49 protein-coding genes, 1 tRNA gene and 2 pseudogenes (2 of these 52 only partly in view) are annotated in these 56,353 nt (G+C 71.5%); 20 read left to right on the top strand and 32 right to left on the bottom strand.

Going from position 1 to position 56,353, the window contains the following annotated elements; translation table 11 throughout:
- Positions 1 to 471: the final stretch of a glycoside hydrolase family 88 protein gene (locus ACWDGI_RS21295; RefSeq protein WP_450761183.1), read on the top strand. 756 nt of this gene lie to the left of the window's left edge; only the last 471 of its 1,227 coding nucleotides appear in the window; its start codon lies beyond the left edge, outside the window; it ends in the stop codon at positions 469 to 471.
- A gap of 251 nt (positions 472 to 722) precedes the next feature.
- Positions 723 to 1,154, top strand: coding sequence for a universal stress protein (locus ACWDGI_RS21300; RefSeq protein WP_450761384.1), 432 nt, complete (start codon positions 723 to 725; stop codon positions 1,152 to 1,154).
- A 95-nt stretch (positions 1,155 to 1,249) separates the two neighbouring features.
- Here the strand turns inward: ACWDGI_RS21300 and ACWDGI_RS21305 are convergent, their stop codons facing one another.
- Together ACWDGI_RS21305 and ACWDGI_RS21310 are read right to left on the bottom strand one after the other, a co-directional pair.
- The gene (locus ACWDGI_RS21305) at positions 1,250 to 1,756 is read right to left on the bottom strand and encodes a MarR family winged helix-turn-helix transcriptional regulator (protein ID WP_450761184.1); all 507 of its coding nucleotides are present in this window, start codon (positions 1,754 to 1,756) and stop codon (positions 1,250 to 1,252) included.
- A gap of 159 nt (positions 1,757 to 1,915) precedes the next feature.
- On the bottom strand, positions 1,916 to 4,300 hold the full coding sequence (locus tag ACWDGI_RS21310) for an ATP-binding cassette domain-containing protein (RefSeq protein WP_450761186.1): 2,385 nt from the start codon (positions 4,298 to 4,300) through the stop codon (positions 1,916 to 1,918).
- A 970-nt stretch (positions 4,301 to 5,270) separates the two neighbouring features.
- Between ACWDGI_RS21310 and ACWDGI_RS21315 the strand changes: the two genes are divergently transcribed.
- On the top strand, positions 5,271 to 6,263 hold the full coding sequence (locus ACWDGI_RS21315) for a phospholipase D-like domain-containing protein (RefSeq protein ID WP_450761188.1): 993 nt from the start codon (positions 5,271 to 5,273) through the stop codon (positions 6,261 to 6,263).
- Between the two features lie 95 nt (positions 6,264 to 6,358).
- Here ACWDGI_RS21315 and ACWDGI_RS21320 read toward each other — a convergent pair whose 3' ends face one another.
- Entirely contained in the window at positions 6,359 to 6,628 is a 270-nt protein-coding gene (locus ACWDGI_RS21320; RefSeq protein ID WP_450761190.1) for a hypothetical protein, read from the bottom strand.
- 423 nt (positions 6,629 to 7,051) lie between these two features.
- Here ACWDGI_RS21320 and ACWDGI_RS21325 point away from each other — a divergent pair, with 423 nt between their 5' ends.
- The 3 genes from ACWDGI_RS21325 (at position 7,052) to ACWDGI_RS21335 (ending at position 10,098) form a co-directional block, all read left to right on the top strand.
- Positions 7,052 to 9,085, top strand: a complete 2,034-nt coding sequence (locus ACWDGI_RS21325; protein WP_450761191.1) for an NAD(+) synthase — start codon at positions 7,052 to 7,054, stop codon at positions 9,083 to 9,085.
- Between the two features lie 87 nt (positions 9,086 to 9,172).
- Positions 9,173 to 9,242, top strand: a tRNA-Gly gene (locus ACWDGI_RS21330).
- A gap of 256 nt (positions 9,243 to 9,498) precedes the next feature.
- Positions 9,499 to 10,098 (top strand): hypothetical protein, encoded by a 600-nt coding sequence (locus tag ACWDGI_RS21335; protein WP_450761193.1) that lies wholly within the window; start codon positions 9,499 to 9,501, stop codon positions 10,096 to 10,098.
- A gap of 92 nt (positions 10,099 to 10,190) precedes the next feature.
- Here ACWDGI_RS21335 and ACWDGI_RS21340 read toward each other — a convergent pair whose 3' ends face one another.
- The gene (locus ACWDGI_RS21340; RefSeq protein WP_450761195.1) at positions 10,191 to 10,880 is read right to left on the bottom strand and encodes a DUF6215 domain-containing protein; all 690 of its coding nucleotides are present in this window, start codon (positions 10,878 to 10,880) and stop codon (positions 10,191 to 10,193) included.
- A 173-nt stretch (positions 10,881 to 11,053) separates the two neighbouring features.
- Here ACWDGI_RS21340 and ACWDGI_RS21345 point away from each other — a divergent pair, with 173 nt between their 5' ends.
- Positions 11,054 to 11,758 (top strand): alpha/beta fold hydrolase, encoded by a 705-nt coding sequence (locus ACWDGI_RS21345; RefSeq protein WP_450761197.1) that lies wholly within the window; start codon positions 11,054 to 11,056, stop codon positions 11,756 to 11,758.
- Positions 11,759 to 11,814: 56 nt separating this feature from the next.
- Complete coding sequence (locus tag ACWDGI_RS21350) at positions 11,815 to 13,755, top strand: cellulase family glycosylhydrolase (protein WP_450761199.1); 1,941 nt, start codon at positions 11,815 to 11,817, stop codon at positions 13,753 to 13,755.
- Positions 13,756 to 13,924: 169 nt separating this feature from the next.
- Here ACWDGI_RS21350 and ACWDGI_RS21355 read toward each other — a convergent pair whose 3' ends face one another.
- Both ACWDGI_RS21355 and ACWDGI_RS21360 read right to left on the bottom strand, forming a co-directional pair.
- Entirely contained in the window at positions 13,925 to 14,782 is an 858-nt protein-coding gene (locus tag ACWDGI_RS21355) for an AfsR/SARP family transcriptional regulator (protein WP_450761200.1), read from the bottom strand.
- A 283-nt stretch (positions 14,783 to 15,065) separates the two neighbouring features.
- On the bottom strand, positions 15,066 to 16,037 hold the full coding sequence (locus ACWDGI_RS21360) for a DMT family transporter (protein ID WP_450761202.1): 972 nt from the start codon (positions 16,035 to 16,037) through the stop codon (positions 15,066 to 15,068).
- A gap of 562 nt (positions 16,038 to 16,599) precedes the next feature.
- On the opposite strand from ACWDGI_RS21360, the gene ACWDGI_RS21365 reads away from it, so the two are divergent.
- Entirely contained in the window at positions 16,600 to 17,871 is a 1,272-nt protein-coding gene (locus ACWDGI_RS21365) for an FAD-dependent oxidoreductase (RefSeq protein ID WP_450761204.1), read from the top strand.
- Positions 17,872 to 18,026: 155 nt separating this feature from the next.
- The gene (locus tag ACWDGI_RS21370; RefSeq protein ID WP_450761386.1) at positions 18,027 to 19,157 is read left to right on the top strand and encodes an MFS transporter; all 1,131 of its coding nucleotides are present in this window, start codon (positions 18,027 to 18,029) and stop codon (positions 19,155 to 19,157) included.
- On the opposite strand, the gene ACWDGI_RS21375 is transcribed toward ACWDGI_RS21370, so the two are convergent.
- The 5 genes from ACWDGI_RS21375 to ACWDGI_RS21395 all read right to left on the bottom strand — a co-directional run bounded on the left by ACWDGI_RS21375 (position 19,141) and on the right by ACWDGI_RS21395 (position 23,227).
- Positions 19,141 to 19,962 carry an AfsR/SARP family transcriptional regulator gene (locus ACWDGI_RS21375; RefSeq protein WP_450761206.1) on the bottom strand — a complete coding sequence of 274 codons (822 nt, stop codon included), beginning with the start codon at positions 19,960 to 19,962 and terminating at the stop codon, positions 19,141 to 19,143. The two genes, ACWDGI_RS21370 and ACWDGI_RS21375, sit on opposite strands and share 17 nt — an antisense overlap.
- Before the next feature lie 123 nt (positions 19,963 to 20,085).
- The gene (locus ACWDGI_RS21380; protein WP_450761208.1) at positions 20,086 to 20,700 is read right to left on the bottom strand and encodes a ScbR family autoregulator-binding transcription factor; all 615 of its coding nucleotides are present in this window, start codon (positions 20,698 to 20,700) and stop codon (positions 20,086 to 20,088) included.
- Positions 20,701 to 20,917: 217 nt separating this feature from the next.
- Positions 20,918 to 21,583, bottom strand: coding sequence for a ScbR family autoregulator-binding transcription factor (locus tag ACWDGI_RS21385; RefSeq protein WP_360496077.1), 666 nt, complete (start codon positions 21,581 to 21,583; stop codon positions 20,918 to 20,920).
- Positions 21,584 to 21,725: 142 nt separating this feature from the next.
- On the bottom strand, positions 21,726 to 22,499 hold the full coding sequence (locus ACWDGI_RS21390) for an SDR family NAD(P)-dependent oxidoreductase (protein ID WP_450761211.1): 774 nt from the start codon (positions 22,497 to 22,499) through the stop codon (positions 21,726 to 21,728).
- Positions 22,496 to 23,227 carry an HAD family phosphatase gene (locus ACWDGI_RS21395; RefSeq protein WP_450761213.1) on the bottom strand — a complete coding sequence of 244 codons (732 nt, stop codon included), beginning with the start codon at positions 23,225 to 23,227 and terminating at the stop codon, positions 22,496 to 22,498. The genes ACWDGI_RS21390 and ACWDGI_RS21395 overlap by 4 nt, the downstream gene beginning before the upstream one ends.
- Positions 23,228 to 23,622: 395 nt before the next feature.
- Here ACWDGI_RS21395 and ACWDGI_RS21400 point away from each other — a divergent pair, with 395 nt between their 5' ends.
- Positions 23,623 to 24,576, top strand: coding sequence for a ScbA/BarX family gamma-butyrolactone biosynthesis protein (locus tag ACWDGI_RS21400; RefSeq protein WP_450761215.1), 954 nt, complete (start codon positions 23,623 to 23,625; stop codon positions 24,574 to 24,576).
- Between the two features lie 62 nt (positions 24,577 to 24,638).
- Here the strand turns inward: ACWDGI_RS21400 and ACWDGI_RS21405 are convergent, their stop codons facing one another.
- Positions 24,639 to 25,298 carry a lamin tail domain-containing protein gene (locus ACWDGI_RS21405; protein WP_450761217.1) on the bottom strand — a complete coding sequence of 220 codons (660 nt, stop codon included), beginning with the start codon at positions 25,296 to 25,298 and terminating at the stop codon, positions 24,639 to 24,641.
- Between the two features lie 499 nt (positions 25,299 to 25,797).
- On the opposite strand from ACWDGI_RS21405, the gene ACWDGI_RS21410 reads away from it, so the two are divergent.
- Together ACWDGI_RS21410 and ACWDGI_RS21415 are read left to right on the top strand one after the other, a co-directional pair.
- The gene (locus ACWDGI_RS21410) at positions 25,798 to 27,135 is read left to right on the top strand and encodes a jacalin-like lectin (RefSeq protein WP_450761219.1); all 1,338 of its coding nucleotides are present in this window, start codon (positions 25,798 to 25,800) and stop codon (positions 27,133 to 27,135) included.
- Between the two features lie 126 nt (positions 27,136 to 27,261).
- Positions 27,262 to 27,747: a DUF5990 family protein gene (locus ACWDGI_RS21415; RefSeq protein WP_450761221.1), complete on the top strand. Its 486-nt coding sequence runs from the start codon at positions 27,262 to 27,264 to the stop codon at positions 27,745 to 27,747.
- A 135-nt stretch (positions 27,748 to 27,882) separates the two neighbouring features.
- On the opposite strand, the pseudogene ACWDGI_RS21420 reads toward ACWDGI_RS21415, so the two are convergent.
- From ACWDGI_RS21420 to ACWDGI_RS21430, 3 genes and pseudogenes are all read right to left on the bottom strand, one after another.
- Positions 27,883 to 28,269, bottom strand: a pseudogene (locus tag ACWDGI_RS21420) (formyltransferase family protein); the annotation flags it as partial.
- A 47-nt stretch (positions 28,270 to 28,316) separates the two neighbouring features.
- Complete coding sequence (locus ACWDGI_RS21425; RefSeq protein ID WP_450761223.1) at positions 28,317 to 29,189, bottom strand: methylenetetrahydrofolate reductase; 873 nt, start codon at positions 29,187 to 29,189, stop codon at positions 28,317 to 28,319.
- Between the two features lie 55 nt (positions 29,190 to 29,244).
- A complete protein-coding gene (locus tag ACWDGI_RS21430; protein WP_450761225.1) occupies positions 29,245 to 29,553 on the bottom strand; it encodes a hypothetical protein in 309 nt (102 codons plus the stop codon).
- A 424-nt stretch (positions 29,554 to 29,977) separates the two neighbouring features.
- Between ACWDGI_RS21430 and ACWDGI_RS21435 the strand changes: the two genes are divergently transcribed.
- Positions 29,978 to 32,245, top strand: a complete 2,268-nt coding sequence (locus tag ACWDGI_RS21435) for a sensor histidine kinase (RefSeq protein ID WP_450761227.1) — start codon at positions 29,978 to 29,980, stop codon at positions 32,243 to 32,245.
- A gap of 15 nt (positions 32,246 to 32,260) precedes the next feature.
- Here the strand turns inward: ACWDGI_RS21435 and ACWDGI_RS21440 are convergent, their stop codons facing one another.
- Positions 32,261 to 33,352: an AI-2E family transporter gene (locus ACWDGI_RS21440; protein ID WP_450761388.1), complete on the bottom strand. Its 1,092-nt coding sequence runs from the start codon at positions 33,350 to 33,352 to the stop codon at positions 32,261 to 32,263.
- Between the two features lie 194 nt (positions 33,353 to 33,546).
- Entirely contained in the window at positions 33,547 to 34,353 is an 807-nt protein-coding gene (locus ACWDGI_RS21445; RefSeq protein WP_450761229.1) for a serine hydrolase, read from the bottom strand.
- Between the two features lie 247 nt (positions 34,354 to 34,600).
- Between ACWDGI_RS21445 and ACWDGI_RS21450 the strand changes: the two genes are divergently transcribed.
- A complete protein-coding gene (locus tag ACWDGI_RS21450) occupies positions 34,601 to 36,055 on the top strand; it encodes a purine-cytosine permease family protein (protein WP_450761231.1) in 1,455 nt (484 codons plus the stop codon).
- Here ACWDGI_RS21450 and ACWDGI_RS21455 read toward each other — a convergent pair.
- Entirely contained in the window at positions 36,052 to 36,234 is a 183-nt protein-coding gene (locus tag ACWDGI_RS21455) for a methyltransferase (RefSeq protein WP_450761233.1), read from the bottom strand. The two genes, ACWDGI_RS21450 and ACWDGI_RS21455, sit on opposite strands and share 4 nt — an antisense overlap.
- A 102-nt stretch (positions 36,235 to 36,336) precedes the next feature.
- Here ACWDGI_RS21455 and ACWDGI_RS21460 point away from each other — a divergent pair, with 102 nt between their 5' ends.
- On the top strand, positions 36,337 to 36,561 hold the full coding sequence (locus ACWDGI_RS21460) for a hypothetical protein (protein WP_450761235.1): 225 nt from the start codon (positions 36,337 to 36,339) through the stop codon (positions 36,559 to 36,561).
- On the opposite strand, the gene ACWDGI_RS21465 is transcribed toward ACWDGI_RS21460, so the two are convergent.
- Positions 36,545 to 37,054 (bottom strand): transglycosylase SLT domain-containing protein, encoded by a 510-nt coding sequence (locus tag ACWDGI_RS21465; protein ID WP_450761237.1) that lies wholly within the window; start codon positions 37,052 to 37,054, stop codon positions 36,545 to 36,547. The two genes, ACWDGI_RS21460 and ACWDGI_RS21465, sit on opposite strands and share 17 nt — an antisense overlap.
- Positions 37,055 to 38,079: 1,025 nt before the next feature.
- Between ACWDGI_RS21465 and ACWDGI_RS21470 the strand changes: the two genes are divergently transcribed.
- A complete protein-coding gene (locus ACWDGI_RS21470; protein ID WP_450761239.1) occupies positions 38,080 to 38,370 on the top strand; it encodes a DUF3500 domain-containing protein in 291 nt (96 codons plus the stop codon).
- Here the strand turns inward: ACWDGI_RS21470 and ACWDGI_RS21475 are convergent.
- The 4 genes from ACWDGI_RS21475 to ACWDGI_RS21490 are packed head-to-tail and all read right to left on the bottom strand — an operon-like array spanning position 38,353 to position 43,813.
- The gene (locus ACWDGI_RS21475) at positions 38,353 to 40,737 is read right to left on the bottom strand and encodes a bifunctional salicylyl-CoA 5-hydroxylase/oxidoreductase (RefSeq protein WP_450761241.1); all 2,385 of its coding nucleotides are present in this window, start codon (positions 40,735 to 40,737) and stop codon (positions 38,353 to 38,355) included. The two genes, ACWDGI_RS21470 and ACWDGI_RS21475, sit on opposite strands and share 18 nt — an antisense overlap.
- Before the next feature lie 11 nt (positions 40,738 to 40,748).
- Positions 40,749 to 42,389, bottom strand: coding sequence for an AMP-binding protein (locus ACWDGI_RS21480; RefSeq protein WP_450761243.1), 1,641 nt, complete (start codon positions 42,387 to 42,389; stop codon positions 40,749 to 40,751).
- Positions 42,390 to 42,434: 45 nt separating this feature from the next.
- A complete protein-coding gene (locus tag ACWDGI_RS21485) occupies positions 42,435 to 43,334 on the bottom strand; it encodes an acyl-CoA thioesterase (RefSeq protein ID WP_450761245.1) in 900 nt (299 codons plus the stop codon).
- A complete protein-coding gene (locus tag ACWDGI_RS21490; protein WP_450761247.1) occupies positions 43,331 to 43,813 on the bottom strand; it encodes a cupin domain-containing protein in 483 nt (160 codons plus the stop codon). The genes ACWDGI_RS21485 and ACWDGI_RS21490 overlap by 4 nt, the downstream gene beginning before the upstream one ends.
- 186 nt (positions 43,814 to 43,999) lie before the next feature.
- On the opposite strand from ACWDGI_RS21490, the gene ACWDGI_RS21495 reads away from it, so the two are divergent.
- Positions 44,000 to 44,413, top strand: coding sequence for a RidA family protein (locus tag ACWDGI_RS21495; protein WP_360496031.1), 414 nt, complete (start codon positions 44,000 to 44,002; stop codon positions 44,411 to 44,413).
- 2 nt (positions 44,414 to 44,415) lie between these two features.
- Here the strand turns inward: ACWDGI_RS21495 and ACWDGI_RS21500 are convergent, their stop codons facing one another.
- Entirely contained in the window at positions 44,416 to 45,270 is an 855-nt protein-coding gene (locus tag ACWDGI_RS21500) for a PaaX family transcriptional regulator (RefSeq protein ID WP_450761249.1), read from the bottom strand.
- 462 nt (positions 45,271 to 45,732) lie between these two features.
- On the opposite strand from ACWDGI_RS21500, the gene ACWDGI_RS21505 reads away from it, so the two are divergent.
- Entirely contained in the window at positions 45,733 to 46,338 is a 606-nt protein-coding gene (locus tag ACWDGI_RS21505; RefSeq protein WP_450761251.1) for a GOLPH3/VPS74 family protein, read from the top strand.
- A gap of 198 nt (positions 46,339 to 46,536) precedes the next feature.
- On the opposite strand, the gene ACWDGI_RS21510 is transcribed toward ACWDGI_RS21505, so the two are convergent.
- The gene (locus tag ACWDGI_RS21510) at positions 46,537 to 47,541 is read right to left on the bottom strand and encodes an RNA polymerase sigma factor (RefSeq protein ID WP_450761253.1); all 1,005 of its coding nucleotides are present in this window, start codon (positions 47,539 to 47,541) and stop codon (positions 46,537 to 46,539) included.
- Positions 47,542 to 47,831: 290 nt separating this feature from the next.
- Positions 47,832 to 48,092 (bottom strand): annotated as a pseudogene (locus tag ACWDGI_RS21515) (hypothetical protein); the annotation flags it as partial.
- Positions 48,093 to 48,319: 227 nt separating this feature from the next.
- Between ACWDGI_RS21515 and ACWDGI_RS21520 the strand changes: the two are divergent.
- The gene (locus tag ACWDGI_RS21520; protein WP_450761255.1) at positions 48,320 to 49,261 is read left to right on the top strand and encodes a D-2-hydroxyacid dehydrogenase family protein; all 942 of its coding nucleotides are present in this window, start codon (positions 48,320 to 48,322) and stop codon (positions 49,259 to 49,261) included.
- 75 nt (positions 49,262 to 49,336) lie between these two features.
- Here the strand turns inward: ACWDGI_RS21520 and ACWDGI_RS21525 are convergent, their stop codons facing one another.
- The 6 genes from ACWDGI_RS21525 to ACWDGI_RS21550 form a co-directional block, all read right to left on the bottom strand.
- Entirely contained in the window at positions 49,337 to 50,581 is a 1,245-nt protein-coding gene (locus ACWDGI_RS21525) for a ThuA domain-containing protein (protein ID WP_450761257.1), read from the bottom strand.
- Positions 50,582 to 50,736: 155 nt separating this feature from the next.
- A complete protein-coding gene (ccrA, locus tag ACWDGI_RS21530; protein WP_450761259.1) occupies positions 50,737 to 52,074 on the bottom strand; it encodes a crotonyl-CoA carboxylase/reductase in 1,338 nt (445 codons plus the stop codon).
- Between the two features lie 47 nt (positions 52,075 to 52,121).
- Positions 52,122 to 52,904: a thioesterase II family protein gene (locus tag ACWDGI_RS21535; protein WP_450761261.1), complete on the bottom strand. Its 783-nt coding sequence runs from the start codon at positions 52,902 to 52,904 to the stop codon at positions 52,122 to 52,124.
- 175 nt (positions 52,905 to 53,079) lie between these two features.
- A complete protein-coding gene (locus ACWDGI_RS21540; protein WP_450761263.1) occupies positions 53,080 to 54,312 on the bottom strand; it encodes a cytochrome P450 in 1,233 nt (410 codons plus the stop codon).
- 88 nt (positions 54,313 to 54,400) lie between these two features.
- The gene (locus tag ACWDGI_RS21545; protein ID WP_450761265.1) at positions 54,401 to 55,645 is read right to left on the bottom strand and encodes a cytochrome P450 family protein; all 1,245 of its coding nucleotides are present in this window, start codon (positions 55,643 to 55,645) and stop codon (positions 54,401 to 54,403) included.
- Between the two features lie 80 nt (positions 55,646 to 55,725).
- Positions 55,726 to 56,353, bottom strand: the 3' portion of a protein-coding gene (locus ACWDGI_RS21550; protein WP_450761267.1) for an FAD-dependent oxidoreductase. 869 nt of this gene lie beyond the right edge of the window; only the last 628 of its 1,497 coding nucleotides appear in the window; its start codon lies off the right edge, out of view; its stop codon occupies positions 55,726 to 55,728.

Below are 56,353 nucleotides of genomic sequence, written 5' to 3' on the forward strand. Positions count from 1 at the left end.
TGGTCCCGCGGACAGGCCTGGGGGATCTACGGATTCACCACCCTCTACCGCCGTACCGCCGACCGCCGGTTCCTCACCACGGCGACGCGCCTCGCCGACTACGCCATCGGCGTGCTCACCCCCGACCACGTGCCGGTCTGGGACTACCGGGCACCCCAGCACCCCCACGACATCAAGGACGCGTCCGCCGGAGCCATCATGGCCTGCGGGCTCCTCGACCTGGCCGCCGCGACCGGCCATCAGAAGTACCGCGGCGTCGCCCTGCGGCTGCTGACCGCGCTCGCACAGACCTGCCTGACCAAAGCCTCCACCCGGGCGGACGCCGTTGTCGCCCGCTGCACCCGCAACCGGCCCGCCGAGGACGGCATCGAGGTCTCCCTCCCCTACGCCGACTACTACCTCCTCGAAGGCATCCACCGGGTCCTCCACCGCGAGGCGCTGGACCGCGCCATCGACCTCACCATGCCCTGACCGCGACGGCGCGCGGGCGCGGCGACAGTGGGCGCCGCGTTCGCCCGCCGGGGCGGCACCGGCCGGCCTCCCGCAGTTCAGTGGCTGTTACATGGATCACTGTCCCTCGCGCCGACCGGTGGTGAGATGATCACACCATGGGGACGGAAGAACTCGTTCGGCGCCGGACGCGCCGAGCCGTCACGCCGGCAGCCGGCGTCCCAGACCACCGAGTGGACCTTCCGCGCCCCGAAAGGGGAAGTACCGTGTCCGTGTTCCAGCGCATCCTCGTCGCCGTCGATCCCAGCCCCGCCCGCCGCTCCGCCGTACGGCTGGCCGGCGAGCTGGCGCGGCTCGCGAACGCCGAGGTCCGCGTCGTACACGTCATCGCCTCCGCCGCCTCCGTCGCGGCGGTCGTCCCGCTGGAAGGCGACACCGAGGCCCAGGCCGTTCTCGACGAGGCGCTCGCCGCCCTCCGGGACCAGGGCGTCAAGGCCGAGGGAACCCTTCTGAGGGGGCTCACCACCCAGGTCGCCGCCGCCATCTCGGAGACCGCCGAGGAGTTCGGCGCCGATCTCATCGTGCTGAGCCCGCACCACCGCAGCGCCGCCCAGGCGCTGTTCGACCCGCGGGTCAGCGATGCCGTCGCGCACCACACCCACACCGCGATCCTGCTCGCCCCGGAGAGCCAGGACCAGGACTGACCTGATGCGAGCCCTGGGGTCGCCGCGGACCTTCCTGTCCGCGGCGGCCCCGGGGCTCCCGCATGCGGGCCCTCCGCGCGAGCCGACGCCGTCCCCTAGCGTCGACGCCAGGGCAGCGCCTCCCGTTCGCCACCGTCGGCGTCCATCCGCTGGAGCGCGGCGTTGATCGCCTCACCGACCGCGGCGAACTCAGCCACCTGCTCGGGGGTCAGGGCGTCGAAGACGGCCCGGCGGACAGCCTCCACGTGGCCGGGGGCCGCGCGCTCCAGGAGGCGCATGCCCTCCTCGGTGAGGACGGCGAACTGGTTGCGACGGTTGCCGGGGTCCTCACGGCGGTCGACGTAACCGGCCTCCTGAAGACGGGTCACGGCGTGGGTGAGCCGGCTCCGGGTGATCTTCAGGCGTTCGGCCAGCTCGGACATGGTCAGGCTGTGATCCGGGACCGAGGACAGGTGGGCGAGCAGGGTGTAGTCGGCGTGGGTCATGCCCGCGTCGCGCCGCAGCTGGCGATTGAGGTGGTCGGACAGGTGGGTGGAGAACTGGACGTAGGCGAGCCACGCCCGTCGTTCCTCGGGGTTCAGCCAGCGTGGCGTCGTGGTCATGCGCGCACTGTAACCAGTCACGTTTGAATGTTCATACTTCCGCGCCTCCGCCCGGACGCGTGTTTCCGGCGTCGTGGCCGGGCCCTCCCGGGTGTCCCGGAGCGGGGCGCGGGAACACGTCCGCGGACGTGTTCCCGCGCCTGGCGGCGGGCCGGGGTGTCAGGCGCCGACGTACTCCGCGAGGTGCTCGGCGGTGAGGGTCTTGCGGGTGGCCACGAGGTCGGCCGGGGTGCCCTCGAAGACGATCCGGCCGCCGTCATGGCCGGCGCCGGGGCCGAGGTCGATGATCCAGTCGGCGTGGGCCATGACCGCCTGGTGGTGCTCGACGACGATGACGGACTTACCGGCGTCGACCAGCCGGTCGAGCAGGCCGAGGAGTTGCTCGACGTCGGCGAGGTGCAGGCCCGCGGTCGGCTCGTCGAGGACGTAGACGCCACCCTTGTCGGCCATGTGCGTGGCCAGCTTGAGGCGCTGGCGCTCGCCGCCGGACAGGGTGGTGAGCGGCTGACCGATGGTGAGGTAGCCGAGGCCGACGTCCTGGAGGCGCTGGGCGATCCGCTGGGCGGCCGGGACGTTCGCCTCGTCCGCCGCGAAGAACACCACGGCCTCGTTCACCGAGAGGGCCAGCACCTCGCTGATGTCGCGGCCGTGGAGCGCGTAGTCGAGCACCGACCTCTCGAACCGCTTCCCCTCGCAGTCCTCGCAGGTGGTGGCCACGCCGGCCATCATCGCCAGGTCGGTGTAGATGACGCCGGCGCCGTTGCAGGTGGGGCAGGCGCCCTCGGAGTTGGGGCTGAACAGGGCCGGCTTGACGCCGTTCTCCTTGGCGAAGGCCTTGCGGATCGGTTCGAGGAGCCCGGTGTACGTCGCCGGGTTGCTGCGCCGGGAGCCGCGGATGGCGCCCTGGTCGACGGAGATCACCCCGGCGCCGGCCGGGATCGAGCCGTGCACCAGGGAGCTCTTGCCGGACCCGGCGACGCCGGTGACGACGGTCAGGACCCCGAGCGGGACGTCTACGTCGACGCCCTGCAGGTTGTGGGTGCTCGCGCCGCGGATCTCCAGCGCCCCGGTGGGCTTGCGGACGGTCTCCTTCAGGGTGGCCCGGTCGTCGATGTGCCGGCCGGTGATGGTGCCGGCCTTGCGGAGGCCCTCGACGGTGCCCTCGAAGCAGACGGTGCCGCCGCCTGCGCCGGCGCCGGGGCCGAGGTCGACGACGTGGTCGGCGATCGCGATGACCTCGGGCTTGTGCTCGACGACGAGGACGGTGTTGCCCTTGTCGCGCAGTTGCAGCAGCAGGCCGTTCATGCGCTGGATGTCGTGCGGGTGCAGGCCGGTGGTGGGCTCGTCGAAGACGTAGGTGGCGTCGGTGAGCGAGGAGCCGAGGTGGCGGATCATCTTGGTGCGCTGCGCCTCGCCACCGGACAGGGTGCCCGCCGGCCGGTCCAGCGAGAGATAGCCGAGGCCGATCTCCACGAACGACTCGAGGGTGTCGCGGAGCGTCGTGAGGAGCGGCGCCACCGACGGCTCGTCAAGGGTCTTGACCCATGCGGCCAGGTCGCTGATCTGCATCGCGCAGGCGTCGGCGATGCTGATCCCGGCGATCTTCGAGGAGCGGGCGCCCTCGCTCAGGCGGGTGCCGTCGCACTCGGGACAGGTGGCGAAGGTGACCGCCCGCTCCACGAACTCGCGGATGTGCGGCTGCATCGACTCCTTGTCCTTGGAGAGCATCGACTTCTGGATCCGCGGGATCAGACCTTCGTACGTCATGTTGATGCCCGCGATCTTCATCCGGGTCGGCTCGCGGTGCAGGAAGTCGTGGAGTTCCTTCTTGGTGAACTTCCTGATCGGCTTGTCCGGGTCGAAGAAGCCGGACTCGGTGTAGAGGCGGGAGTTCCAGCCGCCGCCCTTGTAGCCGGGGACGGTGATCGCGCCCTCGTTGAGGGACTTGGTGTCGTCGTAGAGCTGGCCGAGGTCGAGGTCGGTGACGGCGCCGCGGCCCTCGCAGCGCGGGCACATGCCGCCGGTGATGCTGAAGCTGCGGCGCTCCTTGACCTGCTGTCCGCCGCGTTCGACGGTGACGGCGCCGGCCCCGCTGATGGAGGCGATGTTGAAGGAGAACGCCTTGGGCGAGCCGATGTGCGGCTTGCCGAGCCGGCTGAAGAGGATCCGCAGCAGTGCGTTGGCGTCGGTGGCGGTGCCGACGGTGGAGCGGGGGTCGCCGCCCATCCGCTGCTGGTCCACGATGATCGCGGTGGTCAGGCCGTCGAGGACGTCGACCTCGGGGCGGGCCAGGTTGGGCATGAAGCCCTGGACGAAGGCGGGGTAGGTCTCGTTGATCAGCCGCTGTGACTCGGCGGCGATGGTGTCGAACACCAGCGAGCTCTTGCCCGAGCCGGAGACTCCGGTGAAGACCGTCAGCCGGCGCTTCGGGATCTCGATGCTGACGTCCTTGAGGTTGTTCTCTCGCGCGCCGTGCACACGGATCAGGTCGTGGCTGTCCGCCACGTGCGGCGTGGACGCCTGCGTCTCTGTCTTTCCGGCCATGCTCAAACCCGTCTCCATCCGCTGCGCGGGGCCTCCGTCGACGGCCGCCACGCTAGCCGGGGTGGAACACTAGCGCTTCTCCATTACTGACCGGTCCCACCGCCCGCCGACCGGTCCCACCACCCGCCGACCGGTCCCACCACCCGCCCACTGACCTGCCCGGCCGCCCGACCGCCCGCTGACCTGCCCGGCCGCCCGACCGCCCGCTGACCTGCCACGCCGCCCGGCCGGCCGCGGGCGGGCGGCGGGGCGGGCGGGCCGGGGCCGGCGGCCGGCGCGGGCGGACGGCCCGGGGCCGGCGGCCGGCGCGGGTCGAGTGCCGGCGCGGGCGGCCGGGCCAGGGCCGGCGGCCGGCGCAGGCGGGCCAGGGCCGGCGTCCGGCGCAGGCTGACCAGGGCCGGCGTCCGGCGCAGGCGGGCCAGGGCCGGGGGGCGGCGCGGGCAGGCGGCCAGCGCGGGCCCGGTGTCGGCGCGGGCGGCCGGGCCAGGGCCGGGGGCTGGCGTGGGCCGGGGGCCGGCACAGGCTGACCAGGACCCGGGGGGCGGCGCGGGCCGGGGGGGCGGCGCGGGCCCGGTGTCGGCGCGGGCGGCAAAGGGCCGGGGGTCGGCGGGGGCGGGCGGCAGCCGGGGGTCGGCGTGGGGCTCCACCGCCCAGGTCCCGCTGCCGGGTGGGCCCGGCGATCCCGCCGTACCGCACGGGCCCCTGCAAGGCCCTGCCGACCCGGGCCCTCGGCCACCGCTCACCCTGTCTCCGACGGACTGCCCGCCGGGCCCGGCTACGAAGATTTTGCGTTCTCGCGGGACGCCCATGAACCGACCCCGACCTGGGCGAAGTCCGCATTGTCCGCCCCCACGGCTCACAGATAACGGCGAGTTCACCGGGCTCCCCTTCCTCGGCGGTCTACGCGCGTGGTGTCATGCGCACGCTCACCCACCCCCCACGTGAGCGTCAACTCGACTAGGAGTCACGCATGCTGTCGAAGATTCTCGGTCGCGCGGGTGTCGCCCTGGCGGCCGGCGCGGCCGTGATCGCCGCCGCGGTCCCCGCGAACGCCGCGAGCTACACCGCGTTCGCCTTCTCGCTCAGCAGCAGCGAGCCCACGATCTACGACTTCATCAACTCGGCCACCAGCTCGCTCGACATGACGATGTACGAGCTGGAGGACACCACGGCCGTCAACGACCTCATAGCCCTGAAGAACAAGGGCGTCACCGTGCGGGTGGTCCTGGACCGGGCGCACCAGAGCGCCAACAGTTCCGCGTACAGCGCCCTGACCAAGGCGGGCGTGGGTGTGGTGTGGTCGCCGTCCGGTTTCGTCTACACGCACCAGAAGACCATCACGGTGGACGCCACCAAGTCGCTGGTCCTGACCGGCAACCTGACCTCGCAGTACTACTCGACCGGCCGGGACTACGGGGTGTTCACCGACGACACCCGCGATGTCGCCGCCATCGAGAAGGTGTTCGCCGCCGACTACGCCGGCACCTCGGTCACCCCCACCGACGGCGACCACCTGCTCTGGTCCCCCACCGACTCCCGGAGCCGGCTGCTGTCCGTGATCAACGCGGCCACCAAGACGCTCGACGTCGAGGAACTGGAGTTCAGCGACAGCACGGTGGTCAACGCGATCGTGGCCAGGGCCGAGGCGGGCGTGAAGGTGCGGATCGTTCTGGAGACCCCGGGCGACTACTCCAGCGAGGTCTCCGAGATCGAGAACGCCGGCGGCACGGTCGTCGGCTACTCCGACCCCGACGGCTTCTACGTCCACGCCAAGGCCATGGTCGCCGACTACGGCCTGTCCACCCAGGAGGTGGAGGCCGGCTCCATGAACATCAGCAGCAACTCCCTGTCCAGCAACCGGGAGCTGGGCATCATCCTGACCGGCACGGGGGTGGCCCAGTCGGTGGCCACGACCGTCGAGACCACGTTCAACAGCGACTACAAGGGCGGCACGGCCGCGTAGCGCAGTGGGCCTCCGGCCTCCCCACCCCGGCGACACCTGTGCACGGGCCGGGGTGGGGCTCGGCCACACGGGCGGGCCGCGGGGGCGTCCCGACGTCAGCGGGATTCGGCGATGGTCCCGCGAACGGCGAGGCGCGGGGTGAGGACGACCTCGTGCGGCTCGGTGCGGTCCTCGTCCAACCACTCGACGGCGGCGGCCGCCGCGTGTCGGGCCCGCTCCTCGACGGCGGCGGCCACCGCGCGCCGGGCCCGCTCCTCGACGGCCGCCGTCACCGCGCGCCGGGCCCGCTCCTCGACAGCCGCCCTCCGGCGGAAGGCGCGGGCCCGAGACAGGTCACCGTCCGGCGCGGTGGCAGGTCTCGGCATGCCGGACAGCCGGTGCCGCACCGTCCTGCCGTACCACCGCGGCCCGGTCCGCCCCACCCCGTGACCAGTACCGGAAACGAGATCACCGGGCCCGTCGTACGCCCGTCCGGCACCTGCCGCCCGACTGGCCGGCCCGCCGGGCGGAGACCGCGTTCCACCGGGTCGCCGCCGAGACCGAGGTCCCGGCCCGCCGGATGGCCGCCGGTCTTCGGGACACCATGCCCCTGTGACCGCTGTGACCCCTCCCATCCGGTCGACGGCCCCGCGGCTCGCCGGGAATCCCCTGGTCAGCACGGATCACCGCCGATCTATGCTTCTTGGAGCAGGAGGTTCGCCGGACCGCCGATGGAGAGGGTGCCCGGGTACGGCGACGCCGTCCGTCCGGCATCCGCACCGTGTCCGTCTCTCCCGAGGAAGCCCCCGTTGAACTTCTGGTCGATCTATGAGCACGGTTTCGCGCGGGTCGCCGCGTGCACCGGCCACACCGTCATCGCCGACCCCCTCGCCAACGCCGAGGCGGTCCTGCGCCAGGCCCGCCGCTGCGCCGAGGACGGCGTCGCCGTGGCCGTCTTCCCCGAGCTCGGCCTGACCGGTTACTCGATCGAGGACCTGCTCCTCCAGGACGTGGTGCTCGACCAGGTCGAGGAGGCCCTCGCGACGGTGGCGGCCGGTTCGGCCGGACTGCTGCCGGTCCTCGTCGTCGGCGCCCCGCTGCGCCACCGCAACCGGATCTACAACTGCGCGGTGTTCGTGCACCGCGGCCGGATCCTCGGTGTCGCACCGAAGTCGTACCCGCCGAACTACCGGGAGTTCTACGAGCGCCGGCAGATCGCCTCGGGCGACGACGAGCGGGGCGGCACCATCCGGATCGGCGGCGAGTCCGTGCCGTTCGGGGTGGACCTGCTGTTCGACGCGGAGGACGTCCCCGGCCTGGTGCTGCACGCCGAGATCTGCGAGGACATGTGGGTGCCGGTGCCGCCGAGCGCGGAGGCCGCGCTGGCCGGCGCGACCGTGCTGGTGAACCTCTCGGGCAGCCCGATCACGGTCGGCCGCGCGGAGGACCGCAAGCTGCTGTGCCGCTCGGCGTCGCAGCGCTGTCTGGCCGCGTACGTCTACGCGGCGGCCGGGCTGGGTGAGTCCTCGACGGACCTGTCCTGGGACGGCCAGACCATGATCTACGAGAACGGCGCCCTGCTCGCCGAGACGGACCGGTTCCCGCTGGACGACCAGTACGCGGTGGCCGACGTGGACCTGGACCTGCTGCGTCAGGAGCGGGCCCGGGTGGGCTCGTTCGACGACAACCGCCGTACGCACGCGGCACGCACCGGCAGCTTCCGTACCGTCCCCTTCCGGCTCGACCCGCCGACCGCCGACCTGGGCCTGCGCCGCCGGGTCGAACGCTTCCCCTTCGTCCCCGCGGACCTGGAACGGCTCGCCCTGGACTGCTACGAGGCGTACAACATCCAGGTCGCGGCGCTCCAGCAGCGGCTGGCGGCGATCGGCGGCCCGAAGGTGGTCATCGGGGTGTCCGGCGGCCTCGACTCCACCCACGCGCTGATCGTCGCCGCCCGGGCGATGGACCGCGCGGGCCGCCCGCGCAGCGACATCCTGGGCTTCACCCTGCCGGGCTTCGCCACCGGCGACCACACCAAGGGCAATGCCCACAAGCTGATGAACTCGCTCGGCGTGACCGCGGCCGAGCTGGACATCACGCCCACCGCGCGCCTCATGCTCAAGGAGATGGGCCACCCGTTCGCGGCCGACGAGCCGGTGTACGACATCACCTTCGAGAACGTCCAGGCCGGGTTGCGCACCGACTACCTCTTCCGGCTCGCCAACCAGCGCGGCGGCATCGTGCTGGGCACCGGTGACCTATCCGAGCTGGCGCTCGGCTGGTGCACCTACGGCGTCGGCGACCAGATGAGCCACTACAACGTCAACTCCGGTGTGCCGAAGACGCTGATCCAGCATCTGATCCGCTGGGTGATCAGCAGCGAGCAGTTCGACCCGCGCACCGGTGAGACCCTTGCCGCGATCCTCGACACGGAGATCAGTCCCGAACTGGTGCCGGGCGAGGAACTGCAGTCCACCGAGTCCAAGATCGGCCCGTACGCGCTGCACGACTTCACCCTGTACCAGGTGCTGCGGCACGGGTTCCGGCCGTCGAAGATCGCCTTCCTGGCCTGGCACGCCTGGCACGACCGGGAGGCGGGCGCCTGGCCGCCCGGCTTCCCCGAGTCCGACCGAAAGGCGTACGACCTGGCCGAGATCCGGCACTGGCTCGACTACTTCTGCCGGCGCTTCTTCGCCTTCGCCCAGTTCAAGCGCTCGGCCATGCCGAACGGCCCGAAGGTCTCGGCGGGCGGCTCCCTGTCTCCGCGTGGCGACTGGCGCGCCCCGTCGGACAGTTCGGCGAAGGCCTGGCTGCACGACCTGGCACGGGTCCCGGAGGCGTAGCCTTCCTGCCCGCGATTTGGTGTCCGCCCTGCGGCCACGCTAGGGTCGATCTCGCGCGCGGGACTCCAAATCCGGGTGACGCGCGATGCGTTGGTGGTCCAAGGAAAGACGCCCCACTTCCTGTGGGGAGATGCAGGTGCAAGGCCTGCCCGGCGCTCCGTCCGAAGAGCCCCGCCCCCGATCCGTCGGGGGCGGGGCTCTTCGCATGTACGGCTCTCGGCGGCGGCGCCGTACACACCCTGACGGAGGAACCTCCCGCCGACACCCGGAAGGAGCCTTGGAGCAGGGCAAAGCACCTGGTCAGAGAGGACTCGTCGGGAAGGCGGGCAGCTTGCGGGCCGGGGCACCGGTTGCGGCGCCCCGTGCGGCTTTCCAGGGTGGGCACAAGGACAGCAGTGTCGAAAGGAACCTCCATGCGCGCCCTAGCCTCCCGCGGCCTCCTCATCTCCCCGCTGGTCTGTGCCGCCCTGGTCTTCGGGCCGGCCGCCGCCACCGCTGCCGCCGCCGACGCCGGCCGTGAAGCATCGGGTTCCGGTGCCGCACACACGGTTCCATGGCCCGGTACCGATGTCGCCACGCTGCTGGACCGCATCGAAGCGATGGACACGACGCGGTACGACCGCGCCCTGACCCCGCTCCTGGACACGCTTCCGAACCTCGCCACGGCGGACGGCACCGGTGTCGACCCGGCCCGGGCCGCCGCCTACGCGAAGGAAGTACGGGAATGGAGCGCCGCTCTCCAGGAGCGGCTGCGGAAGCTGGACGCCGACGGCACGGACCGTGCGGCCCGGGCGGCCGACCCCGTCTCGGACCTGCTGAACGCCGTCCAGGCCGCCGTCAAGAGCCTGCTCGCCTCGCTGACCTCGCTCGACCTCGGCGGAGTGGTGAGCGCCGTCACCGGGCTGCTCGGACCCATCCTGGCCGCGGTCGCCGGGCTGCTCGGCGCCGTGCCCGCGCTGCCGTCGCTGCCCGCCACGGACGCCGCCGCGTCGACGACGACCGTCGCGCCGTGAGGGACTGAACCGGACCGACCGCGGTTCGCCGCCGCAGTGCCCGTGTTCCAGGGCGCCGCGGCGGCGAGCCCGTTCGGCCGCGGGACGGTCGGTCAGTTCCCGTTCCAGCCCGGGACGGTCTGCAACACCTGCTCCGCGACCCGTTCGAGAGCCGTGTCGTCGGGCAGCACGTCGTCCTGCCGCCAGATCGCGACCTCGAACGTGCCCTTGCCATCGTCCTTCGCGTGCTTCGAGACCAGGAGACAGCGCGCCGTGCCGCCGGGCCCCGTGGTCGCCTTCCCGCCGCCGAGGTTGAAGCCGATGGAGATGGTCGGGCTGGAATAGAGGACGGCCGGGTGCCCCGAAACGGTCGTCCTGCGTGCGCCGCCCATCAGGTCGCCGACCTCGGCGACGGACAGATCGTCGTAGGACGCCGACAGCTTCACGGAGTACGTCTTCAGGGTCACCGTGGCGTCGGGCGAGGGGATCTTCGTGCCCCCGGCAAGCGTGATCCAGTCACCGCTGCCGCCGGCGGTCTCGGCCTGTTCCTGCGGTGTTCCCAACAGGGCCGGAAGGTCCGGGCGGTTCAGCGCCTTGCACAGCCGTGCGCCCGAGACATAGCGGGCCGGCAGCCGGTCGGTCGACTTCGAGCAGGCCGCCGGTGCGCTGCTCGCGTCCTGCGGGTGGACGAACGCCTTCTGCGCCCACAGGACGCCCACCACGCCCAGGAACACGGCCACCGCCGCGATCGCCTGGACCGCCGGTCTGCCTTCCTTTTCGGGCTCGCTGAAACCTTCGGTCATGTCCCCCACCCCCACTGTGCGTCCCCTGTGCGCCCTGGAGCCTAACCGAGGTTCACGGTACTGATGTTCACGGGGATGGCACGGTCCGCTCAGCCCTTCTCGGTGGCTGTGGCTTCCCCCGGCGGTGTTTGATGGCGGCAGCACGCAGGGCCGGAGAAGCAGGGGTGGACGCGGTGACCGACGGACGGGTCGTCGAGGCGAGTGGGAGCGCACTGGTGGTGCGTCGCGCACCGCGGGACCGGACGCGCGCGGCGGTGCTCGTCCTGCACGGCGGCCAGGAGAGGGGGCTGCGGCCGGCGCGACCCTGGCAGCCGGCGGCCCTGCGCATGCGCCCCTTCCTGAGCGCCGCCGCGTCGGTCTCCTCGCCCCGCGACGTGCTGGTCGGCCAGGTGCGCTACCGGTACCGCGGCTGGAACGACGCCGCCGATCCGCTCCAGGACACCCTGCGCGCCCTCGACGAACTGCGGGGCCGGGCCGGGGACGTGTCCGTGGTGCTGGTCGGCCACTCGATGGGCGGCCGGGCCGCGCTGCGGGCGGCGGCCGACCCCGCGGTGCGCGGTGTGCTCGCGCTGGCGCCCTGGTGCCCGCCCGGCGACCCCGTGGACGACCTCGCCGGAACGCGGATCGTCGTCCTGCACGGCGACCGTGACCGGGTCACCGAGCCCGCCGAGTCGGCCGCGTATGTACGTCAGGCCCGCGAGGCGGGTGCGCAGGCCGGAATGGTGCTGCTCAGGGGCGGGGATCACGCGATGCTCCGCCGCAGCCACGACTGGCACCGGGCCTCGGCCGCCGCCGTCCGCCGGCTGCTGCGTCCCGAACGTGATCTGGAAGGCTGGACGGCCGAGGCCTGTGGGGCCGAGGAGCCGCTTCTCCGTTGACGCGCGCCCTGATAAATTGCGGCGCCCCCACGCGGCATCCACTCCGAGGACGGCTGATGTCGATCACGAAGTTCGTCAAGCTTGTCACGTACCTGACAGCAACGCTCATGGTTCTCGCCCTGTCCGGCACCACCCCGGCGACCGCCGCACCGCGGCCCGCCGCGGCCTCCTCCGCACCGCGGTCGGCCGCCACGGCACCGGTCGCATCCGCCGTCGGCACCTGGCAGCCACCCCTGTCCACCCGGGGCCGCTACATCGTCGACGCCGCCGGGAACCGCTTCCGCCTGAAGGCCGCCAACTGGGACGGCGCCCAGGGGTCCTGGACCGGAAGCGGAAACAGCTCCGACCCCGCCGCCCACCACGCCGGCCAGGACTCCTACGGCATCCCCCTGGGCCTGGACCGCGCCTCCCTCCCCCAGCTCCTGTCGGACTTCCAGGCGCTCGGCATCAACAGCATCCGGCTGCCGTTCTCGAACGAGATGATCCATACGACGACGCCGGTACCGGGCGCCGCGGTCACGGCGAATCCGCAGCTGCGCGGAGAGACCCCCCTGGAGGTCTACGACGCCGTGGTGGCCGCCCTGACCGGCGCGGGGTTCGCCGTCATCCTCAACAACCACACCAACACCTCCCGTTGGTGCTGCGGCATCGACGGCAACGAGCGGTGGAACAGCAGCCAGTCCACCCAGCAGTGGGCCGACGACTGGGTTTTCATGGCCCGGCGCTACGCGGCCAACCCCCGTGTCGTGGGCGCCGACCTCTACAACGAGGTGCGCCGTGACGTCCTCAACGACCCCAACTGGGGGCTGGGCGACGACCACGACTGGTACGCGGCCGCCCAGCTCGCCGCCGACCGCATCCTCACCGAGGCCGACCCGAACCTGCTCATCGTCATCGAGGGCATCAACTGGACCGGGCTGCCGGTGGACGGCTTCCCGCACGACCGCCCCACCCTCACCCCCGTCCGCACCCTCTCCCACACTCTGGTGGACGCCCACAAGCTGGTCTACTCCGCCCACTTCTACGGCTACACCGGCCCCCACCACAGCGGCGCCACCGGCATCGGCGAGACCAGCGATCCCCGCTACCAGGACCTGACCCGCGACGAGCTGTACCAGGTCCTCTCCGACCAGGCCTTCTTCGTCACCACCGAGGGCAAGCACTACACCGCGCCCGTGTGGATCAGCGAGTTCGGCATCGGCGCGGGCGAGACGGGTACGGCCGCCCGCACCTGGTTCGGCAACATCACCGACTACTTCGCCGACCACGACGCCGACTTCGCCTACTGGCCGCTGGTCGGCTGGGAGGGCCACGACGACTGGGCGCTGCTGCGCTACGACACCGCCGGGCACCGGTCCGGCATCCTCGACGGAGGCGACTGGCGGGCCACGGCCTGGAATCACCTCCTCAACTCCCCCGGCCGCACGGGATACATCGCGCCGGGTACCACCTGGCGGATGCTGGCCACGGACCACGGCGACGCGGTCCAGTCCCTGCGGACACGGGCGGCCGGCGACTGGGACTCGGGCGCCTACAAGGCGGCCTGCCCCGACGGGCTGCGGCTGGTCGGCCTCGCCCACTCCGGCGGACGCGGCCTGTGCACGGACGCGACGACCGGCGATCTGCGGGCCACGGGCAACGCCCAGACGGTCGTCACGGACGAGCGGTACGTCCCGGCGGGCGGCGACTGGGCCTCGGGATACACCAAACTCCAGTGCCCGGCGGGTCAGTTCGCGATCGGCTACAGCCGCCGCGGGGAGCGGGCGTCGGCGGTGCTGTGCGTGCCCGCGCGCGCCGCGCTGAGCGCGAGCGGCCGGACGGTGTGGTTCGACCGGTCCGACAACCGCCCCACCGATGCCGCGGGCGACGACTTCGCGTACGGCGCCTACAAGGGCCAGTGTGCCGCCGGCGAGTACATCGCGGGCGTCGCGTTCACCACCCGCATGGGCAGCACGCAGGGTCCCGCCGCCGTGCTGTGCGCGCCGCTGCCGTCCTGACCCCGCCCGTCACCGGCCCGCCGCTCCCGTCACCACCTTGGCCAGGTCCCGGACGCTCATGTCGGCGCAGGCGCTCCGCCGGCCGGCCGGGGCGCAGCCGTACTCGGTGGTGAGGGGCGCGGTGTCGCTAACGGGTTCGGGAGGCGGGGTCGGCGCGGCCGCGACCCGCTCAGGGCACGCGCGCCAGGCCGCCACCCGAAGCCGGCACGGCCAGGTCGTCGTGGTGCGCCGGGGAGCCGGGGCTCTCGGCGGTGGCCATGAGGATGGACTGCTGGAGGCGGCGCAGTCGCGCCGAGGGTTCCAGGCCGAGGTCTCTGACGAGGAGGGTGCGCAGTTGCTGGTAGACCTGGAGTGCCTCGCCGCGCCGGCCAGAGCGGTAGAGGGCGAGCATGAACTGGGCGTGCAGGTTCTCGTGGGTGCGGTAGCGGCTGGTCAGGACGGTGAGTTCGGCGAGCAGTTCGCGGTGCCGGCCGAGCCGCAGGTCGGCCTCGATCCGCTGGTCCAGGGCGCACAACCGGCTCTCCTCGAGCCGCCGCGCCTCCATGGCCAGGTGGGCTCCGGTGTGGACGTCCGCGAAGGGCGGGCCGGTCCACAGGTCCAGCGCCTGGCGCAGGGTGCGGGAGGCGCTCGCGAAGTTCTCGTCGTCCATGGCCCGGCAGCCCAGTTCGCGGAGCCGCTCGAACTCGTGGACGTCACTGCCGCCGCCCCCGGAGGCCAGCAGGTAACCGCCCGGCAGGGTGGTGAGGACGTCCTTCGCACACGGCGCGTCCGCGTCTTCGGGACCGGCGCCCTGACGCAGGGCGGTCGCGATGTGTTCCCTGAGCTGGAGCACATAGGTCTGCAGGGTGGTGCGGGCGCTGCGCGGCGGGGCACCCGCCCAGAGCTCCTCGACGAGAGTGGGGACGGGCACCACCTGGTCGGCTCGGAGCGCCAGCAGGGCCAGCACCTGGCGGGGCTTCGGCGCGGTCGGGGCGATGGAGACCCCGTTCTCCCGCACGTTCAGTGCACCCAGCAGCCCGATGTCCACACGCGTCTCCCTGATCCTCTCACCTGACACTCCGCCAGTAGAAAACAGCGCAAGCGGTCTGTCAACAAACCGTCCGCCGGCCCGCTTTCGGCGGACGGCCACAGGGGGCCGCACCGCCCCCGGGAAACACCGAAGTGGCTGCTCCGCGCCGCCTTTTCGACGACCCTCGGGGCGGAGCGACACCGACCGGACGGTTCGGACCGGGCTGCGAGCCGTAGCGGACAACGGCCCGGAGAACAGCGCGAACGGAGCCATCCGGTCGGTTACTTGACCATGGATCGGCTCAGCGTCCTCGGCCACGGGAGCCGGCGGGCAGGGTGAGGAAGACGATTCCCAGCGCCAGCACCGCCAGTCCGCACCAGGAGACGGCAGGCAGGCGCTCGCCCAGGACCGCGACTCCCAGGACGGCGGCCACCGCGGGCTCGACCAGGGTCAGGGTCGTCGCGATCTGGGCGGTGGTGTGCCGCAGGCCGTATCCGAAGAGCCGGTAGCAGAGGAAGGTGGTGACCGCGCCGAGGTACAGGACGACCAGCGTGCCGCGCGCCGTCAGCAGCCACGGCCCGGCGCTCCACAACAGCACGGGCAGCACGAACAGTGCCGCTCCCCCGAACATCACGCCCATCACCGGGCCGGAGGCGTGGCCGCGGGCGATGAGCCGTCCGCCGACGAGGGCGTAACCGGCGTACGACAGCCCGGCGAGCCCGGCCAGCAGAACGCCGAGGGTGTCCACGGGGGCGCCGTCACCGGCGAGCGCGGGCCCGAGGACGAGCACGGTGCAGCCGAGGACTGCCGCGCCGGTCGCCGACGCCCAGCGGACGGTGGGCCGGGACTGGCGCGTGAGCAGACCGAGGAGGCCCGCGAAGACGGGAGCGCCGCCGAGTGCGACCACGGTGGCCACGGCGACGCCGGTGCGGGCCACGGCGGGATAGAAGGTGAGCGGGTATCCGGCCACCGCGAGGGCGCCGAGGACCAGCAGCCGGCGTTCGCCGCCGGTGCAGGCCCGGGGCAGGGTGCGGGCGCCGGGTGCGGTCAGGAGCAGCAGGAGGCCGCCGAGGACCAGGCCGGCGGCGCCCACGGCGGCGGCCGGCGCTCCGGCCGGGGCGAGGGAACTCGCGGTCCCGGTGGTGCCCCACAGCACGGCGGCCGTGAGGATCGGGACCGGCCCGGCGAGCGCTCCGGCCCGACGGGGGCGCGGACGCGCGCGGGTGGAGCCGGTGCGGGGCCGGGAGAAGGGGGATGAGGTGTCGTTCGGCACAGTCGTGAACTTCCGTCGTCGAATACCGTCTGCGGACTGGTTTCGGAACGGGCGCACGACACAGGCCCCGGGCGGCCTCGAAGGCAGGGCCGGGAGCGTGGATTCAAGCCGTCGGCTGGTGCGCCCGTCAGGCGCGGAGCGGCGGCAGAACGACGTGCCAGTAGGTGTTCACACGGCGATGGTATCCGGGCGGTCCGGAAGCGGTCGGCCCGTCCGCACGTCGGGACGGCTGCCGCGCACGGAGCACGGCAGCGGTCCGGGGGCCGCTGCCGCGACCCTCGGCCGGCGGGCGGAGCCGGGCGGCCGCGGCCGCCGATCGAACCTGTCGGGTCCGTGATCGTCGGCAGCCCTCCTCCGCACGTCAATGACTTGACCGGGTGCGCTTGTCGTATGATTCGACCAAGTTTTGGCCAACGTGCGTAGATATCGTTTCCCGGGTCGGCCGCGTGGGACAGACTCACCCGCGGAGGGGGGACGAGCACGGCCGAGTCACGCCGGGCGTGCCATCCCGCAGTGTCGCGTCGCCCAGGGGAGGGCGGCGAACAGACCAGCGGAGGGATCCATGACGCAGTCGCTTCCGGGGCGGCACCCTGCCCAGGAGCAGGCGTTCGCCGGGCGCGGACGGCCACCGGTCGTCGTGATCGGGGCCGGGCCGTACGGACTGTCGGTGGCCGCCCACTTACGGGCGGCGGGAGCACCGGTCCGCGTCTTCGGCGATGTGATGGGCAGTTGGCGGCATGCCATGGCCACCGGCATGTTCCTGAAATCGACACCGGCCGCGACCGATCTGTCGGCGCCGGAGCCGGGCGGCCGGCTGGCGGACTTCCGGCGCGAGCACGGCGAGCCGGAACTGACCGAGCTGACCCCGATCCCGTGCGACGTGTTCGTACGGTACGGGCAGTGGTTCCAGAAGCGGTACGTCGGCGGGGTGGAGCCGGCCCGGGTGACCGCGGTCGAGCGGGCCGCGTCCGGAGCCGGCTTCGTCGTCCGCGCGGACGACGGGCAGGAGACGGCGGCGTCGGCCGTCGTGGTGGCGACCGGTCTGAACGGACTCGCCCATGTCCCGGACGAGTTGCGGCACCTGGCACCCGAGGGGCCCGGCCCCCGGGCGCCGGTGTCGCACACCAGCCACCACACCGACCTGTCCGCATACGCGGGCCGGCGGGTGGCGGTCGTCGGCGGTGGCCAGTCCGCGCTGGAGAGTGCCGCGCTGCTGCACGAGGCCGGCGCCGAGGCCCAGGTTCTGGTGCGTGAGCGGAAGGTGCTGTGGGGCATGCCCCCGGACCTGGCCCGGCCCTGGACGCAGCGGCTGGCCAAGCCGGCCTCCCCGCTGGGCACGGGCTGGATCCTGGCCGGGGTCTGCGCCGCACCGGGCGGTGTGCGGTGGTTCCCGGCGGCGGCCCGGCTGCTGCTGTTCCGGCGGGCGCTCGGCCCCTCGGGCGGCTGGTGGCTGCGGGAGCGGGTGGTGGGCGTCGTACCGGTGCACACCTCGCGCCGGGTCACCGGTGCGGCGCTCTCCGGGGCGGCGGTGCGCCTGGACGTCACCGGTCCCGGGGGCGAGCTCGAGTCCCTCACCGTCGACCATGTGCTGGCGGCCACCGGCTACCGGCTGGACCTGGACGCCCTGCCCTTCCTGTCCCCCACCGTGCGTCGCGCCGTGGCGTGCGTACCGGGTTCGAGGGCGCCCGCGCTGCGGGGGACGTTCGAGTCGTCGGTGCCGGGGCTGTACTTCACGGGCTCCCTCGCGGCGCCGATGTTCGGGCCGATGATGCGGTTCGTGGCAGGCACGGAGTTCGCGGCCGTACGGATCGCCCGGCACATCGGAACCTCCTGAGCAGCGGAATTCGGTTGCGCCGGGTCCGGCCGGCCCGGTGAGCTGGTTCCATGGACGGTGCCGTGGACCAGGTACGACGGGCGGGGGCGGCCGACGTCCGCGTGCGCGCACGGCGACCGGCCCGGTGGCACGGGCCGGCGCTGCTGGGCGCCCTGATGCTGGCCGCCTTCACCTTCAACACCGCCGAGAACCTGCCGATCGGCCTCCTGGAGGTGATCTCGGCGGGTCTTGGGGTGTCGCTGTCGGCGGCCGGTCTGCTGGTCACCGGTTACGGCCTGACGGTGGCCGTGGCGTCGCTGCCGCTCGCCCATGTCACGCGGGCCGTGCCCCGGCGTCACGCGCTCACCGGGCTGCTGGCCGCGCTCGTCGTGTCCAGCGCGGCGGCGGCACTGGCCACCGCGTACTGGCAACTCCTCGTGGCACGGCTGCTGACCGCGCTCGCCCAGGCGCTGTTCTGGGCGGTACTGGGTCCGGTCGCGGTGGGTCTGTTCGCGCCCCGGGTCCGGGGGCGGGTCGTCGGGGCACTGTCCGTCGCCGGTTCGCTCGCCCTCGTCCTCGGAGTGCCCGCCGGGACCTGGCTGGGCCGGCACGGCGACTGGCGGACGCCGGTGGCGGCGCTGACGGTGCCGGGGCTCGTCTCACTGGTGACGATCGCGGTACTGCTGCCGACGTCACGCCCGCAGGACGCGCCCGCGGCCTACGGCACCCGCCCCGACACCCGCCGGTTCGTGACGGTGCTGGCGGCCGGGACGCTGTCCGCCACCGGGGCGTTCGCGGGCTACACGTACATCGTGACGTTCCTGGGTGAGGTGAGCGGGTTCTCGCCGGGCTCGACCAGTTCCCTGCTGGTCGTCTTCGGATTGGCGTGTCTGGCCGGTGTGGCCGTGACCGGGGCGCTCCTCGACCGCTTCCCGCAGTCCGCGCTGACCGCCGCCGTGGCCGTCCAGGCGGTGGGCATGCTCGGCCTCTGCTCGGCGGGCGGCCGTCCGGTGGCGGCAGTGGTGTTCCTGGTCCTGACGGGCGGTGCGCTCGGGCCGGTGTTCATGGCCGCCCAGAACGCGATGCTGCACTGCGCCCCCGGCCGCACGGACATCGCCCTCGCGGCCAACTCCGGCCTCTACAACGCCGGTATCGCTGCGGGCGCCGCGCTCGGGGGCCTGCTCCTGCCACCGGCCGGGGTACGGTCCGTCTTCCTGGCAGGCGGGCTGCTGACCGCCGGCGCCTGCACCCTGCTGCTCGGCCGCCGGCCGCTTCGCGTCGGAGGGGGTGTCAGCCGACCTGGGTGAGCGGGCCCGTGGGGTCGGCGGCCTGCGTGTCGTCCTCGGTGGCCGCCAGGACGGACTGGCGTATCTTGCCCAGCACGGCCGAGGGTTCCAGGCCGAAGTCGTGTACGAGGGTGGTGCGCAGGCGCTGGTAGGCGGCGAGGGCCTCACCGCGGCGGCCCGAGCGGTGCAGGGCGAGCATGAGCTGACCGCACAGGCTCTCGTGGGTGGGGTGCCGGCTGACCAGCACGGTGAGTTCGGCGATCAGCTCGCGATGCCGGCCGAGCCGCAGATCGGCCTCGATACGCCGGTCCAGCGCGCACAGCCGGCTCTCCTCCAGCCCCCTGGTCTCGGCGCGCAGGCAGTCTCCGGCAGGGACGTCGGCCAGGGCCGGACCGGTCCACAGGTCGAGCGCGGCACGCAGCAGCCGGGCCGCCTCGCGATGGTCCCCCCCGTCCATCGCCCGGTACCCGGTCCGACTGAGCCGCTCGAACTCCCGGACGTCACTGGTGCCTTCACCGCTGTCGAGCAGGTAGCCCCCGGGTACGGTGCGCAACACCTGTTTCGGGGTGCGGCCGCCCGCGTCGACGCCCGTCGCCGACGCACCCGCGACGAGTTCACGCAGGTGCATGATGTACGTCTGCAGGGTGGGGCGTGCGCTGCGCGGTGGCCGTCGCCCCCAGAGTTCCTCGGTGAGCGTCGCGACGGTCACCGCCCGGTCGGCGTGCAGGGCGAGCAGGGCGAGCACCTGACGCGGCTTGGGCGCGGTCGGGGTGATGGAGACGCCCATCTCGCGCACGTCGAGCGTGCCGAGTATGCCGATGTCCACGCCGTCTCCCTGCCCGTCCGCCACTGGGGTGCTCCGAGGCGAGTCCCGGGCACCCGAGTCAAAAACGGCATGGGCGGTTTGTCAAACCGAACTCCCCCGCCTTTGTCGGCTCTTGACCCGCGGTCAGGAGTCGGCGAGCGCGGCGCCGACGAACTCACCGCTGCGTGCGGCGAGTTGGGGAAGCACCAGTGACCAGAACTGCTCGACGTGCTGGGGCGAGATCCGGTCGCGGTCGGCCGCGCCGAGCACCTCGAACCCGACCGTCGCGGCGACTATCACCGCGGCGACCCGGTCCGGCGACACCCCCTCGGCGAGCTCGCCCTGATGCTGGGCCCGCACCAGCTGTTCGCACACCCACGTGCGCCACCAGCACCCGAAACCCGGGCCGTTCTTGCGGGAGGGGTCGACGCTCAGCTTGAAGCCCGCGCGGACCACGACGTCGGTGGCGACCGCGACCAGCAGTTCCCGGGTCACCGTGATCAGCAGGTGCAGTGCGGAGGCGGCCGACGGACGCCGGTCCGCGACCATGTGCTCGATGGTTCGCCGGGCCGCGTCCTCCACCTCTACGGCGAGGGCGTCCTTGCTGGGAAAGTGGAAGTGCAGCGCCCCGGCGCTCACTCCGGCCCGCCGGCTGATCGCGGGCAGCGAGGACAGCGCGTAGCCGTCGTCCGCGAAGATCTCGGCCGCGGCGTGAACGAGGGCCTGGCGGGTTCGGGCCGCCCGGAGCTGCTTGACCATCGCGATCCCCCTGTTGATCCGGGCGAATCCGGAATTGGACGGTCCGATTCCCCCTGGGCCTGCAACATTCCGATTCGAGAACCCTAGCAAACAGCATGATCGGTAGGTTTGCCAGAGTTCGGAGTGCGGGCAGAGGACCCTGATGGCCCTCCCGCATCGTCGGGAGAGGGTGACCCCCCGGATAACGAACCAGGCAGGTGGTTTGACCGGAGGCGGGTCAGGCCTCGGTCGCCACCAGCGATTCCTGCCGCCGGCGCTCGACTTCCTCGACGACCCGGGCGCCGCGGTCGGGCGCGGTGTCCAGTCGGATCAGGGCCGCGGGTGTGGCTATCGCCGGCAGTACGTGGTTGTAGAGGACGGAGATACGGTCGTTGAGATCGGTCCAGTCGGAGACCACCTCGGACATGAACTGGGTCCCGATCCAGGCCCCGAGGAAGCACTCCGCGGTCTCCTGCGGCGTGACGTGCGGCAGCACCTCGCCGCGTTCCTTGGCCTCCACGAGCTTCTCGGTCACCACCTCGGTCCAGGCGGGCCAGGCACTGCCGAACAGCGAACGCCCCTGCAGGTCCGCCGACAGCCGTATACCGGCGAGCAGGATGACCTCCTTGGGGATGCGGTGGGCCAGCGTCATGCCGATGTCCACCCACTCCTGGAGCTTCAGCTCGCGCGGCACCCAGTAGTCGTCGCTGATCTGGGCGTTGATCACGCCTCGCGCGAGGGCTTCCTTGGAGTCGAAGTGGAAGTACAGGGCTCCCTTGGTCACTCCGGCCCGCTCGAGGATCTCGGCGATCGTCGCCGCCGTGTATCCGCGCTCGGCGAAGACCGCGGCGGCGGCCTCGACAACAGCACGGCGGGTCCGAATCGCACGCTCCTGACGCGCCATGGGGACCCCCTCCTCGGTCAAAACAAAACCGGACGTGACGTACCTTACCCCAACCGGGGGTCGGCATTTCGGCCGCACAGGGCCGATTCCCGGCCGGTCCCGCGTCGGCGCCGGTGCGTCGGCACGGGACCTTCAGGGCAGTTCACCAGGCGGTGCGCCCGCCGTCCACGGTAAGTGTGGCACCCGTGACGAAGCTCGCCCTGTCACTGCACAGCCAGGCGGCGGCCTCCGCGACCTCCTCGGGGTCGGCGGCGCGCGCCTGCGGGGCGGAACGGTAGGCACGCGCCTCGTTCTCGGGCGACTTGGCGAACCAGTCGTCGATCATCTCGGAGCGGGTCAGGCCCGGGGCGATGGCGTTCACACGGATGTGGTGCGGGGCGTACTCGACGGCGGCGGCCTTGGTCAGTCCGATCACCGCGTGCTTGGAGGCGATGTAGGGCGCGGCCGTCGAGGAGGCGACCAGGCCGCCCACACTGCTGGTGTTGACGATCGAGCCGCCGCCGGTCTCCAGCATCGCCGTGATCTCGTGCCGCAGGCAGTTCCACACGCCCCGCACGTTGGTCTCGGTGACCCGCTCGTAGTCGGCGTCCTCGATGAGGTGCATCGGGGTCTTCGGCAGCGCGACACCGGCGTTGTTGAAGGCGGCGTCGAGACGGCCGTAGCGGCTGACGGCGAACTCTACGGTCCGGCGCACCTCTTCTCCGTCCCGCACGTCCAGGGTGCGGTGGCTCGCCTCGGCTCCCTCGGCGCGCAGTTCGTCGGCGAGGTCGCGGAGCCTGTCCTCGCGGCGGGCGGTCAGGACGACGGTGGCGCCCTGCCGGGCGAACAACCGGGCGGCGGCCGCGCCGATACCGCTGCTGGCGCCGGTGATGAGGGCGACCCGGCCCGCCAGTGCGGCGCCTTCCGTTGCGGTCACCTGGTCACCTCAGGGGCGGTGGAGAGGGAGTCGGCATCGTGCCAGAAGACGTCGAGCCCGGCCTCCCGGTCGAGGGTGCGCAGGCGCTGTTCGTCGATCTCGGCGAGGCTGCCGACCAGGTGCCGGACACCGAGTTCGCGCATCAGCTCACGCTGGAAGCCGTGCTCGAAGGTGCTGGGGTGGCCGACGAACGGCACGTCCAGCTCCTTGGCGTGACCGGCGAAGCGGGCCACGTCGTCGATGAAGAGGACCTGGTGGCGCTCGAGGCCGAAGCGGTCCTCGGCTATCTCGCGGATGCCGGGGCGGAAGTCGTTGGTGCAGATGTAGTGCGGAGCGGTGAACAGCTGCTCCCAGGCGCCGAGATGGCGGCGGAAGTGGTCCTCGTCGAGACCGCCGTAGCAGATGACGTCCAGGCCCGCGGCGCGCAGCCGGTGCAGGAGTTCCTCGGCACCGTCGAGGGGGTGGACGGGATGGGCGCGCAGATACTGCTCGCGTTCGGCGAAGTAGTCGGCGATGGCGTCCTGTTCGCTCACCTCGGCGCCGGTCTCCTCCAGCAGCACCCGGGCGGCGGCGAGGCGGGACTGCGAGAAGAGCCGCTGTTCCAGTTCCCGGGTGTACGCACCGCCGTACTTGAGGACCAGGCGGTGCAGGACGGGACTGAAGCTGTCGTTGAGCAGGACGCCGTCGATGTTGACGGCGGCGAGGCGCAGGGTGCGCAGTGGTTCCATCGGGTCTCCCTCTCGCAGGCCGTTCGAACATCATGCAGGGGCGGTCGGGGCCCGGTGCGGCCCGGGTGGGCCGGCGGGCGGTGAACTCCCTCGCGGAGATGGCCGAAAGAGACCGCTGCACAGGTTTTGACGTAGGCGGGCCGCACCTGTCATCCACCGATAACCGGCCGCCGACATCTGCCAGTTAGTCCGTTTTTAGCCGTGCCTTCGACTTGCTTGAGGGCGAAAATACTTGGCCAAACCACCACCGAGCGGAGTCATGCATGGATCGAGTCCAACCACGCTTGGCGAATCCTTTACCTTGTGGCCGACCCGAGAAAACCGGTAGGTCCGTATCTTATAGGCGTCGAACAGAGCTTCAAGCCAACGAAGAGCTTTCCGACGGGGGGTTGTCGATGAGCCTGTCCACCAGTGAGATCGGAGTGGGTCTGCCCGTACTGCCCCGGCTGACCACCACGGTGCCGAAGGAGTACGTCCACCGGGCGTCCCTGGCCGAGGTGTTCCTCTCCGGCTGTACCGCGCAGGACGACGGGCTGCGGTTCTCCCTCACCGGACAGTGGCCGCGCGCCCACACCTTCTTCAACAGCGCCGACGGCTCGAGCCACGACCCGCTGCAGGCCGCCGAGACGTTTCGACAGGCCGGCATGTTCGTGACGCACGCCGAACACGGGGTACCGCTCGGGCATCACTTCGTCCTGTGGTCGCTCAGCTGTCACACCGATCTGGAGCAACTGCGCATCGGCTCCCGGCCGACCGACTTCGAGCTCGAGGTGACATGCCCGGACACCGCCCCGCGCGGCAGGGCGTCCGCGCGCCGGATGGGCATAGGCTTCGCGCTGCACCGGGACGGCCGGCCCGTGGCCCACGGAGAAGGGCTGTACTCCGTCGTCACACCGTCCGTCTACGCGCGTCTGCGAGCCAGCCGGCCCGCGACACAGGCGACTTCGGCGGACCCGGCGGTCGCCGCCGACCCGATGCCGCCGTCCGCGGTGGGCCGCACCTCCCCCGCCGACGTGGTGCTCACCCCCACGGACGCCCCCGGCCGGTGGCTGCTCACCCCCGACCTGGCCCACCCGATCCTGTTCGACCACGACGGTGACCATCTGCCCGGCATGGTCCTGCTGGAGGGTGCCCGCCAGGCCGCCTGCGCCCACCTGGCACCGCGTGCGCTGATACCGGCGAGCACGTCCACGACCTTCGACCGCTACGTCGAACTCGACAGCCCGTGCTGGGTGGACGTGACCGAGGTGACTCGCGGGGGCGACGGCACGGTGACCGTGCGGGTCGTCGGCCGGCAGGGCGGCGAGACCGTCTTCACCTCCACCGTGCACGGTCCCGTCGTCGGCTGAAGATCCCGTGAAACGGCCGCTGCCGGGCCCCGGTTCGGGACCCGGCAGCGGCCGTCGAGCTGTCAATGCCGGTCGCCGCCGATGTGCCGGTCACCACCGACGTGCCGGTCACCCCCGACGTGGCGGTCACCGCCGATGTGCCGGTCACCCCCGACATGCCGGTCACCCCCGACGTGCCGGTCACCGCCGACGTGCCGGTCACCACCGACGTGCCGGTCACCACCGCCGTGGCGGTCGCCGCCGTCACGGCGGTGGTGCAGACCCCAGGAGGCGGAGTCGACAAAGCGACCGTGGTCGTTGCGCAGGGTGGCGGTGTCGGCCTCGTGGTTCCAGACGGACCTACGGCGGTCCTGGTACAGGTCCGTCATGGTGTCCCGGCCCTGCCCGGTGTGGACCCGGACCGTGGCACGGCCGGCCAGCCGGTAGTGATGGAAGGTGTAGCTGTGACCTTCGGCGTCCGACAGCGTCCAGCCGCTCAGGTTCACGTCCCGGCGGGTGGTGTTCGTGACGTCCACCCACTCCCGGTTCAGGGCACGGCCGGAGAAGACCGCGCGGCCCTGCAGGTCGTGCTGGACGGCGCTGATGACGACCGCGTCGCGGGACGGATTCGCGGAGTGCGGGGCGGCGGCAGCGGCGGGCAGGGCCACAGCGCCCACCAGGGCGGCCGCCACGGCGGTGACGGAGCCGAGACGACGGGCGGTCGCGAAGACGGATTCGGACACGAGGTCCCCCTTTACGGGGTTGGCACACCCCTGCGCGGGCGGCGCGAAGCCGAGGTCCGCGAGGGGCATGTGGTGCGGTGCGGCGGCCGGGCGGCCGCGCAGTCACACATTGCAACGGGGCGGCCCGACGTGTGGGACACACACCATGCCCATTACCGATCTATCGCTTTGCTATGACTCTCGAATGTAACGTCCATTTATCAAGTGAATGAACCGATTTGCTCAGACATGGGGTCCAAAAGCCGTGCAATCAGCGGGCCGGCGGGCCTCCGTGACACCACGGGCCACCCTGCGAACTGGGCCCGCTCACCCGAAAGTGAGTAACAGTCAGGGGCCGATCGGACCGCCACCTGAAGACGATCTCTTGGCCGTCATGAGGAGTTCCTCGATTGGTCGGCCGCGACAGTGGTCGGGAGAAAGCGTTTGCCACTACGTTTTGGCTTGCCTTTTGGCATGTCCACACTCTCTCAGCGCACCCCTCCCCGTAGGAGACACCCCCATGCGCAGACTCGTTGCCTGCCTGGCGGCCGCGGTCGCCGCCCTCGGCGGGCTCACGGCGACGGCCACTCCGGCCGCGGCGGCCGGCTCGGGCACGTTCAGCGTGCTCACGTACAACGTCGCCGGGCTTCCGGAGTCGCTGTCGAGCGCATCCACGCCGCGCGACACCAGCACCACCGAGATCGGCCGGCGGATCGCGCCGTACGACATCGTCAACGTCCAGGAGGACTTCAACTACCACGCGTACCTGTACTCCACGGACACCCACCCCTACCGCACCGCGACCAGCGGCGGCGCGGGGATAGGCAGCGGGCTCAACACCGTCTCCGACTACGCCTGGGACGGCGACGACTTCGAGCGCGTCGGCTGGAACTCCTGCCAGCTCGACTCGGGTGACTGCCTGACCCCCAAGGGCTTCACCTTCATGCGCGAGCGGCTCGCCGAGGGCGTCTACGTCGACTTCTACAACCTGCACACCAACGCGGGTACGAACGACGGCGACGAGGCCTCCCGGGCCGACAACCTCAGCCAGCTGACGTCGTTCATCAGCACCCACTCGGCCGGGAACGCCGTCGTGGTCATGGGTGACACCAACACCCGTTACACCCGCACCGCCGACACCATCGCGGAGTTCGCCTCCGCCAACGGGCTGACCGACGCCTGGGTCCAGCTGATCCGTGGCGGCAGCGCGCCTGCCAAGGGCAGCGACACCCTGCTCTGCGACCAGACCGGGGCCACCGTGCCCAACACCTGCGAGGTGGTCGACAAGGTCCTGTACCGCAGCAGCAAGCTGGTCACGCTGAACGCGACCTCGTACAACAACGAGCACGCCAAGTTCCTCAACGCCGACGGCCTGATGCTCTCCGACCACGACCCGATCACGGTCGGCTTCTCCTGGTCGCAGAACTCGGACTTCCAGCTCAGCGACCAGTTCGGCGGTCCGCACGGCGACTACTACCAGGACCTTCCGAGCGTCCCGGCCGCCGCCCGCGCCACCGGCATCTCGTTGCGCTCCGGCTCCCGCGTCGACCAGGTCGGCATCACCCTGGGCAACGGCACCACGCTGACCCACGGCGGCACCGGCGGCACGGCGTCCTCGCTGACGCTGGGCGGCGGCGAGTACGTGACCACGGCGTACCTGTGCGAGGGCAAGTACAACAACACCACCCGCATCTTCTACGCCAAGTTCACCACCAACCTGGGCAACACCCTCGCCGGTGGTACGACGACCTCGGACTGCGTGACCCGCACCGCGCCGTCGGGCTGGCAGATCGCCGGCTTCCACGGCCGCTCCGGTGACGAGCTCGACAAGGTCGGCTTCATCTACACCAAGCGCTGACCGCGCCCGGCCGGCCGGCGGACGCACCGACGGTTCGCCGGCCGGCCGTACCAGGCGGGCGGACGCACGAACCGTTCGCCGGCCGGCCGTACACCGCGGGCGGACGCGTCGGCGATGATGGCCGGTATGCGCATCCGCATCGACGCGACCGACCTGCCCGGACGGTCCTGCCCGGCACCCGGGGACAGCGCTTTCTCCGCGTACCACGGCATTCATGTGGCCGTGCAGCGCCGGAACCGTCCTAGCGAACTGCTCGACCCTCAGCCGGGTGACGCCGTCCTCGCGACCTGGTCCCTGCCCTGCACCGCGGTGGCCTCGGACACCGGCATCGACTTCAGGGGACCGTACGTCCAGGGCGGCCCCGGCGGCCGGTTCGTCTATCTGTCCTGGGGAACCGTGGACCCCGGCGGCGGCTTCACGATGTTCCGCCGGGCCAAGCTGATGCTCGACGCCGTTCCGGGCGCGGTGGCGGAGGCAGCCGTACGGGACGGGCTGCTGGTCGGCAGGCTCGGGCTGACGGACGCCCGGGGCATGCCCCGGTGCGCGCGTGTCGTACCGCCGGTCGTCGTCTGGAGCGTTGGCAGCGATCCTCAGCCGAGCACCGCGCGGTAGTCGGCGCGGGCGGTCGCGAGGGGGAAGCGGGCGCCCCGCACCGGCTGGTCACGCCGAGGCGACCCGTACTCCCGGATCCGCCGGGCGAGTTCCGCGCCGTCGTTCACGCGTGTCAGGGAGGCTGCCCGCCTGGCCGAAGACGATGGTGTGGTCGCCGTCGCGGATCACCCGGTCCTCGGCGTGCCAGAGCACGGCACGGGACAGGACCGCGCGTTCCACGTCGGCACCGCGGCGGGTGAGGTCGGCCGCGGTGTGCGCGTGGGTGACGCGGACGACGTCCTTCTCGATGATCGGGCCCTCGTCGAGGTCCTCGGTGACGTGGTGGGCGGTGGCCCCGACCAGTTTCACGCCCCGCTCCTTGGCCTTGGCGTACGGCCCGGCGCCGATGAAGGCCGGCAGGAAGGAGTGGTGGATGTTGATGATCGGCACGCCGGCCTCGGCGATGAAGTCGCCGGAGAGGATCTGCATGTAGCGGGCGAGGACGACGAAGTCGACGTTGTCCTTGAGCAGCCGCAGGTGTGGTCCGGCTCCTCGCGCCGCCTGGCGGGCCGGGGTCTCCTGGGCGGGACTCATATGTGGTGGTCCTTCCTGAACCGGGCGATCCATTCGGAGGTGGCCCGCAGTCCGCCGAACGTATAGAAGTGGATCTTCACCTCGCCGTGCCGGCCCGGGTCGTAACCGTCTGCCAGGGCGTGCAGGAACCTGTCCGGGCCCGCGGTGCCCATCAGGTTGGTGAGGGAGAGGCCGTACTTCTTGGCGATGGCGGTGCTGGTGCCGACGCCGAACCGGGCCGCGTAGGCCATCAGGCGGCGCACGCCGGCCGGTCCGGGGACGCCGATACGGACCGGCAGCGCGATGCCCTCGTCCCGGGCCCGCTCGACCCAGGCGAGGACGGGATCGACGTCGAAGCCGAACTGGGTGATGACGCCGCCGTCCAAGCCCTGCGCGGCGAGCGCGGCACTCTTGTCGCGCAGCACGGACCACAGGACGTCACCGGGTATGGCGGGGTGGCCCTCCGGGTAGCCGCTGATGCCGACGTGCCGGACGCCGTACTCCTGGAGCAGGCCGGACTCGATCAGTGACAGCGAGTCGGCGTAGGGGCCCTCGGGGCGGGCGGGGTCGCCGCCGACGGCGAAGACGTTGTCGCTGGTGCCGTCGGTGCGCAGGCCGGTGAGGAACTGCTCGAAGTCGGCACGGGAGCCGAGCCGTCGGGCGGAGAAGTGCGGCACCGGCACGAAGCCGAGGCGCCTGACCGCGCGCGCCGCGTCCAGTCGCATCCGCAGGTCCTCGTTGCCGAGGAAGGTGACGTTGATGCGGGTGCCCTGCGGGATGGTGTCGCGGGCCTCCTCCAGGCTGGGGGCGTCCTTGCCGGTCATCTCCAGGGAGAAGTCCTCCAGCAGTGCGGTGCTCACCGCAGCCGAGGCCGTGTCGAGGGTGGTCATCGTGCTCCTTGCCGAACGTGAAGCTCCGATTTTCGAACATCGAGGGTCGGGGGTTTCATCCGGGAGTCCGCCTCAGGCGTCGCGGCGGTACCGGGTGCAGCAGGATCCCGTCGGTGACGATGTGGCCTGCGCGGGTCACCGGCACGTACTGCTTGGCCTGGCCGACCGCGAACCGCTCGAAGTCGTTGGCGCCGTGCTCGGCGAGCAGCCGGGTGGCGTCCGGGCCCTCGATCCACAGGTCGTACATGGGGTGCGACAGATCGAGCAGCGCGACACCGTCGTGCCAGGCCGCCTGTTCCTGCCGCCAGCCCGTGTACTCGCGGGCCACGACCTCGGGCGTCCACGGTTCGGCGCCGGGTTCCACAGCAGGGCGACCGGCGAACCGGCCCTGTCGATCCCGTCCTGGAGGCTGGGAATGGTCATGCGGCTCCTTCGCCACTACTCAATCGATCCACTTAATCGATTCAGTGCTTAAACGTTCTAGCTCGGACGCCAGCAGCGGGGTTCCCGGCTTGGCGAGGTTCGGTGTCCGCACCCTTTGCTTGTGTACGGCGACGGTGGCAAGCGCTGACTGTCCGCTCCACCGGGCGGGCCTGGGGGCGTGGCGGATCCGCCCGGTGGTACATGCGTTGACCACCGATGGTTTTGATTGAGCTTTGTACCACTTCGCTGGAAACCGCTTCACAGAAAAGCCGGTCACAGCCGATCGCTGGGTGTTAGAAATTGGCCACAGAACGTCGGGCTCTGAACGGCCCTGCGCACCCTCCCTGTTGTGAAGTGGAACGACCTTGCCCAAGTTCAGACCTCTGACCGGCAACTGGCGCGTCGCCAGACGCCTCCAGGCCATTCTGCTCATCCCTGTGCTGGTCGCTCTCGCTCTCGGCGGTGTCCGGGTGAAGAACTCGGTCGACACCCTGCGGGACGCCGACGACGCGGTGCGCGTGGCGGAGTTGGTGCGGGCGGCGAACGCCTACGCCAGTGACGCGATCAACGAACGGGACGTGTCGGTCATCCCGCTGCTGGAGGGCGAGCGGAACGCACCGGCGGTGGCGGCGGCCCGCAAGGTGACCGACGCGGACGCCGAGGCGTTCGACCGGGCGGTGGCCCGCACGCCCAGGACCGCGGGCCTCATCAGGCGCATCGAGCTGGTCCGGGCGGGCGAGAAGCAGTTGCCCGCGGTGCGGGCCGACGCGTTCACCGCCCGACTGACGGGGGTGCAGACCGAGGAGAGCTATCACGCCGTCCAGCACCCGCTGATGGAGCTCTCCAACGAACTGGGTTTCGGCAGCAACAACCAGGCCAGCTTCGGCCGCACCCTCTACGCCATCTCGCTGACCCAGGCGGCCGAGTCCCTGATCCGTTCCATCGGCACGCATCTGCTGGTCGAGGACCGCACCGCCCTCGCGGAGGGCGAACTGCCGACCCAGCTGGGCTCGTTCAGCTCGTACGCCTACCTGGAGCAGGTGGCGCTCCAGGAGTACGCGGGCGCCGGTACCGCGCAGGACATGACCAGGCTGCGGGCCGCCTTCGCGGACGCCGAGAAGAAGGGTGCGGAGCAGACCGCGAAGGCGGCCGAGCAGGCCAAGGCGGCCGGGCGGACCTTCGTGGCGCCCCCGAACCTGGCGAAGATGATCAGCGAGATCGCCGGCGGGAAGCCGACCGAGCAGCTGGCCGCCGAGGGCATCACACCCGCGTCGTTCTTCGCCGCGTCCACCCTCGCCTTCGACGCCTGCCGGGGCATCGAGGTCCACCTCACCGACACGGCGCTCGCCGATGCCCGGAGTGTCGCCGCCGAGGCGAAGCGGAACGCGATCACCAACGGCTCGCTCGCGCTCGGCGCCGTCCTCGCGGCGCTGCTGCTCGCGGCCTGGGTGGCCCGTTCGATGAGCCGGGGCATGCGCCGGCTGAGCGCCTCGGCGATGGAGATCGCCGAGCAGCGGCTGCCGGCCGTGATCACCCAGTTGTCCCAGGCCGTGCCCGGCCAGGTGGACACCAGGGTCACGCCGATCCCGATCACCACCACCGACGAGATCGGTGAGGTGGCCCGTGCCTTCGACCACGTGCACCGGGAAGCGGTCCGGCTCGCCGCCGAACAGGCCCTGCTGCGCGGCAACATCAACACGGTCTTCACCAACCTCTCCAGCCGCAACCAGTCGCTGGTCGAGCGTCAGCTGGCCCTGATCACCGAACTGGAGGGGCACGAGGCCGACCCCGAGCAGCTGGCGAACCTGTTCAAGCTGGACCACCTGGCCACGCGGGTGCGGCGCAACGGCGAGAACCTCCTGGTGCTCGGCGGTGAGCGGCCCACCCAGCAGTGGGACCACCCGCTCCCCCTGGTGGACGTCATCCGGGCGGCGGCCTCCGAGGTGGAGCAGTACGAGCGGATCGAGCTGTCGGGCGTCCCGGAGACCCAGATCCACGGCCGTGCCGTCACCGACCTCGTGCATCTGCTGGCCGAGCTGCTGGAGAACGCCACCGCGTTCTCCTCGCCGCGCTCGACGGTCCGGGTCACGGCGACCCGGCTGCCCGACACCCAGATCATGATCGAGATCCATGACCAGGGCATCGGCCTGATGTCCGAGGACTTCGCACTGATCAACCACAAGCTGGCGAACCCGCCGACCGCCGACGCCGGCGTCTACCAGCACATGGGCCTGTTCGTGGTCGGCAGGCTGGCCGACCGGCACGGCGTCCGCGTCCAGCTGCGGCCGGCCGCCGGGGAGACCGGTACGACCTCGCTGGTGATGCTGCCGGGCACCGTCCTGTGGCGGGACGGCGCCGAGTCCGACGCCGACACGCTGACCCTGGCCGCGGTCAAGGCGCGTGCCAAGCCCGGCCGCGACATCGAGGCACTGCTCGCGGAGGGGCCCGCCGACCCGTTCGGCGCACACGAGGCGTGGGGCGACGGCATCCCGGCACCCTCCCCCGCCGAGCCGTCCGGGTCCGCCGGCCCGTCCGAGCCGTCCGGGTCCGTCGGCCCGTCCGAGGCGCCCACCCCGCCCGGCCGGTCCCGCCGGGCACCCAAGCGCACCCGCCGCCCCGCCAAGGACGGCTGAGCCCCGGGGCCCGGATCAGGGCGGTCGTGCGGGCCGCAGAGCCCGCGCCACCGCCCAGACCACGGAGACGAACGGCACGGCCACGACGGCGCCGATCACCCCCGCGACGATGCTGCCCGCGATGACGGAGACGGCGACGACGAGGGGGTGCAGGCGCACCGCCCAGCTCATCACCAGCGGGTGCAGCACATGTCCCTCCAGCTGGCCGATGACGACGATGAGCACGAGGACGCCGACGGCGGTGAGCGGCCCGCGCCCGGCCAGCGCCACCACCGTGGCCACGCCCAGGGCGATCGGCGAGCCGACCAGCGGGACGAACGCGGCGAAGAACTCCAGCAGGGTCAGCGGCAGCGCGAGCGGCACCCGCAGCACCAGCAGGGCGATGCCGACGAGTACGGCGTTGACGGCGGCCACGATGATGATGCCCCGGGTGTACCCGGCGAACGTCCGCCAGGCGGCGTGCCCCGCCCGGTCCCATGCGCTCCGGGCGCCGGCGGGCAGGAGCTCACGGCTGGTCCAGGCCCACAGCCGTTCGCCGGAGTTGATGAAGAAGACGGAGGAGAAGAGCGCGAGCGCGCCCCCGGCGACCACTTCGACGAGCGTGCCCAGGCCGCTGAGCGCCCTGCTGGCCAGGTTGGAGCGGTTGGCCTGGATGTAGTTCACGATCTGCTGCTGGAGATGCGACAGGGCGCCGGGGCCGAGCCGGAAGGGCGGCCGCTGGAGCCAGACCTCGATCCGGTGGATGCCGCCGCGGAACTCGTCGGCCAGCGTCGCCGACTCCTGGGCGATCGCGTTGCCCACCAGGGCCAGCAGCCCCAGGAACACACAGATGCTGCCGACCAGGCTCACGGCCACCGACAGGGGTCTGGGGAGCCACCGGCTCAGCAGGTCGGTGAACGGGCGCAGCACCGAGGTGACGACCAGGCCCAGGAACAGGGCGACGGCGATCAGCTGGAAGCGGCCGAGGACGATGAAGACGCCGTACACGACGATGCCGAGCACGATGAGCCGCCAGGCGTAGGCGGCGGCGATCCGCAGGGCGGGGACGACGACCGTGCTGACGGAGGCGGAGGCACGCGGATCCCGGGTGCGCTTGGGGATCCACACCGGACGGCCGGTCCGGACGGCCTGCCCCGCGCCCCGCGCCCGGCGCGCCGGGCCCCGCCCGGCCGCCGGCCCGCCCGCACCCGCCACCGCGCCTCCCGTTGCCGGCCTCCGTCACCTCAGGTGCGCGTAAGGGCACCTCTAGTGCACGTTAGGGGCGATTCGGGCGGCGGGCGGGGTGTGCTGGGCCAAGGGGGTCAGGGTGCCGCCGTCGTGGTGACGGCCGTACGGGCGGCTCGTTCGACCAGTTTCACGCCGTCCGGCATGGACGCGTTGCCGTTGGAGAGGACCGCGACGAGGTAGTGGTGGCCGCCGGCCGTGACGCGTCCGACGCTGTTGATGTCCCACAGGTCGGTGGTGGTGCGCATCAGCCAGCCGTTCTTCAGCGCCCACCCGGAGTCGGCGGCGGCCGAGACGCCCCAGGACTGGTCGGCGGCGATCTCGGTCATCAGGGTGCCGATACGGCTTCGGGACGCCGAGTCGAGCGGTGTGGGGCCGGCGCCGAAGACCGCGCTCAGCAGGCGTATCTGATCGCCTGCCGTGGTCCTGGTGAGCCCCCAGCGGCCTCCGGTGCCGGGCGTGGTCGAGGTCAGTCCCAGCCGCTTGTTCGCCGACGCCAGGCCGGGGGCCCCGCCGATGGAGTGCCACAGGGCGTTGGCGGCGTCGTTGTCGCTGTCGCGGATCATCACCTGCGCCAGGGCGCTCTCCCGCGCGGTGAGGGCGCGCCGGTGGTCACGCGCATGGAGCAGCAGCGAGGCGAGAATGTCGACCTTGACGATGCTCGCCGTGTCGTACGGCGTGTCGTCGCCGTAGACCACGGGTTCCCGGCCGCCGGCGTCCAGGTCGAGGACGGCGGCGGTCACGCGCGCCTCGGCCGGTGCCTGCACGGCCGTACGGAACGTGGAGCCGGAAGCGGAGGCGGCACCGGCCGCCAGGGCCGCCGGTGCGGCGCCGGCCAGAAGGGTCACCACTGTGGCCACCACGGCGAGGGGGCGGTTGAGCATGCGGGGCCTCGGCAGTTCAGGTCGGAGGGACACAGAACTGCGAACATAGACAAAATGCCCGGTCGGCGACGTGACCACCGCCACGAAAAGGGCCGTACCGGGCAAATTGTGAGCAGAGCAACAAGGCCGTGACGAAGCGGGCATTCCGAGGATTCCGGGGGACGGAACACGGATTCCGGAGGCCTCATCCGGGCCTTTCCGGGGGAAGAATGTGACCAGAGTGACGGACCGACCCCTGGGAGGTGCCATGAGCACATCGGCGGAACCGCGGGTGAGCGGTCTGGAGGTCCGGTCCATCGACTATGTGCCGCTCGACGAGCGGCACGGCAAGCTGTGGCATCTGGGACCGCTGTGGTTCATGTCGAACGCGCAGATCGCCACCCTGGCCGTGGGGCTGATCAGCATCACGGAGGGCGGCAATCTGATCTGGTCGCTGCTCGCGATCGTCGCGGGCACCGTGATCGGCACCTTCTTCATGGCCTTCCACTCGGCGCAGGGGCCACAGCTGGGGCTGCCGCAGATGATCCAGTCGCGGCCCCAGTTCGGCTATGTCGGGGCGCTGCTGGTGTGGCTGTTCGCGTACGTGCAGTACGCGGGGTTCAACGTGTTCAACACCAGCCTGGCCGGTGAGGCGCTGAACTCCACGATCCACGGTGGCGTGAAGCTGTGGGTGATCGTGGTCACCGCGGTCGCGTTCGTCATCGCGCTGGTGGGCTACGACATCATCCACAAGGCCGAGCGGTTCCTGACCTACACCTTCCTCGTCATCTTCGGGATCTTCACCGTCGGTGTCCTGGTCACCCTGCACTACCCGCCGGGCTCCTTCGACCTCGGCGCCTTCAAGTGGACGCCGTTCCTGGCCCAGTTCGGCGTGGTCGCCGGCTACCAGATCAGCTGGGCCATCTACGTCTCGGACTACTCCCGGTACCTGCCGCCGGACGTGACGGTCCGCAAGACTTTCTACTGGACGTACTTCGGCTCGGCGCTCGGCGGTATCTGGCTGATGGTGCTCGGGACGCTGCTGGCCGCCTGGGCGGGAGACAGCTTCGACACGATCCCCTCGATCAACGCCGCCGGCGACAAGGTCTTCAACGGCTTCGGCGCGATCGTGCTGCTGTTCGCCGCCCTGGGCCTGATCTCGGTCACCGCGCTGAACATGTACGGCGGTTCACTGACGCTGATCAGCGCCATCGACTCGTTCAAGCGGGTGCGGCCGACGCTGGGCGTGCGTCTGATCACCATCGGCGTGACCGCGGCGCTCTCCCTGATCGGGGCGCTGGCGGCGACCTCGAACTTCCTGACGAACTTCAACAACTTCCTGTTGCTGGTGCTCTATCTGTTCATCCCGTGGACGTCGGTCAACCTGATGGACTACTACGTGGTGCGCCGCGGCCACTACGCGATCGCCGAGATCTTCAAGCCGAACGGCATCTACGGCCGCTGGGGCTGGCAGGGGATCGTCTCGTACCTGGTCGGGTTCGCGGTCATGATCCCGTTCTTCTCCGTCGGCACGCTCTTCGTCGGCCCCGCCGCCAAGGCCCTCGACGGCGCCGACATCTCGCTGTTCGTCGGACTGCCGGTCTCGGCGCTGCTGTACTGGTGGCTGACCCGATCGATCGACGTCGAGGCGGAGACCCGCATCGCCGAGGCGGAGGCCGCGGCCCTGGAACAGGCGGCGCACGAGCACCGGGAACCCTTCTAGCCGAGACGCGTCACAAGGCGGCTGTTTTCCAGGCCGTCCTCGACCGGGAGGCCGCCGCTGCGGCAGCCGTTCGCCGGGGCGCGTACGCAGTCGAGGCAGGGCCGTCCGCTCGCGAGGGTGGAGGCGTCGCCGACGACGAGGGTGCCGGGGGCGAGGCGCGGCTCCAGCGGCTTCAGCACGGGCGGGCAGATGCCCTTCACGCCCTTCCGGCCGTCCAGGTGATCCGGAGTTCGCCGGGGAGTTCAGGTCGCGTTGCCTGGCGCCGCGGCGCCGGCGCGACCGTGCCCTGCTGGAACGAGCCGTGGCGGCGGGCCGGTTGCCCGCCGGGGCTCGACCCGGAGACCGAGACGGACCTGCTGACGGGCCCGCTCCGCCACCGGGTGCTGGTGTCGGCCGGGCCGGTCGGTGAGGAGTTCACCGACGCCCTTGCCGACGCGCTACTGCTGCGGCACGACGGGCCGGCATCGGCCCGGTCAGTCATCGCCGTGCTCAGTACGCGGAGTTGACGTTGTCGATCGAGCCGTAGCGGTGGGCGGCGTAGTTGGCGGCCGCGGTGATGTTGGCCACCGGGTCGGTGACGCTGTGCGCGGTGCCGTTGACGTGGTACGCGTTGAAGGTGGGGTCGATCACCTGGAGCAGGCCCTTGGAAGGGGTGCCCTTCTGCGCGTTGACGTCCCAGTTGTTCTGGGCGGAGGGGTTGCCACCGGACTCGCGCATGATGTTGCGCTTGAGGCCCTCGTAGCTGCCCGGGATGCCCTTGGACTTCATGATCTGCAGGGACTGCTTGATCCAGCCGTCGAGGTTGTTCGAGGAGCCGGACTTGTGGCTGTTGTTGCTGGAGGCCGTGACCGCGGTGGAGGTGTGCGCCTGCGTCGCTTCGGCGGCCTGCGCGGTCGTCGGCATGAGGGTGAGGGCTGCCGCCGCGGCGCCGGTGGTGGCGAGGCCGGTGAGGCCGATGGTGCGGAGGCGAGCGATGCGGGTGCGAGTGGTCATGGTCATGTGAGCGAATCTCCGGTGGGGACGGCGTCGGCGCCGGCCGCTGTGTGCGGCGGCGTGGGGCGGAGCCCCGTACAACCGGCGGGAGTGGACGGGCCCGGCGGAGATCCGCTCGGTCCATCGCCCGTCTCCCGGCGACGACAGCAATGGTTAGCGGCGCCCGGACCGGGACGCAATGATGTGACGTACTACGTAACTTCGTATAAACCGGCGATATGCACCTTTTGATGCGGCTTGCATGGCGTTCAGGGCGTTTCCCGTCTACTACCTCCGATAGGATGTGATCTGGCTCCTATGGGTGGCGTCACGCCTCCGGGGCCCATCGGAGGGAGAAAACCGAGCGGTCCGCCATGATCATCGAGGTGGCCCGAAGGGGTTCGGAGGCGGCGGAGGGGGGTCGGAGAGGGTCGCCCCCACAGCTCGCGTACAGCCCGCCGGAAGAGCATCGGGGGCATGTCTGACACCCTCACACTCGCGGCGGACGCGATCCGAGTGCTGATCGTCGACGACGAACCCGAGCTGACCGAGCTGCCCTCGGTGGCCGTCACCGCGGCGGGCTGACGCCCGTTCGTGGCGCAGGACGGGTACGGCGCGCTGCGCACCGCCGGCCGTAGACCGTGCGGGGCGCCGGATACGCCCTCAGACCGGCGGACGACCAGGCATGACGGCGGTCCGCCGCGCCCTGGCCCATCTCCGCGGACGCTCGCTGCGGGCCCGTACGGTCCTCGTCCACGCCGTCACCCTGGCCGCCGTCTGCGCGGCGATGGCCCTCGCCACCGTGCTCGTCCAGCGCTACTACCTGATCCGGGACCTGGGCCTGGACGGCGCTCGCCGACGACGGCACGGGTACGGCCGACGCCTCGGCCGGTCCCTCCCCCAGCGCCCCGCCGAGCGGTGGCCCGGGCGGTGGCGGCGCCGGCGGTCCGGGCAACCAGTCACTGACCGAGGAGTTCTTCGGCCTGACGACCGACGGCAGGCGGATCGACGACCTGTTCACGATCCACTCCCCCAAGGTCGACACGGCCCCGGTGATCTCCGCCGCGAACGCCTTCCTGCAGGCGGTCGCGATCACCTCGGCCGCCAAGACCAACGAGTCGATGAAGGCGGACGCCTTCTCCGACAGCGTCCGGGTGCACAGCCCGGTGGTCTGGGTCGAGGTCGACTGCCAGGCACCCGGCCCGCTGCGCGGCGCGTACGGCGGCACCCCGGGCGTCCCGACCCAGATGCACGTCCAGTCCGTCATCCGCACGCCCAACGGCAACGACTACGGCAAGGAGCTGACCCGCCGGCACTGCCTGACGTCACCCCACCACCGGTAGTCCCTCCCGCAGGGGCTTCCACCGCAGGTGAACGCTCTCCCCCGCCGAATCCGCCCGCAGCAGGGACAGGCGGGGGCGAACGGCGTCGGTGCGTGCGGTGGGCGGCTTGCGGCGCCCGGCCCCGAACTGGACCGGCCACTCGGCGGCCGGGCCCCGGTAGTCCTGGTCGGCGGCCGCGTGCAGGGTCCAGTGCGGGTCGTACAGATGGGTGCGTCCTACGGCACACAGGTCGGCGCGGCCCGCCAGCAGGATCGAGTTCACGTCGTCGTAGGAGGCGATGGCGCCGACCGCGATCACGGCCGCGCCGCTCTCCGCGGCCACCTCGTGGCGGATCCGGTCGGCGAAGGGGGTCTGGTAGGAGCGGCCGTAGGCGGGGCGCTCGTCCTTGGTGACCTGGCCGGTGGAGACGTCGATGGCGGCCGCCCCGTGCGCGACGAAGGCGCGGGCGATCTCCACGGCGTCGTGCTCGGTGTTCCCGTCGGGGGCCCAGTCGGTGGCGGAGATCCGCACGGTCAACGGCCGGTCGGCGGGCCACACGGACCGGACCGCGTCGAAGACCTCCAGGGGATAGCGCAGCCGGTTCTGCAGCGAGCCGCCGTACTGGTCGGTGCGCTGGTTGGCGAGGGGCGAGAGGAAGGAGGAGAGCAGGTAGCCGTGGGCGCAGTGGAGTTCGAGGAGGTCGAAGCCGGCCTCGGCGCCCCGGCGGCCCGCCTCGACGAACTCGGAGGTGATGGCGTCGAGTTCGGTGCGGGTGAGTTCGCGGGGGACGGGCGATCCGGGGCCGTACGGCAGTCCGGACGGGCCCACGACCTCCCAGTTGCCGTCGGGGAGCGGTTCGTCCATGCCCTCCCACATCAGGCGGGTCGAGCCCTTGCGGCCGGAGTGGCCGAGCTGGAGGCCGATGCGGGCGGTGCTGCGGTCGTGGACGAAGGAGACGATCCGCTGCCAGGAGCCGAGCTGTTCGTCGTTCCACAGGCCGGTGCATCCGGGGGTGATGCGGCCCTCGGGAGAGACGCAGACCATCTCCGTCATCACCAGACCCGCCCCACCCATCGCCTTCGACCCCAGATGGACCAGATGGAAGTCACCGGGCACGCCGTCGACGGCGGAGTACATGTCCATCGGGGAGACGATCACCCGGTTCTTCAGCTCCAGCCGCCCGATGCGGAACGGCTGGAACATCGCGGGCGCTTCGGTGTGCAGTCCCTGCGCCGTGGCGAAGGCGGCGTCGACGCGGTCGGCGAACTCCTGGTCCCGGGTGCGCAGGTTGTCGTAGGTGATACGGCGCGACCGGGTCAGGAGGTTGAAGCAGAACTGGGTCGGTTCCTGGCCGGCGTACATGCCGATGTTCTCGAACCACTCCAGGGAGGCCTGCGCGGCTCGCTGGGTGGACTCCACCACCGGGCGGCGCTCGCTCTCGTAGGCGGTCAACGCGCTTTCCGCGTCGGGGTGTTCGTGCAGACAGGCGGCCAGGGCGAGGGCGTCCTCCATGGCCAGTTTGGTACCGGAGCCGATGGAGAAGTGGGCGGTGTGGGCGGCGTCGCCGATGAGGACGAGGTTGCCGTGGTGCCAGTGCTCGTTGCGGACGGTGGTGAAGTTCAGCCACTTGGAGTTGTTGGCGAACACCTGGTGCCCGCCGAGTTCGTCGGCGAACAGCTCCCGGATCCGGGCCACGGCCTGCTCGTCGGAGACACCCGGCGTGAACACGGCGTCCTCCGAGACGTCGAAGCCGGCCCGGCGCCAGACGTCCTCGTGCATCTCCACGATGAAGGTCGAGCCGGTGTCGGAGTAGGGGTAGCCGTGGACCTGCACGACCCCCCACTCGGTCTCCTTGACGAAGAACTGGAAGGCCTCGAAGACCCGGTCCGTGCCGAGCCACATGTACTTGCTGTGCCGCCGGTCCAGGGAGGGGCGGAAGGCGTCCGCGTGGGCCGCCCGGACGGCCGAGTTGACGCCGTCCGCGCCGACGACGAGGTCGTGCGAGGCGCGCAGCTCGGCCACCTCGGGTGCCGGGGTCGAGAAGTGCAGGGTGACGCCCAGCTCCCGGCAGCGCTCCTGGAGGAGGTGCAGTAGTTCCTTGCGGCTCATGGCGGCGAAGCCCTGGCCGCCGACGGTGTGGCTCTCGCCCCGGTAGTGGATGTCGATGTCCGTCCAGCGGGCGAAGCGGCGGGACATGGCCTCGGAGAAGACGGTGTCGGCGTTCTCGATGCCGCCGAGCGTCTCGTCGGAGAACACCACTCCGAAACCGAAGGTGTCGTCGGGGGCGTTGCGCTCCCAGACGGTGATCTCGTGGGCGGGATCCAGCTGCTTCAGCAGCGCCGCGAGGTAGAGCCCTCCCGGGCCACCGCCGATGATCGCGATCTTCAAGGGAGTTCCTCTCACTGCTCAGCGGTCTGTTCGGCTTCGATGATCTTGCGGAGCGCGAACCGCTGGAGCTTTCCGCTGGTGTTGCGCGGCAGGACGTCGTGGAAGCGGACGTCACGCGGGTACTTGTAGGGCGCCAGGACCTGCTTGACGTGGTTCTGGATCTCCTTGGCCTTCGCCGGGTCCCCGGTGACGCCCTCGCGCAGGACGACGAAGGCACAGACGACCGAGCCGCGTTCGGGATCGGGGCGCGCCACCACCGCCGACTCGACGACGTCCGGGTGGGTGTCGATGGCGGCCTCCACCTCGGGGCCGCCGATGTTGTACCCGGAGGAGACGATCATGTTGTCGCTGCGGGCGTGGTAGTGGAAGTAGCCGTCCTCGTCGCGGTGGAAGATGTCGCCGGTGACGTTCCAGCCGTTGACGACGTAGTCCTGCTGGCGCTTGTCGTCGAGGTAGCGGCAGCCGACCGGGCCGATGACGCCGAGCCGTCCCGGCTCACCCGGGCCGAGCTCCTCGCCGTCGAGACCGAGGATGGTGGCGCGGTAGCCGGGCACGGGACGCCCGGTGGCGCCGGGCCGGATGTCGTCGCCCGCGGCGGAGATGAAGATGTGCAGCAGCTCGGTCGCGCCGATGCCGTCGATGACCTTCAGCCCGATGCGGTCCCGCAGTTCCTGCCAGGTGGTGAGCGGTATGTGCTCGCCCGCCGACACGCCGACCCGGACGCTGCTCAGCTGCCCTTCCTTGCCGTCGCGGACGATCGCCTTGTAGGCGGTGGGCGCGGTGGCGAGGACGGTGACCCCGTGTCTCTCGACGAGGTCGGCGAGTTGGGCCGGGGTCGCCGTCTCGGTCAGCAGGGCGCAGGCGCCGGCCCGCAGCGGGAAGACGACCAGCATGCCGAGGCCGAAGGTGAAGGCGAACGGCGCGGTGCAGGCGACCAGGTCGTCCTCGCGCAGCCCCAAGAGGTGGCGGCCGAAGGTGTTGTCGATGGACAGGATGTCCCGGTGGAAGTGCATCGTGATCTTGGGGACGCCGGTGCTTCCGGAGGTGGGGCCGAGCAGCGCCACGTCGTCGGCCGCCGTCTCCACGTCCTTGAACTCGCCGGACTTGGCGGCGCATCGGGCGACCAGGTCGTCGGGGCCGGGGCCGCCGTACTCGACCAGCGTCAGGCCGGGCAGGACGGTGCGGAGCTCGTCGGTGAAGCGGTGGTCCACCAGGGCGACGGCGGGCTTGGTGCGTTCGGCGATCGGGATGATCTCGCGGGCGCGCAGGGCGGCCATCGTGGTGACCACCACCCCGCCGGCCTTCAGGACGCCGAGCCAGCAGGCCACCGTCCAGGGGGTGTTGGGCGCGCGCAGCAGGACGCGCCGGCCGGGCACCAGGCCGAGGTCCTCGGTGAGGACCTGGGCGACCTGGTTGGCGCGGGTGCGCAGTTCGCCGTACGTCCACAGCTCCCCGGCGGGGGTGCGCAGGGCCGGGCGGTCGGGGCCGTGGCGTTCGACGGCCGCGTCGATGAGCTCGGTGGCCGCGTTGAGGCGGGCCGGGTAGCTCAGTTCGGGCGTGCTGAACTCGATCGTGGGCCACAGTTCGGCGGGCGGCAGATGATCCCGGGCGAAGGTGTCCAGGTGCGAGGTCGGTGAGAGCGGAACAGCCAACGTGGGGTTCCTTCCGGGAGCCCGCCGGTGGAATGCGGCGGGCGGTCAGGCAGGGCGGATCATGCCCTCCTGGACGACTGTGGCCAGGTGACGGTGGTCGCGGGTGAAGAAGCGTCCGGTGCCGAGGCCGCGGCCCGCGTCGGCGGCCACCGCTTCCTGGGCGTAGAGCAGCCAGTCGCCCACCGGTGCGGGACGGTGGAACCACATGGCGTGGTCGAGGCTTGCGGTGACCAGGCCGGGGTCGGCCCAGGCCAGGCCGAGGACCCGCAGGACCGGTTCGAGGATCGTGTAGTCGCAGACGTAGGCGAGGGCGGCGAGGTCGCGCTGGGCGTCGGTGAGTCCCTCGACGGGCCGCAGCGCGTCGAACGGCCTTAGCCAGACCGCCTGGTGGGGCAGCCGCTCGCCCTCGACGGTGAGGTAGACGGGGCCGGGGACGTGGCGCATGTCGAAGCCGCGGCCGCCGCGCCAGTAGGCCTTGGACTCGGCGGTCATGGTGCCGCCGGTGCGCTCGGCGAGGTACTCGGCCGAGCTGGGCAGCGTCTCAGGGGCGGGGATCTCCCCGGCGAACTCGGTACGGAAGGAGCCGCCCGGCTCCCCCGTCGCGAAGTTGGCGAGGCAGACGTAGAGCACCTTGCCGTTCTGGTAGCCGCGTACCTGGCGGGTGCTGTAGCCGCGGCCGTCGCGCACCACCTCCACCTCGTAGCGGACCTCGGCGCCGATGTCGGCCGGGCGCAGGAAGTAACTGTGCATCGAGTGCAGCGACTTGCCGTCGGTCACCGAGCGCATCGCGGCCGCGGCCGCCTGGGCGACGAGGTCGCCGCCGTAGGCCTTGGGCCAGGGGCAGGGCTGCGTGGTGGCGGTGAAGGCGAGGTCGAAGTGCTCGGGCGCGGCGGGCTTGAGGGTGAGGGCCGCGGTGACGATCGCGGAGGTCGGGGCGGCGGTCATCGGTTCAGCCAGTCGCGCAGGTCGGTGTCGGCCACGTCGGGCAGGTTCACCACGATGTTCTCCGGGGTCCGGGTGGTCATCCACACCAGCGGCTTGCTCCGGGAGAGGTTGCACTCGACGTGCGGCATGAAGGGCGGGACGAAGACCCAGTCGCCCTCCGCCATGTCGACGTAGTCCTCGAACTTCTCGCCGAAGTAGATCCGGGCCCGGCCCGACAGGACGTATCCGCCGGTCTCGGCCTCGCCGTGGTGGTGGTTGACCGAGCGGTAGCCGGGCTCGTTGCTGACCTTGCCGTACCAGAGGCGGCGCGCCGGGGTGTGCTGGGCGCTGACGCCCGACACCCGGACGGCACCGCCCGAGTCGGCGGCGTTCACGTCCTCCTGACCGGCCCGGGTGACGACGGGCGCGACGATGCCGCTGGGCAGCCGGTACATCTCGCTGTCGCCTTCGAGTCGGTACTTGCTGAGGTCGGGCTCCATGGAACGGCTCCGTTTCCGTGGGCTTGCCGGGATCGTCGGCCTGTCGGGGTGTCGGCGCGTCTGGGGCATCGGCCTGTCGAGTCCGGAAGAGGACCGCGCCCTATCTCGTATTTTTCACGGTCGTCATTTATTGTCAATACGACCGGCCGTGCGGCCGGAGCCGGACACCACCGAACCGGAGGCCTCATGACTCCCGTCGCCGTGAACCCGCCCGAACTGCCCGCCCCGAGCGGCTACTCGCACGGAACGCTCGCGGGCAACACGCTCCACCTGGGCGGCCAGACCGCGCTCGACGCCGACATGAAGATCGTTCCGGGTGGCATCGTCGAGCAGTTCCGCCAGGCGTTCGGCAACGTGCTCACCACACTGCGGGCGGCGGGCGGCGAGCCGGCGGACCTGGTGAGCGTGACGATCTATCTCACCGACATCCCCGACTACCAGGCCCACGGCAAGGAGATCGGCAAGGTGTGGCGGGAGCTCGCGGGGCCGGTGTATCCGGCGATGGCGGGCATCGGCTGCACCGCGCTCTGGCAGCCGGAGGCGATGATCGAGATCCTCGGGGTGGCCGTGATCCCGGAGGAACGGCTGATCAGGCCGTAGGCCTAGGCAGTGTGGATGACCGCCAGGGCGTGTTCGCGGGCGGGCGCCCGGAGCGTCCTGTCGAGTTCTTCGAAGAGCGCGCCGGCGGTCTCGCCGCGCCAGCCCTGCGGCAGCAGGGAGAGCGGCAGGCCGGGATCGCGGTACGGGAGCCGGCGCCACTCGGTGAGCATCGGCAGGTAGATCCCGAACGCCTCCTGCGGCGCGATCCCGCCCGCGGCGGCGCGCTCACGCACCGGCGCGTACCGCGCGAGGAAGTCCGCGTACAGCGCGGTCAGCTCGTCGAGGTCCCACCACTCACGGACCTTCGCCGACAGGTCGCCGAAGGCGAAGTGGTCGCCGGTGAAGATGTCGACGTACGGGGTCAGTTCGAGGCGTTGCAGGGTGCGGCGGGTCTCGTCGGCGAGGATGCCGGGGGCCACCCACACGCCGGGGGCCGCGGTGCCGAAACCCAGCCGGGTCAGGGCCGTGCGCAGGGCGTGCCGCTTGTCGCGCTCGGACTCGGGAACCGAGAAGACGACGACGAGCCAGCCGTCGTCGGCCGCGGCCCGGTTCCGCTCGAAGATGCGTATGTCGCCCTCCGCCAGCACCTCCAGCGCGGTGTCGGCGACGGCGTATCCGGCGGCTCCCTCGTGGCGCTCGCTCCGCAGCACCCCGCGCCGCTTCAGCCGGGAGACCGCCGAGCGTACGGCCTGCCCCTCGACACCGAGATCGGCCATGAGGCGTATCACCGAGGCCACGGAGAGCCAGTTGTGCTCACCGCGCGCGTACAGCCCGAAGAGAGTGATGATCAGCGGGCCAAGCCGGCTGTCCCGGCCGCCCGCGCCGACGGCGGACGACGGCTCGACCTCCGCTGTCATGTCCACCCACCTCCGGCCGACGTCACCCTCCTGATCGCCAAGCAGCCTACCGCGCATGCCGCCACACCACCGGCGCGGTGGATCGGCACCCTGGACGGTGCCGACCACCGCCCCCCCCCAGCGCTGTGGACCACCGCCCCGCCCGGGGCGAGCGCCGTACCCCGGCGGTGCGGGCCACCGCCCCCGGCCTGCCGACCGCCACGACCCGGCGCTGTGGGCGCCACCACGCGCCCGTGCTGAGTGGCGCTCCCCCGGTCGTGCGGCCGCCTCGCGCTGCGTGTCGGGCCATCGCGGCACATCGTGGTGGTACGGGCGGCGTACCGCACGCTTCGCCTGGGCAGAACGAGTGACCTCTGCGGGCCGAGCGCGAGAGACTGCGTGGCGCCCGCACCGGGCATCGTGTTCTTCCGCGCCACCATTGCCTCAGATGCCTCTGTCGCCATCTCTGTTGGGGAGTCCGACATGACCACACCCCGGGACCTGTTCATCGTCACCGTGTACGACGCCGCAGGCCGGTCCGTCGAGCAGGGCGACCTCTCGCTGGCGCTCGCGGGAGCCGAACTGGTCGATCTCCTCGGCGCCGGGGCGGTCACCCTCGACGACGAGACCGTCGTACCCGCTTCCCCGGGCGGGACGGGCGACCGGCTCCTCGACGAGGCGGCGGCGGCGCTGAAGCGCGAGGCGCCGTACGAGTCGGTCGAGGACTGGCTGTGGCGCCGGGGGCGTGGCCTGTCCGCCGCCTATCTCGCCGAACTGGAGGAGGACGGGACGGTCACCCGGGAGCGGCGGCGCTGGCTGCCGCTGCCGACCGGGCGGACGGCGCCCGCCGACTCGCCCGAGCATGCCCGGGCGCGTGATCGCTGGACGTCGGGCGAACCGGTGCTCGCCGCGTTCGCGGCCGCCGTCGGTATCCAGGACGAGACGCCCAAGGATCTCGCGAGCACCGTCTCCGACGCGACCGTGACGGTGGTCGCCGCCGTGGACGGTGCCGTGACGGAGCTGGCCGCCGTCCGGCAGCGGCGGGAGATCGAGGACGCGGCCTTCGACAACGTGTGGCGCGGCCTGTGACGGCAGCCGTCGCGGCTCCAGTCCACCGGGGCGCCTGCTCCCCGGTGGGTGCGGCCGTCTCCCCGGTGGGTGCGACCGCGAACCACCTGCGGTCGGGACCCTGGCCGTTCGGATCGCCCGGCTTGCTGTCGCCCGGGAAACGGCAGACGGGTCGGCCGGGGCGGCGAGGAGCGAGGGACGGCGGTCCGGCCGGCCGGGTCAGGTGCCGTCGAGGTAGTCGCGCAGCACCTGGGAGCGGGAGGGGTGACGGAGCTTGGTCATCGTCCTGGCCTCGATCTGCCGGATGCGTTCGCGGGTCACGCCGTAGACGACGCCGATCTCCTCCAGGGTGCGGGGGCGGCCGTCGGTGAGTCCGTAACGCAGCGCGATGATGCCGGACTCGCGGGCGGTCATGTCGGTGAGCAGGGAGCGGATGGTCTCCTGGAGGAGGAGGTGGGTGACGGCCTCCCAGGGCGCGGGCGCGTCGGTGTCCTCGATGAGGTCGCCGAACTCTCCGTCGCCCTCCTCGCTCAGCGCGGCGTGCAGGGAGACGGGTTCCCTGGTGTAGGCGTCGAGTTCGACGAGTCGTTCGACCGGGATCTCGGCCTTCGCGGCGACGTCCTGCAAGGTCGGCGGGACGCCCGTCTCCTGGATGAGTTCCCGGCGCGCCCGGGCCACCCGGTTGATGATCTCCACGGTGTGAACCGGGATCCGTATGGTGCGGCTCTGGTCGGCCAGGGCACGGGTGACCGCCTGCTTGATCCACCAGGTCGCGTACGTGGAGAACTTGAAGCCCTTGGCGTAGTCGAACTTCTCCACCGCGCGGATGAGTCCGGCGTTGCCTTCCTGGACGAGGTCGAGAAAGTCCAGGCCCCGGCCGGTGAAGCGCTTGGCGACGGACACGACCAGGCGAAGGTTGGCCTCGGTGAGGTGGGCCTTGGCACGGGAGCCGTCCTCGGCGAGCAGGGCCAGTTCCTCCCGTGGATGCCGGTTCTCGCCCTCCGCCAGCAGCCGTTGCGCGTACAGGCCGGCCTCGACGCGCTTGGCGAGGTCCACCTCCTGCTCCGCGGTGAGCAGCCGGACCCTGGCGATGACGCGCAGGTAGTCCTTCACCGGGTCGGTGCTGCCGCCCTCCGCCGGGAGCCGTGGTGCGGGGCCGTCGGTCTCGTCGTCGAACGGGGACAGCTCCCGCGTCGGCCCGGCTTCGCTTGGGGCGAGGCTCATATCGTCTCCTCCAGCAGCGCACCGGGATACCTGCCGGTGTGCGGTCCCGGGTGGACCGCGTTCTGTTCCGGGGTGCCCGCGGCGATCACCTGTCCGCCCCGGTGGCCCCCTTCCGGGCCGATGCCGCCCGGACGGTCGGCCGTCCTGACGACGCCGAGGTGGTGCTCGGTGACGACAAACGTGTTCCCGCCTCCGAGAAGTCGATGCGGGGCGGCCCGCAGGCGTTCCCCGTCGGCGGGGTGCGGACCGGTGGTGGGTTCGTCGGGCAGACGGAGAGTGCGGCGCGGTGGATCGACGGCGATCGCCGGGGGCAGTTCCTCGACGGTGTCGGCGTCGGGCCTGTCGAGCTGTCCGAGGAATTTCCGTGCGTACGCGGACAGCGATTCCGCATATCGCCGCCGCCTTTCCGTGAATACGGTGACGAACGCCAGGCTCGACTTACCCCGAGCGGAAACTCCCGTGAATACGACGAGCGACCTCCTGGGCAATTCCACGGGGACACCGCGAAGGTGGTGCCGGCGAGCGCCTTTGACGCGGAGTCGACTGCTCACTCATTCGAGGCTACCACCGCGAATCCGCCGTATACGGCCGCCGGGGAGCCGCTTTCTCATGTGAGGAACATCGCGCTTGACAGGTCTTTTCGCGGTATGAGCAAAAATCCTCAAGGGGGCCGACCATTTCGGTCACGGAGCCCACGTGCCGCACACGTCCCGCCGGTTCACCCTCGTACCCTCGTTCAGGACACGCCGCCCGGCTGCCGAGAACGAGAGGAATCCGCATGCGGATCGCGATCCTGGACGACTACCAAGGCGTGGCCCTGAGCCTGGCCGACTGGGATTCACTCCGGGGGGACGTGCACGTGTTCAGGGATGCCTTCGAGGACGAGGAGGCGGTGGTGGCGGCGCTCGCCGAGTACGAGGTGGTGGTCGCCATGCGGGAGCGGACGCGCTTTCCGGCCTCGACGCTCGGCAGACTGCCGCGCCTGAAGCTGCTCGTGACCACCGGGCCGGTCAACGCGGCGATCGATCTGGACGCCGCACGCCGGGCCGGGATCACCGTCTGCGGTACCGGGTATTTCGGGTACCCGACGGTCGAACTCACCTGGGCGCTCGTCCTCTCCGCGGCCCGTATGGTCCCGCAGCAGGTGGACTCCGTACGCCGGGGCGGCTGGCAGGTGGGGCTGGGGACGAGCCTCAGGGGCGCCACGCTCGGAATCCTCGGCCTCGGCCGGCTCGGGACCGCGGTCGCGGAGATCGGGCGCGCCTTCGGTATGCGGACCATCGCCTGGAGCCAGAACCTGACGCCCGCCGACGCACAGGCGAAGGGAGCGGAGTACGTCTCGATGGACGAACTGTTCGCCCGCTCCGACGTGCTGAGCATCCACCTCGTCCTCAGCGAGCGCACCCGGGGCCTGGTCGGTGCGCGCGAACTGGGCCTCATGAAACCGACGGCGATCCTGGTGAACACCTCGCGCGGGCCCGTCGTGGACGAGGCGGCACTGATCGACGCGTTGACCGGGAAGCGGATCGCGTCGGCGGCGCTGGACGTCTTCGACCGGGAACCCCTGCCCGCCGGTCACCCGCTGCGCACCCTGCCGAACGCCGTGGTCACTCCCCACATCGGCTACGTCAGCCGGGATCTGTACGAGGTCTTCTACCGGGACGCGGTCGAGGACATCGCGGCCTGGAGCGCCGGCACCCCCGTGCGCACGCTGTTCTGACGCCGTGCTCCCGGCAGAGCGAAGGGGCCGGCAGGCCGCGGGCTGCGGCCTGCCGGCCCCTTACGGGAGGGCGGTTCAGGACGGCAGTGTCCAGCTCTGGTTGGCGGAACCCGAGCACGACCAGATCTGCAGTCGGGTGCCGTTGGCCGAGCTGGGGCCGGTCGCGTCGAGGCACTTGCCCGACTGCGGGTTGACCAGGGAGCCGTTCGCGCCGGGCTGCCAGACCTGGGAGCCGGTGCCGTTGCAGTCGTAGAGCTGCACCTTGGCACCGTTGGCGGTGGAAGCCCCGGTCACGTCCATGCACTTGCCGAGGGAGCTGATGGTCCCGGCCGTGGAGACCGTCCAGTTCTGCGCGCTGGTGCCGTTGCAGTCGTAGAGCTGTACGGCGGTGCCGTTGGCGGTCGCGGCGCCTGCCACGTCCACGCACTTGCCGCCGTAGCCGTGGATCGGACCGGTGGTGTTCGTGGGCGGGGTGACCGGACCCGACTGGCCGGACGCCCACTTGATCTCCTGGAGCAAGAGCTGGTTCTGCTGGGCGCTGCCGAACGTCGACGACAGGGTGGTGTTGGTCGAGTAGTCCATCGCGTTGTGGCCGAAGTTGTTGTAGACCATCTTGTAGTTGCGGTTGGACCAGACGATCGGGTAGTAGCCGCTGTACCAGGTCTGGTTGGGGTCGGTGCCGACCGGGAAGGTGGACGGGGCCATCGAGGCGAGGATGTCGATGGAGGGGTTCTGCCGCAGGTCGTTCTGCCAGCTGTACCACTCGCTGACCGAGGACGTGATGGTGGCCGGGAGGTTCGCGGTCGCGGGGTGGGTGCGGTCGTCGATCTGAAGGGTCTCCGCGGTCGGACCCCAGCTGTTGGTCTTGAAGGTGCCGGTACCGAGGAACGTGTTGTGGTACCAGGGCCAGTCACTGGTGTTGTCGTTGTACGCCGAGACGTGGAAGCCGATGAATCCGCCGCCGCCCGCCACATAGCTCTGGAAGGCGGACTGCTGCGACGCGGTGTGCGGGTAGTCGTCGAGGAACATGACCACCTGGTAGTTGGCGAGCGTCGCGGTGTTGAGCCGGCTCCAGTCCGTGGTCTGGGTGTAGGTGAAGCCGTTCTGGGCGCCGGCCTGCGGGAACCAGGTGCTGGCCTCGTGGTCGAAGCTGATGTGCGCCGCGTCGTATGTGCCGTCGTAGAAGGCGATCACATTGACGGGCGTGGCGGCCCGCGCGGTGTGTACGGGTGCTGCCTGGACGCCGAGCACCACGGCGACCAGGGCGAGGAGTCTCAACAGGGTGCGGGGCCAGGCTATGTCCGGGTGGGGGGTGATCATGCCAGGACCTTCCTCATACGTGAACGCCGGAAGACATACGTAGACGTGCCGCATTGAAGGCCCTGGTCCGTGGACATGTCAATGGTGCAGACCAAACATCGGTGAGCGTCCTGCCGGCGGGAACCGGGACGCGCGCGTCCCGGGCCGCCCCGCGCTCACGCCGTGCGGAAGCGGTTGATGGCCGGCTCGTGCCGTTTCCGCAGTTCGGGGTCGGTGACGCCGAGGCCCTCTCGCGGCGCGAGGCACAACACGCCGACCTTGCCGTGATGATGGTTGCGGTGGACGTCGGTGACGGCCCGGCCGGTGTCGGTCAGCGGGTAGGTGCGCGAGAGGGTGGGGTGGATGCGGCCCTTGACGACGAGCCGGTTGGCCTCCCAGGCCTCCCGGTAGTTGGCGAAGTGGGAGCCGATGATCCGCTTGAGGTGCATCCAGAGGTAGCGGTTGTCGAACTCGTGCCGGTAGCCGGAGGTGGAGGCGCAGGTGACGATCGTGCCGCCCCTGCGGGCCACGTAGACGGAGGCACCGAAGGTCTCCCGGCCCGGGTGCTCGAAGACGATGTCCACGTCGTCGCCGCCGGTCAGTTCACGGATGCGCTTGCCGAACCGCTTCCACTCCCGCTGGTCCTGGGTCTCCTCGTCGCGCCAGAACCGGTAGTTCTCCGCGCCGCGGTCGATGATCGCCTCGACGCCCATCGCCCGGCAGATCTCCGCCTTCTGCTCGCTGGAGACCACGCAGATCGGTATCGCGCCGCCCGCCAGCGCGTACTGGGTGGCGTACGAGCCGAGACCGCCGCCCGCGCCCCAGATCAGCACGGTGTCGCCGACCTTCATGGCGGCGCCGTTGCGCGAGACGAGTTGACGGTAGGCGGTGGAGTTGACCAGGCCGGGGGCGGCGGCCTCCTCCCAGGTCAGGTGCCCGGCCTTGGGCATCAGCTGGTTGGCCTTCACCAGCGCCAGCTCGGCCAGCCCGCCGTAGTTGGTCTCGAAGCCCCAGATCCGCTGCTCCGGGTCGAGCATGGTGTCGTCGTGGCCTGCCGCGTCCTCCAGTTCGACGGACAGACAGTGCGCGACCACCCGGTCACCGGGCTGCCAGCGACGCACCCCGGGTCCGGTGCGCAGGACCACACCGGACAGGTCGGAGCCGATCACGTGGTAGGGCAGGTCGTGCCGGGCGGCCGGCCCGCCGGTGCGGGCGTACCGTTCGAGGAAGGCGAAGGTCGGCACGGGCGAGAACAGCGCGCTCCACACCGTGTTGTAGTTGACGGCGCTCGCCATGACGGCGATCAGGGCCTCGCCGGGGCCGGGCTCCGGGGTCGGTACGTCACCGATGTGCAGGGCCTTGGCGGGTTCGCGGTCGCCGACCGGGACACCGTCGAACATGTGCTGCTCGTCCTTGCGCAGCACGGCGGCCCGGTAGGACTCCGGTACCGGCAGGGACGCGAAGTCACGTGACTGCGCGTCGGGGGACTCGATCGCGGCGGCCAGGTCGGTCATCACCACAGGCTTCCTTCGGTCTGGGGGCGTGCTCGGGGAAGGTTCGGTCAGGCGCCGTGTCCCGGGCCCGGGTGAAAGGCCGCCAGGTCCTCGGTCAGCGCCCGGACCACGCCGGCCTGCTGCTCGGCCAGGTAGAAGTGGCCGCCGGGGAAGACGCGCAGGGTGAAGGCGCCCTCGGTGTGGTCGCGCCACTCCTCGGCCTCGGCGAGGGTGACCTGCGGGTCGTCGTCGCCGACGAGCACACTGACCGGGCAGCGCAGCCGTGGTCCCGGCAGGTACCGGTAAGTCTCCACCGCCGTGTAGTCACCGCGGACGGCCGGCATGATCATCTGAATGACGTCCTCGTCGAGGAGCAGCCGCTCGTCGGTGCCGTTGAGCCGGCGGATCTCGGCGACGACACCGGCGTCGTCCATCGAACGGACCCCGCGGTCGCGCACCTTGGGCGGGGCGGTACGGCCGGACGCGACGAGCCCCAGCAGGTCGAGCGAGGAGCGCTGTTCGATCCGGCGCGCCACCTCGAACGCCACGCAGGCGCCCATGCTGTGCCCGAACAGCACCAGCCGGCGCGGAGCCTGGGACTCCAGCACGGTGAGGATCTCGTCGGCCAGTCGGTGGATCGACGTGCGGGGCGGTTCGGCGCGCCGGTCCTGGCGGCCCGGGTACTGCAAGGACAGGACATCGGCGACGGGGGCCAGCGCGTCGGCGAGCGGCCGGAAGTAGCTGGCGGAGCCGCCCGCGTGCGGGAAGCAGACCAGCGACAGGTCGGTGTGCCGGGTCACCGGCCGGTAGCGGCGAATCCAGAGTTCCGGTGCGGTCAGGGTGTCGGTCATCCCCGTACTCTCCGTGTGCGGTGGGGCCGTGGCCGTGTGGCCGGGGGCGATGAGGCCGTGGCCGTGTGGTCGGGGGCGGGAGGCCGTCGGCGGGTGGTCGGGGGCGGGCGGGTGTGTGGATGGGGTGCGTGCCCACCGGAGGCATCCGGTGGGCATCCGACCGGTGTGCTGCGGGTCAGCCGGTGACCCGGACGGGCAGTTCGGCCAGGCCGCGCATGATGATGTTGGGCACCCGGGCCGGGCTGTCGGTGACCGGCTCCAGGTCCAGCGCGGCCAGGGCGGACACCGCGGCCTGTGCGGTGAGCCGGGCCAGCGGCGCGCCGACGCAGAAGTGGATGCCGAGTCCGAAGCCCAGGTTGCGGCCGGCGGGCCGGTCGAGCCTCAGCTCGTCGGGGTCGTCGTAGACGTCCGGGTCGTGGCTGGCGGCGCCGATCATCAGCATGACCTGCTCGCCCGGCTGGATGGTGTGCCCGGCGATCTCCGCCTCGGCCAGGGCGACCCGGGAGATCATCTGCACCGGTGTGTCGAAGCGCAGCATCTCCTCGACCGCGGCGGGCACCTGGCCGGGGTGGGCACGCAGCCAGTCCCGCTGGTCGGGGTGGCCCAGCAGCGCGAACATGCCGTTGCCGATCAGGTTCACGGTGGTGGCGTACCCGGCGGAGAGCAGCAGGGTGCAGGTGACCTCCAGCTCCTCCGGGGTCAGCGTGTCGCCGCCCTCCTCGACGGCGACCAGTTCGCTGATGAGGTCGGTGCCCGGCCTCGCCCGGCGCTCCTCGGCCAGCTCGCCGATGTACCGGTACAGCTCGGCGCGGGCGTTGTCGCGTTTGGCGATCTCCTCGGGCCCGAGCAGGAAGCTCGGGTCCAGGCCGCGTGCGATGTCCCCGGACAACTCGTCGAAACGGGCCGCGTGCTCGGCCGGGACGTCCAGCAGCGCGTTCTGCATCCGGCCGGGCAGCGGGTGCGCCACCGCGCTCATCAGGTCGATGGGACCGTCGCCGGCCTCGGCGCGCGCGGTCTCGATCAGCTCGCGCACGACCTGTTCCGCGGTGGCCCGCATCCGGTCCACCTGGCGGGCCGCGAACGCCTTGCCGACCAGGGCGCGGATCCTGGTGTGCTCGGGCGGGTCGGAGAAGATGAACGGCCGCACCACCATGCCGTCGGCCTCGGTGCGGAAGTGGTCGGCGACGGTGGCGCCGTCGCCCCAGCCGAAACGCTGGTCGCGCAGTACCGCCGAGCAGGCCTCGTGTCCGGTCACCGCCCACAGCCCCAGCGGGGTGCGGGTCACCGGGCCCTTCTCCCGGATCTGCGCGTAGACCGGGTAGGGGTCGGCCAGGAAGGCCGGGTCGAAGGGGTCGAAGGGCAGCAGCTGGGCTATGAAGCCCGGGTCGAGCATCGGTGCCTCGGTCATCGCTGTCGTTCCCAACCCCGCGCGGGACGGCCGTCACCGCGCGGAAAGAGTCTCGGTACGGGGAGGGGCGAGGGATACGCGGAAGAGGTCAGCCCGTGGCGGCCGGGGTGGCCGCGGTGAACGTCACCGGCAGGCGGTCCAGGCTGTTGGCCACCAGGCTGGGCGTCCAGGTCAGCTTCTCGTCGGGAACGGCGAGTCGGAGGTCGTCGAACCGGTCGAACAGGGTGCGCAGCGCGATCCGGGCCTTGAGCCTGGCCAGGGGGGCGCCGATGCAGAAGTGGGTGCCGTGGCCGAGTGCCAGGTGCTTGGAGGCGTCGCGGTGGATGTCCAGTGTCTCCGGGTCGCTGAACTGCCCCGGGTCGTGGTTGGCCGCGGCCAGCGAGATCATCACGTGCTCGCCCGCCTTGACCCGCGCGCCGCCGAGCTCCATGTCCTCCGTCGCGAAGCGGTACACCACGGTGAACACCGGGCTGGTCAGCCGCAGCAGCTCCTCGATGGCCGGGGCGAGCCCCTCGGGGTCGTCCTTGAGCTCGGCCAGCTGCTCAGGGTTGCGCAGCAGCGCGAGGATGCCGTTGGAGAGCAGGTTGATGGTGGTCTCGGCGCCGGCCAGGAGCAGCAGCATGACCGTGGAGCGGATCTCCAGGTCGGCGAGGGCGTCGCCGTCCTCGTTGGCCTGCACCAGACCGGAGATGAGGTCGGGGCCGGGGTCGGCACGACGCTGCGCGGTCAGCTTGGTCAGGTACTCCTCGAACCAGCCGACCGAGGCGACGACCTCCTCGGGGCTGGAGGAGTTGCCGAGGCCGACGAAGATGTAGGTGTTGCGCTCGAACTCCTCGACGTCGACGAGCGGCACGCCGAGCATCTCGTAGAGCACCGTGGAGATCAGCGGCGAGATGAACGAGGCCTTCAGGTCCGCGGTGCCGGCCTCGGCGACCGCGTTGAGCAGTTCGTCGGTGATCTGCTGGATCCGCTCGCCGAGGTCGGCGACCCGGCGCGGCGTGAACGCCTTGGAGACCAGTCTGCGCAGCCGGGTGTGCTCGGGTGGGTCGGCGAGGTTCATGTGCTGGTTGAGGATGGACTTACGGCCGTCGTAGCCCACGGAGGGCCACAGCTCGGGCAGCGCGTTGTCGAAGTGCTTGCTGAGCTTGCGGTTGTTGAGCGCGGCGAGCGCGTCGTCGTAACGGGTGATCATCCAGACCGGGTTGCCGTCGGGCAGCAACAGCTGCTCCACCGGGCCTGGTTCGGGCAGCCCGGGCGCCCAGGCGCGGGGGGCCGCCGTGGCGTCGGCGTGCACGGGACAGCCGGTGGCCGGCGCGCCGTCGGGGTGGGGCATGTCGTGTCCTCTCATCGTGGGGTGCTGGACTCGTGGGGTGCTCGGTTCGTGAGGTGCTCGGTTCGTGAGGTGCTCGGCCGTCACGGGGTGGTGGCGGCCGGGGACGACGGGGTGGGGACCAGTGCGGTGAGCTTCGCGGCTGCGTCGGGGAACCGGTCGGCGGGGCCGGCGGCGGCCACATAGCCGTCCGGGCGCAGCAGCACGTACTTCTCGGTGGGGCCGTCCAGCGGGAAGTGCGCGACCAGTTGGGGCAGTCGGTCGGCCAGCTCCGCCGCCTCGGTGGCCAGTCGGGTGTCCTTGCCGCCGTAGGTGATCAGCTGGAACCGGCCGGCCAGTTCGTCGGTCGGCTTGGGGATCCACCGGGGGTCCCGGGTACCGGGGCGCGGCCGGGCGCGTTCCGTGCCGCCGAACAGCACGTCCGGGTAGTGGCTGCGCCAGCCGGCCAGCATCGGGGCGTAGCCGCGGGCCAGTACGCCGGTGGCGTCGAGCAATCGCCAGGTGATGTTGCGGATCTGACGGGCCAGCGGGCCGACCACGGCCTGCCGGGCCATCCGGCCGGTGGCCTGGAGGGTCTGCTCGATCGCGGCCCGGCGCTCCGGGTCGTAGGTGTCCAGTACCGACTCGTGCAAGCGGCCGTGCACCACGCCGGCGAGTTTCCAGGCCAGGTTGCGGGTGTCGGGGATGCCGAGGTTGAGGCCCTGGCCGCCG

It is taken from the genome of Streptomyces sp. NPDC001220 (assembly GCF_053597895.1).

What these genes read in the sequence shown, in the direction of transcription:
- ACWDGI_RS21500 (WP_450761249.1), bottom strand. Translation starts at nt 45,270, where the DNA reads ATGACAGCGGAGGTCGAGCCGTCGTCCGCCGTCGGCGCGGGCGGCCGG.
- ACWDGI_RS21380 (WP_450761208.1), bottom strand. Translation starts at nt 20,700, where the DNA reads ATGGTCAAGCAGCTCCGGGCGGCCCGAACCCGCCAGGCCCTCGTTCAC.
- ACWDGI_RS21315 (WP_450761188.1), top strand. Translation starts at nt 5,271, where the DNA reads ATGCTGTCGAAGATTCTCGGTCGCGCGGGTGTCGCCCTGGCGGCCGGC.
- ACWDGI_RS21400 (WP_450761215.1), top strand. Translation starts at nt 23,623, where the DNA reads ATGAGCCTGTCCACCAGTGAGATCGGAGTGGGTCTGCCCGTACTGCCC.
- ACWDGI_RS21505 (WP_450761251.1), top strand. Translation starts at nt 45,733, where the DNA reads ATGACCACACCCCGGGACCTGTTCATCGTCACCGTGTACGACGCCGCA.
- ACWDGI_RS21410 (WP_450761219.1), top strand. Translation starts at nt 25,798, where the DNA reads ATGCGCAGACTCGTTGCCTGCCTGGCGGCCGCGGTCGCCGCCCTCGGC.
- ACWDGI_RS21520 (WP_450761255.1), top strand. Translation starts at nt 48,320, where the DNA reads ATGCGGATCGCGATCCTGGACGACTACCAAGGCGTGGCCCTGAGCCTG.
- ACWDGI_RS21490 (WP_450761247.1), bottom strand. Translation starts at nt 43,813, where the DNA reads ATGGAGCCCGACCTCAGCAAGTACCGACTCGAAGGCGACAGCGAGATG.
- ACWDGI_RS21335 (WP_450761193.1), top strand. Translation starts at nt 9,499, where the DNA reads ATGCGCGCCCTAGCCTCCCGCGGCCTCCTCATCTCCCCGCTGGTCTGT.
- ACWDGI_RS21415 (WP_450761221.1), top strand. Translation starts at nt 27,262, where the DNA reads ATGCGCATCCGCATCGACGCGACCGACCTGCCCGGACGGTCCTGCCCG.
- ACWDGI_RS21525 (WP_450761257.1), bottom strand. Translation starts at nt 50,581, where the DNA reads ATGATCACCCCCCACCCGGACATAGCCTGGCCCCGCACCCTGTTGAGA.
- ACWDGI_RS21365 (WP_450761204.1), top strand. Translation starts at nt 16,600, where the DNA reads ATGACGCAGTCGCTTCCGGGGCGGCACCCTGCCCAGGAGCAGGCGTTC.
- ACWDGI_RS21350 (WP_450761199.1), top strand. Translation starts at nt 11,815, where the DNA reads ATGTCGATCACGAAGTTCGTCAAGCTTGTCACGTACCTGACAGCAACG.
- ACWDGI_RS21510 (WP_450761253.1), bottom strand. Translation starts at nt 47,541, where the DNA reads ATGAGCCTCGCCCCAAGCGAAGCCGGGCCGACGCGGGAGCTGTCCCCG.
- ACWDGI_RS21305 (WP_450761184.1), bottom strand. Translation starts at nt 1,756, where the DNA reads ATGACCACGACGCCACGCTGGCTGAACCCCGAGGAACGACGGGCGTGG.
- ACWDGI_RS21540 (WP_450761263.1), bottom strand. Translation starts at nt 54,312, where the DNA reads ATGACCGAGGCACCGATGCTCGACCCGGGCTTCATAGCCCAGCTGCTG.
- ACWDGI_RS21310 (WP_450761186.1), bottom strand. Translation starts at nt 4,300, where the DNA reads ATGGCCGGAAAGACAGAGACGCAGGCGTCCACGCCGCACGTGGCGGAC.
- ACWDGI_RS21340 (WP_450761195.1), bottom strand. Translation starts at nt 10,880, where the DNA reads ATGACCGAAGGTTTCAGCGAGCCCGAAAAGGAAGGCAGACCGGCGGTC.
- ACWDGI_RS21495 (WP_360496031.1), top strand. Translation starts at nt 44,000, where the DNA reads ATGACTCCCGTCGCCGTGAACCCGCCCGAACTGCCCGCCCCGAGCGGC.
- ccrA (WP_450761259.1), bottom strand. Translation starts at nt 52,074, where the DNA reads ATGACCGACCTGGCCGCCGCGATCGAGTCCCCCGACGCGCAGTCACGT.
- ACWDGI_RS21385 (WP_360496077.1), bottom strand. Translation starts at nt 21,583, where the DNA reads ATGGCGCGTCAGGAGCGTGCGATTCGGACCCGCCGTGCTGTTGTCGAG.
- ACWDGI_RS21450 (WP_450761231.1), top strand. Translation starts at nt 34,601, where the DNA reads ATGAGCACATCGGCGGAACCGCGGGTGAGCGGTCTGGAGGTCCGGTCC.
- ACWDGI_RS21485 (WP_450761245.1), bottom strand. Translation starts at nt 43,334, where the DNA reads ATGACCGCCGCCCCGACCTCCGCGATCGTCACCGCGGCCCTCACCCTC.
- ACWDGI_RS21445 (WP_450761229.1), bottom strand. Translation starts at nt 34,353, where the DNA reads ATGCTCAACCGCCCCCTCGCCGTGGTGGCCACAGTGGTGACCCTTCTG.
- ACWDGI_RS21370 (WP_450761386.1), top strand. Translation starts at nt 18,027, where the DNA reads ATGCTGGCCGCCTTCACCTTCAACACCGCCGAGAACCTGCCGATCGGC.
- ACWDGI_RS21465 (WP_450761237.1), bottom strand. Translation starts at nt 37,054, where the DNA reads ATGACCATGACCACTCGCACCCGCATCGCTCGCCTCCGCACCATCGGC.
- ACWDGI_RS21545 (WP_450761265.1), bottom strand. Translation starts at nt 55,645, where the DNA reads ATGCCCCACCCCGACGGCGCGCCGGCCACCGGCTGTCCCGTGCACGCC.
- ACWDGI_RS21395 (WP_450761213.1), bottom strand. Translation starts at nt 23,227, where the DNA reads ATGGAACCACTGCGCACCCTGCGCCTCGCCGCCGTCAACATCGACGGC.
- ACWDGI_RS21320 (WP_450761190.1), bottom strand. Translation starts at nt 6,628, where the DNA reads ATGCCGAGACCTGCCACCGCGCCGGACGGTGACCTGTCTCGGGCCCGC.
- ACWDGI_RS21425 (WP_450761223.1), bottom strand. Translation starts at nt 29,189, where the DNA reads ATGACCACCCTCGACACGGCCTCGGCTGCGGTGAGCACCGCACTGCTG.
- ACWDGI_RS21535 (WP_450761261.1), bottom strand. Translation starts at nt 52,904, where the DNA reads ATGACCGACACCCTGACCGCACCGGAACTCTGGATTCGCCGCTACCGG.